The 57,671-nt window shown below is 40.4% G+C and carries 51 protein-coding genes, 1 tRNA gene and 2 other RNA genes (1 of these 54 only partly in view); all 54 read left to right on the top strand.

The window, feature by feature from the left end:
- Positions 1-661, top strand: partial view of a P-loop NTPase gene (locus HMPREF1477_RS03230; protein ID WP_016475805.1) — the 3' portion only. It extends 254 nt beyond the left edge of the window; only the last 661 of its 915 coding nucleotides appear in the window; its start codon lies off the left edge, out of view; the stop codon is at positions 659-661.
- A gap of 7 nt (positions 662-668) precedes the next feature.
- Positions 669-1,772 (top strand): rod shape-determining protein RodA, encoded by a 1,104-nt coding sequence (rodA, locus tag HMPREF1477_RS03225; RefSeq protein ID WP_016475804.1) that lies wholly within the window; start codon positions 669-671, stop codon positions 1,770-1,772.
- A gap of 59 nt (positions 1,773-1,831) precedes the next feature.
- Entirely contained in the window at positions 1,832-3,715 is a 1,884-nt protein-coding gene (locus tag HMPREF1477_RS03220; RefSeq protein ID WP_016475803.1) for a TIGR03960 family B12-binding radical SAM protein, read from the top strand.
- Complete coding sequence (locus tag HMPREF1477_RS03215) at positions 3,687-4,382, top strand: TIGR03936 family radical SAM-associated protein (RefSeq protein ID WP_005377342.1); 696 nt, start codon at positions 3,687-3,689, stop codon at positions 4,380-4,382. The genes HMPREF1477_RS03220 and HMPREF1477_RS03215 overlap by 29 nt, the downstream gene beginning before the upstream one ends.
- 58 nt (positions 4,383-4,440) lie before the next feature.
- Positions 4,441-5,868, top strand: coding sequence for an Rne/Rng family ribonuclease (locus HMPREF1477_RS03210; RefSeq protein ID WP_016475802.1), 1,428 nt, complete (start codon positions 4,441-4,443; stop codon positions 5,866-5,868).
- Positions 5,869-5,896: 28 nt separating this feature from the next.
- Positions 5,897-6,466, top strand: coding sequence for a manganese efflux pump MntP family protein (locus tag HMPREF1477_RS03205; protein ID WP_016475801.1), 570 nt, complete (start codon positions 5,897-5,899; stop codon positions 6,464-6,466).
- 209 nt (positions 6,467-6,675) lie between these two features.
- Positions 6,676-6,987, top strand: coding sequence for a 50S ribosomal protein L21 (rplU, locus tag HMPREF1477_RS03200; RefSeq protein WP_005377353.1), 312 nt, complete (start codon positions 6,676-6,678; stop codon positions 6,985-6,987).
- 2 nt (positions 6,988-6,989) lie between these two features.
- Complete coding sequence (locus HMPREF1477_RS03195) at positions 6,990-7,304, top strand: ribosomal-processing cysteine protease Prp (RefSeq protein ID WP_016475800.1); 315 nt, start codon at positions 6,990-6,992, stop codon at positions 7,302-7,304.
- A gap of 12 nt (positions 7,305-7,316) precedes the next feature.
- Complete coding sequence (rpmA, locus tag HMPREF1477_RS03190) at positions 7,317-7,601, top strand: 50S ribosomal protein L27 (RefSeq protein ID WP_004696430.1); 285 nt, start codon at positions 7,317-7,319, stop codon at positions 7,599-7,601.
- Positions 7,602-7,851: 250 nt separating this feature from the next.
- Positions 7,852-9,270, top strand: a complete 1,419-nt coding sequence (hydG, locus tag HMPREF1477_RS03185) for a [FeFe] hydrogenase H-cluster radical SAM maturase HydG (RefSeq protein WP_016475799.1) — start codon at positions 7,852-7,854, stop codon at positions 9,268-9,270.
- A gap of 288 nt (positions 9,271-9,558) precedes the next feature.
- Positions 9,559-11,553, top strand: a complete 1,995-nt coding sequence (recJ, locus tag HMPREF1477_RS03180; RefSeq protein ID WP_016475798.1) for a single-stranded-DNA-specific exonuclease RecJ — start codon at positions 9,559-9,561, stop codon at positions 11,551-11,553.
- Positions 11,550-13,790, top strand: coding sequence for a bifunctional (p)ppGpp synthetase/guanosine-3',5'-bis(diphosphate) 3'-pyrophosphohydrolase (locus HMPREF1477_RS03175; RefSeq protein ID WP_016475797.1), 2,241 nt, complete (start codon positions 11,550-11,552; stop codon positions 13,788-13,790). Before recJ ends, HMPREF1477_RS03175 begins: the two co-directional genes overlap by 4 nt.
- Positions 13,790-14,425: an MBL fold metallo-hydrolase gene (locus tag HMPREF1477_RS03170; RefSeq protein ID WP_016475796.1), complete on the top strand. Its 636-nt coding sequence runs from the start codon at positions 13,790-13,792 to the stop codon at positions 14,423-14,425. Before HMPREF1477_RS03175 ends, HMPREF1477_RS03170 begins: the two co-directional genes overlap by 1 nt.
- Before the next feature lie 29 nt (positions 14,426-14,454).
- Positions 14,455-14,943, top strand: a complete 489-nt coding sequence (locus tag HMPREF1477_RS03165; protein WP_005380706.1) for a Fur family transcriptional regulator — start codon at positions 14,455-14,457, stop codon at positions 14,941-14,943.
- Complete coding sequence (hemZ, locus tag HMPREF1477_RS03160) at positions 14,936-16,363, top strand: coproporphyrinogen dehydrogenase HemZ (RefSeq protein ID WP_038148056.1); 1,428 nt, start codon at positions 14,936-14,938, stop codon at positions 16,361-16,363. Before HMPREF1477_RS03165 ends, hemZ begins: the two co-directional genes overlap by 8 nt.
- Entirely contained in the window at positions 16,363-17,634 is a 1,272-nt protein-coding gene (hisS, locus tag HMPREF1477_RS03155; RefSeq protein WP_005376362.1) for a histidine--tRNA ligase, read from the top strand. Before hemZ ends, hisS begins: the two co-directional genes overlap by 1 nt.
- Before the next feature lie 7 nt (positions 17,635-17,641).
- Entirely contained in the window at positions 17,642-19,444 is a 1,803-nt protein-coding gene (gene aspS / locus HMPREF1477_RS03150; protein WP_016475794.1) for an aspartate--tRNA ligase, read from the top strand.
- A 100-nt stretch (positions 19,445-19,544) separates the two neighbouring features.
- A non-coding RNA gene (gene ssrS, locus HMPREF1477_RS09520) (6S RNA) lies at positions 19,545-19,717 on the top strand.
- 28 nt (positions 19,718-19,745) lie between these two features.
- On the top strand, positions 19,746-21,050 hold the full coding sequence (locus HMPREF1477_RS03145) for a replication-associated recombination protein A (protein WP_016475793.1): 1,305 nt from the start codon (positions 19,746-19,748) through the stop codon (positions 21,048-21,050).
- 77 nt (positions 21,051-21,127) lie between these two features.
- Positions 21,128-23,821 carry a DNA translocase FtsK gene (locus HMPREF1477_RS03140; RefSeq protein WP_016475792.1) on the top strand — a complete coding sequence of 898 codons (2,694 nt, stop codon included), beginning with the start codon at positions 21,128-21,130 and terminating at the stop codon, positions 23,819-23,821.
- Positions 23,822-23,834: 13 nt separating this feature from the next.
- Complete coding sequence (locus HMPREF1477_RS03135; RefSeq protein WP_005376169.1) at positions 23,835-24,287, top strand: helix-turn-helix transcriptional regulator; 453 nt, start codon at positions 23,835-23,837, stop codon at positions 24,285-24,287.
- A gap of 34 nt (positions 24,288-24,321) precedes the next feature.
- Complete coding sequence (locus HMPREF1477_RS03130) at positions 24,322-26,250, top strand: YgiQ family radical SAM protein (RefSeq protein ID WP_016475791.1); 1,929 nt, start codon at positions 24,322-24,324, stop codon at positions 26,248-26,250.
- The gene (locus HMPREF1477_RS03125; protein WP_016475790.1) at positions 26,247-27,284 is read left to right on the top strand and encodes an ABC transporter substrate-binding protein; all 1,038 of its coding nucleotides are present in this window, start codon (positions 26,247-26,249) and stop codon (positions 27,282-27,284) included. Before HMPREF1477_RS03130 ends, HMPREF1477_RS03125 begins: the two co-directional genes overlap by 4 nt.
- A gap of 56 nt (positions 27,285-27,340) precedes the next feature.
- Complete coding sequence (rimO, locus tag HMPREF1477_RS03120; RefSeq protein WP_016475789.1) at positions 27,341-28,687, top strand: 30S ribosomal protein S12 methylthiotransferase RimO; 1,347 nt, start codon at positions 27,341-27,343, stop codon at positions 28,685-28,687.
- Positions 28,688-28,750: 63 nt separating this feature from the next.
- On the top strand, positions 28,751-30,001 hold the full coding sequence (locus HMPREF1477_RS03115; protein WP_016475788.1) for a competence/damage-inducible protein A: 1,251 nt from the start codon (positions 28,751-28,753) through the stop codon (positions 29,999-30,001).
- The gene (recA, locus tag HMPREF1477_RS03110) at positions 30,001-31,044 is read left to right on the top strand and encodes a recombinase RecA (protein WP_005376148.1); all 1,044 of its coding nucleotides are present in this window, start codon (positions 30,001-30,003) and stop codon (positions 31,042-31,044) included. Before HMPREF1477_RS03115 ends, recA begins: the two co-directional genes overlap by 1 nt.
- Before the next feature lie 55 nt (positions 31,045-31,099).
- Entirely contained in the window at positions 31,100-31,552 is a 453-nt protein-coding gene (locus tag HMPREF1477_RS03105; protein WP_009660797.1) for a regulatory protein RecX, read from the top strand.
- Between the two features lie 127 nt (positions 31,553-31,679).
- Positions 31,680-33,224 carry a ribonuclease Y gene (rny, locus tag HMPREF1477_RS03100; protein WP_255325116.1) on the top strand — a complete coding sequence of 515 codons (1,545 nt, stop codon included), beginning with the start codon at positions 31,680-31,682 and terminating at the stop codon, positions 33,222-33,224.
- A gap of 164 nt (positions 33,225-33,388) precedes the next feature.
- Complete coding sequence (gene dnaG / locus HMPREF1477_RS03095) at positions 33,389-35,146, top strand: DNA primase (protein WP_016475786.1); 1,758 nt, start codon at positions 33,389-33,391, stop codon at positions 35,144-35,146.
- Positions 35,147-35,167: 21 nt separating this feature from the next.
- Entirely contained in the window at positions 35,168-36,334 is a 1,167-nt protein-coding gene (rpoD, locus tag HMPREF1477_RS03090) for an RNA polymerase sigma factor RpoD (protein WP_009660799.1), read from the top strand.
- Between the two features lie 108 nt (positions 36,335-36,442).
- Entirely contained in the window at positions 36,443-36,781 is a 339-nt protein-coding gene (queD, locus tag HMPREF1477_RS03085; RefSeq protein WP_016475785.1) for a 6-carboxytetrahydropterin synthase QueD, read from the top strand.
- Positions 36,756-37,418 (top strand): radical SAM protein, encoded by a 663-nt coding sequence (locus HMPREF1477_RS03080; protein ID WP_016475784.1) that lies wholly within the window; start codon positions 36,756-36,758, stop codon positions 37,416-37,418. The genes queD and HMPREF1477_RS03080 overlap by 26 nt, the downstream gene beginning before the upstream one ends.
- A gap of 1 nt (position 37,419) precedes the next feature.
- On the top strand, positions 37,420-37,983 hold the full coding sequence (gene folE, locus HMPREF1477_RS03075; protein ID WP_016475783.1) for a GTP cyclohydrolase I FolE: 564 nt from the start codon (positions 37,420-37,422) through the stop codon (positions 37,981-37,983).
- A gap of 508 nt (positions 37,984-38,491) precedes the next feature.
- A tRNA-Ile gene (locus tag HMPREF1477_RS03070) sits at positions 38,492-38,566 on the top strand.
- 119 nt (positions 38,567-38,685) lie between these two features.
- Positions 38,686-39,423: a class I SAM-dependent methyltransferase gene (locus HMPREF1477_RS03065; protein WP_016475782.1), complete on the top strand. Its 738-nt coding sequence runs from the start codon at positions 38,686-38,688 to the stop codon at positions 39,421-39,423.
- 21 nt (positions 39,424-39,444) lie between these two features.
- The gene (locus tag HMPREF1477_RS03060; RefSeq protein WP_016475781.1) at positions 39,445-40,551 is read left to right on the top strand and encodes a Nif3-like dinuclear metal center hexameric protein; all 1,107 of its coding nucleotides are present in this window, start codon (positions 39,445-39,447) and stop codon (positions 40,549-40,551) included.
- 64 nt (positions 40,552-40,615) lie between these two features.
- Positions 40,616-40,972: RNase P RNA component class A (gene rnpB, locus HMPREF1477_RS09495), an RNA gene on the top strand.
- Between the two features lie 38 nt (positions 40,973-41,010).
- Complete coding sequence (locus HMPREF1477_RS03055) at positions 41,011-41,349, top strand: co-chaperone YbbN (RefSeq protein WP_005376172.1); 339 nt, start codon at positions 41,011-41,013, stop codon at positions 41,347-41,349.
- Positions 41,350-41,560: 211 nt separating this feature from the next.
- Positions 41,561-42,700 carry a hydrogenase small subunit gene (locus HMPREF1477_RS03050; RefSeq protein ID WP_016475780.1) on the top strand — a complete coding sequence of 380 codons (1,140 nt, stop codon included), beginning with the start codon at positions 41,561-41,563 and terminating at the stop codon, positions 42,698-42,700.
- Entirely contained in the window at positions 42,700-44,601 is a 1,902-nt protein-coding gene (locus HMPREF1477_RS03045; RefSeq protein WP_009660818.1) for a nickel-dependent hydrogenase large subunit, read from the top strand. Before HMPREF1477_RS03050 ends, HMPREF1477_RS03045 begins: the two co-directional genes overlap by 1 nt.
- Positions 44,602-44,615: 14 nt before the next feature.
- The gene (gene cybH / locus HMPREF1477_RS03040; RefSeq protein ID WP_005382643.1) at positions 44,616-45,422 is read left to right on the top strand and encodes a Ni/Fe-hydrogenase, b-type cytochrome subunit; all 807 of its coding nucleotides are present in this window, start codon (positions 44,616-44,618) and stop codon (positions 45,420-45,422) included.
- Positions 45,415-45,990, top strand: coding sequence for a HyaD/HybD family hydrogenase maturation endopeptidase (locus tag HMPREF1477_RS03035; protein WP_016475779.1), 576 nt, complete (start codon positions 45,415-45,417; stop codon positions 45,988-45,990). Before cybH ends, HMPREF1477_RS03035 begins: the two co-directional genes overlap by 8 nt.
- A gap of 58 nt (positions 45,991-46,048) precedes the next feature.
- Positions 46,049-46,426: a hydrogenase expression/formation C-terminal domain-containing protein gene (locus HMPREF1477_RS03030; RefSeq protein ID WP_005376242.1), complete on the top strand. Its 378-nt coding sequence runs from the start codon at positions 46,049-46,051 to the stop codon at positions 46,424-46,426.
- A gap of 247 nt (positions 46,427-46,673) precedes the next feature.
- Positions 46,674-47,684 carry a glycosyltransferase family 2 protein gene (locus HMPREF1477_RS03025; protein WP_005376014.1) on the top strand — a complete coding sequence of 337 codons (1,011 nt, stop codon included), beginning with the start codon at positions 46,674-46,676 and terminating at the stop codon, positions 47,682-47,684.
- Between the two features lie 83 nt (positions 47,685-47,767).
- Positions 47,768-48,562, top strand: a complete 795-nt coding sequence (locus HMPREF1477_RS03020) for an NlpC/P60 family protein (protein WP_016475778.1) — start codon at positions 47,768-47,770, stop codon at positions 48,560-48,562.
- A gap of 243 nt (positions 48,563-48,805) precedes the next feature.
- The gene (gene alaS / locus HMPREF1477_RS03015; RefSeq protein ID WP_016475777.1) at positions 48,806-51,424 is read left to right on the top strand and encodes an alanine--tRNA ligase; all 2,619 of its coding nucleotides are present in this window, start codon (positions 48,806-48,808) and stop codon (positions 51,422-51,424) included.
- Between the two features lie 98 nt (positions 51,425-51,522).
- The gene (locus HMPREF1477_RS03010) at positions 51,523-51,783 is read left to right on the top strand and encodes an IreB family regulatory phosphoprotein (RefSeq protein WP_005376219.1); all 261 of its coding nucleotides are present in this window, start codon (positions 51,523-51,525) and stop codon (positions 51,781-51,783) included.
- Positions 51,783-52,205: a Holliday junction resolvase RuvX gene (ruvX, locus tag HMPREF1477_RS03005; RefSeq protein WP_005376043.1), complete on the top strand. Its 423-nt coding sequence runs from the start codon at positions 51,783-51,785 to the stop codon at positions 52,203-52,205. Before HMPREF1477_RS03010 ends, ruvX begins: the two co-directional genes overlap by 1 nt.
- Positions 52,206-52,271: 66 nt before the next feature.
- Entirely contained in the window at positions 52,272-52,562 is a 291-nt protein-coding gene (locus HMPREF1477_RS03000) for a DUF1292 domain-containing protein (RefSeq protein WP_016475776.1), read from the top strand.
- A gap of 194 nt (positions 52,563-52,756) precedes the next feature.
- On the top strand, positions 52,757-54,169 hold the full coding sequence (gene mltG / locus HMPREF1477_RS02995; protein ID WP_016475775.1) for an endolytic transglycosylase MltG: 1,413 nt from the start codon (positions 52,757-52,759) through the stop codon (positions 54,167-54,169).
- 120 nt (positions 54,170-54,289) lie between these two features.
- The gene (locus HMPREF1477_RS02990; RefSeq protein WP_005382665.1) at positions 54,290-54,895 is read left to right on the top strand and encodes an O-methyltransferase; all 606 of its coding nucleotides are present in this window, start codon (positions 54,290-54,292) and stop codon (positions 54,893-54,895) included.
- Positions 54,895-56,136 carry a U32 family peptidase gene (locus HMPREF1477_RS02985; protein ID WP_016475774.1) on the top strand — a complete coding sequence of 414 codons (1,242 nt, stop codon included), beginning with the start codon at positions 54,895-54,897 and terminating at the stop codon, positions 56,134-56,136. The genes HMPREF1477_RS02990 and HMPREF1477_RS02985 overlap by 1 nt, the downstream gene beginning before the upstream one ends.
- A 1-nt stretch (position 56,137) precedes the next feature.
- Positions 56,138-56,482, top strand: coding sequence for a DUF4911 domain-containing protein (locus HMPREF1477_RS02980; protein WP_016475773.1), 345 nt, complete (start codon positions 56,138-56,140; stop codon positions 56,480-56,482).
- A gap of 46 nt (positions 56,483-56,528) precedes the next feature.
- Positions 56,529-57,521, top strand: a complete 993-nt coding sequence (locus HMPREF1477_RS02975) for a hypothetical protein (protein WP_016475772.1) — start codon at positions 56,529-56,531, stop codon at positions 57,519-57,521.
- The last annotated feature ends 150 nt before the right edge of the window (positions 57,522-57,671 follow it).

Genomic DNA, 57,671 nt, shown 5'->3' with positions numbered 1-57,671 from the left:
AGCTAGTCAAAGTGTGCGCTGGGAAGATATGGGACGCAAAAAATATCGAAAACTTGTAAGCCACTTAGCTAAGTCTTATGATTATGTACTTGTAGATTGTCCTGCAGGTATCGGTCGTGGGTTGGAATCTATTGTAGAGCTAGCACAGCGGTTTCTAATTGTTACTCAACCTTTGTGGGTGTCCATACGAAATGCAGCACGCACCATTCAATTCTGTCGTGAATATGGCCATCGTGATTATGCCGTTGTATTTAATGCAGTCCGTACGGATCGGGATATGCCGAATATGTATGATATGCTCGATGCACTCGGTGCTGAATATGTGGGCTCTATATTACCTTATGACACACAAATACTAGATAATACACAGGATGGTGTACTCATTCAAGATATGCCAAAAGCATATCGCCATATGCTAGCTCCTGTAGTAGAGTACATAACCTCTGGAGATGCTTGGGATGAACAAGACCTTATTGAGCGCTTCAACGAAGTGACGACTGTAAAAGTTACTGAACCTTCTGTGACGGCCACATTAGCTCAGCCTGTTGAGTCCGATGATGATAATTCTACTAATCCTGTAATATATACAAATTCTTGGTCTACGCGAAATCGACTTCTTTCTGGTAAAGAAAGTATGTGGCGTCGGGTTCGTATAAAGTAGGTGCCATATGTTACAAAGAATTTGGCGTGATTGTGATTGGACAATCATCATATGTACACTATTACTTGTTGCCATGGGGGTAGTTGCCATCGGTAGTGCCACCCATATTAATCAAACAGGACTTCATTTTTCCACATTAGTAGCGAAGCAACTGATCTTTTTTCTTATTAATATAGCCCTTGTGATTGGCATCCAATTTATGGATTATCATAAATTAAAAGATTGGGCTAACGGCATATATATAGTAACGATTATGTTGTTGTTAGCCGTAATCTTTGTAGGGACATCTGCCTTAGGTGCACAGCGTTGGATCCAGTTAGGGCCTATTACGCTGCAGCCATCAGAGTTTTCTAAATTACTGATGATTATCTGTATGGCAAAGATGTTAGAGTCTCGTTACAATAAATTAGATACCTTTAAATCTCTTGTTGTGCCTATCTTATATGTAGGCATACCTATTTTGCTAGTATTCATGCAACCAGACTTAGGAACGTCCCTCGTTTATATAGCGATTTTTGTGGGCATGCTCTTTGTTTCTGGCATACGATTGCGCTTAGTTCGTATTATCGCTACGGTAGGCGTTTTACTAATGCCGTTGGCTTGGTTTGTGTTGAAAGACTATCAAAAGCAGCGGATTCTCGTATTTATGAATCCTGATATCGACCCATTTGGTTCTGGATATCATATCATTCAGTCTAAGATTGCTATTGGTTCAGGTACTATATTTGGTAAAGGATTATTTAATGGTACACAAAGCCAGCTAAACTTTTTGCCTGAAAATCACACAGATTTTATTTTTTCTGTTATAGGTGAAGAACTAGGCTTTATAGGCTGTATTTTTGTATTAATTCTTTTATTTATGCTTATTTATCGAAGCATAAAGGTAGCATATTCATGTAATGACCGCTTCGGTATGTTATTGGCTACAGGGATTGGATCCATGTTATGCTTCGAGGTATTGGTCAATGCTGGCATGACCATGGGGATTATGCCGGTTACAGGTATACCATTGCCATTCATCAGTTATGGTGTTAGTGCGTTGACCACAAATATGATAAGTGTTGGTATTTTATTAAATATATCAATGCAGCGTAAAAAATATATTTTTTAGTTATCATTCTAATTTAGGAATGAGTTTGAAAGAAGTCTTTCACAAAAGACGGAGGATGTATGATTCAATTAGATACGTCATGGTTACAACATGTCCAAAAACCAGCTCGTTATACGGGCGGTGAATATAACAGTATAGTGAAAGATCACAGTACTGTTGATATAACTATGGCGCTAGGATTTCCCGATGTGTATGAAGTGGCTATGAGCCATTTGGGTATCAAGATTCTATATGGCTTAGTCAATCGCCGTGAAGATGCAGTAGCAGAGCGTGTATTTGCACCCTGGCACGATATGGAAGAGGAAATGCGAAAACGCAATATTCCTTTATTCTCTTTAGAAACACGTACGCCTATAAAGGACTTTGATGTACTTGCGTTCACACTACAATATGAGATGAGTTTTACCAATATTCTAAATATGCTAGATTTAGCAGGTATACCGATGTATGCAAAGGATCGGGATATGGATTTCCCATTGCTCGTATGTGGTGGACCTTGTGCGTATAATGTGGAACCAATTGCGGATTTCTTTGACATTGTGTCCCTCGGTGAATCTGAAGAATGGGGCGATGAGTTTATCGACCTATTGAAAGCAGAAAAAGCGAAGGGATTCCCTGGTGGTAAAGAAGCTTTCTTGCGAAAAGCAGCACAAATTCCCGGTACCTATTGCCCAGCATTATATGATGTAGAGTATACGGAACAAGGCGATTTTCAATCGATTACACCACGCTTTGAAGACGTGCCTGCTACAATTCAAAAACGCATCATAGAAGATGTAGAACATGTATTTTTCCCTACAAAACCGGTGGTACCGTTTTTGGATATCGTTCATGATCGGGCTGTTCTTGAGTTGTTCCGTGGTTGTACGCGAGGTTGTCGATTCTGTCAGGCCGGTATGCTCTATCGTCCTGTTCGTGAACGAACTCCTGAACGGTTGTTAGAAATTGCAAAAGAAACGATTGCAAATACAGGTTACAATGAGATCTCTTTGATGAGTTTAAGCTCTGCTGACTACTCCAAGTTACCAGAATTGGTAGATATGCTCATGGAAGAGTTTAAAGATAAACAGGTTAGCGTCAGCTTACCATCATTGCGTATCGATAGTTTCTCTATTGATATTGCTAAGAAGGTACAACAAGTGCGTAAAAGTGGCCTTACCTTTGCACCAGAAGCAGGTTCTCAACGCATGCGTGATGTTATCAATAAAGGTGTTAGTGAAGAAGATTTGCTAGCCGCTTGTACAAATGCTTTTAAATCCGGATGGAACACGGTAAAACTATACTTCATGATGGGATTGCCTACTGAGACTGATGAAGATTTAGCAGGTATTGCTAATTTGGCGTACAAGGTACTCGATTTGCATCGCGATATTACGGGTAAGCGCAATGGTAGCGTAACCGTTAGTGTATCGTTTTTCGTACCAAAAACACATTCTCCATATCAATGGTATGGTCAACAAGATGTGGAAGAAATCCATCGTAAGCAAAAATATTTAAAATCGCTTATTAATAATCGCAATATTTCCTATCATTATCATGATGGCTATACCGGTTATATGGAGGCTGTATTTGCCCGTGGCGACCGTAGATTATCCAAGGCATTAGTAGAAGCATGGAAACTTGGTTGTAAATTTGATGGCTGGACTGAGTTCTTTAGCTATGAAACATGGTTACAGGCTTTTGAAAACTGCGGTGTTGATCCTGCGTATTATGCGCGTCGCACCCGTGATTTTGATGAGCCATTGCCATGGGATCATTTGGATTGTACTGTAAGCAAGGCCTTTTTTAAACGCGAATGGGAACAGGCCGTTGCTGAGAAGTTAACGCCAGATTGTCGTCGTGGACCATGTAAGGGTTGTAATGTATGCCCTGAATTAGATACGGCTATTGTAGATTATAAGGAGGGTGGCAGAGTTGAAAAAATTACGTTTGGCCTTACATAAAGGCGAAGAATTACGATTCTTGTCGCATCTCGATTTTGCACAAGCCGTAGAGCGCATGATTCGCCGTGCAGAAATCAAAATGGCCTATTCCGAGGGATTTAATCCGCACATGAAAATTAGTTTTTCTTCTGCACTAGCACTAGGTGTAACGGCAGAAGCAGAATATATTGATATGGATGTGTTGGAAGATGATAGCTTAGAGTCTATTATGGCGCGATTAAATGCAGTGGCTCCTCGTGGACTTGAGGTTCTCGGTGGCAAGATCATGCCTGATAAGGTTAAGAAAATGATGGCCATCTGCAATTACGCAATCTACGAAGTAACAGGTCCTGTAACGGAACAGAATGTTGACTGGGATAGCTTACTTAAGCCTTTTAATGAGGCTACTGAAATTTCCTATGAAAAGGTTACCCCTAAAAAGACGCGTATTATCGATGTAAAAGAATTCGTAAAAGAACCGATTGTAGCGTCCGTGCACGATGGTATGGTGACACTAACGATGGGGATTGGTATTTATCCACAAGGTACTATAAAACCGAGTGAAGTATGGAATCTTGGCAAGGATCAATATAATTGGCCTATTACTTCTGGTTACGAAATTCACCGTAAAGCGATTATGGTAGAAAATGAAGAAGGTCGTTTTACACCATTAGAAATTAATTATTAAGGCTATGTGTTTGATTTGGCATATACTATAGTTAAACTGAACAGAAGGGAGGGATAGGATGCATAAAATTTTGGTCAATGTTATGCGCGAGGAAATTCGCATGGCTGTCATCGATGAAAAGGAACAGCTTATAGATTTTGTTTTGGAACGAACTGATGAGTCTCACATGGCGAATCATATGTACAAGGGTACTGTTAAAAATGTTTTGAATGGCATGCAAGCTGCTTTCGTCGATATTGGAGGCTCTCAAAATGCCTATTTGAACCTTCAACAAGGTAAGGAACAGAAAATATTGCCACGGTTATCTGTGGGGCAACAAATTCTTGTTCAAGTGGTGAAAGAAGAAATGCTTGGCAAGGGGGCACGCGTTACAGCAGACGTAAGTTTAGCGGGACGATTTATGGTGCTATTGCCCTATTCTGAAGGCATGCATATTTCAAAAAAGATTACCGATGAATCTGTACGTGCTCAATTACAAGAGTTGGCGGCGCCTTATGTAAAAGAAGGTTGTGGATTCATTATCCGTACGGCTGCAGCTAAGGCCAGTGCCGATGAAATCGCTCGCGATATGGACTACTTGTGGCGTACATGGCAACATGTGTTAAAGCGATTTAAGGTTGCCAAAAGCGGTACAGACCTTTACAGTGATGCGGACTTTTGGTTCCGCCTCGTGCGCGATTATGCGCATCGCAATGTAGAAGAAATTATCGTCGATTCCGATATGGGCGAATCTCGATTGCTAGATTTATTAGGCCACGGACCTACATCTCAACAAATCAAAGTAACACGCCACCGAGATAGTACGCCTATCTTTAAAGCGAACCACATTGAACCGCAATTAGAGGATCTTATCTCCCGCGATATTAATCTTCCTTCTGGAGGATCTATTCGCATCGATCATACGGAAGCCCTTACCGTATTTGATGTAAACTCGGCTCACTATACTGGCAAATCCAATAAGCTAGAAGATTTAGCTTTCACAGTTAATAAAGAGGCGGCCAAAGAAATCTGTCGACAACTGCGCTTGCGCGATATTGGCGGTATTATCGTTGTCGATTTTATTGATATGAAGGATAAAGAGCATCAACAAGAATTGTTAAAATTGTTGAGTGCACAAGCCAAATTAGATAAGATGAAAACCGTTGTCTGCGGTATCAGTTCGCTAGGGCTCGTAGAGATGACGCGAAAACGTGCACGTCAAGGTTTGCAAACCTTGATGTTTGATACATGTCCGCAATGTGGCGGCACTGGATATATGTTGTCTGGTAGAACTGTGTATATGCAGATTGTACGGCGTATTCGTGAACTCTTTAAGTCAGGTCGCATTAAATCCAATTTAGAAATTGAGGTCCATCCGGAGGTAGCACAATACTTAACTAAATCTGTGCTCGACGATTTGGGGGCCTCTATTGGTCGCAGTATATCAATCGTAGTCAATCCACAAATCAGTCGAGAAGGGTACTCCTTGATGGCTGTAGCAGAATAAGTAAGTAGTATGTTGATAGGTGAGTATCGTGTCTGTTTTTGAAATCATTTTAATTAGTATTGGCCTTGCGATGGATGCCTTTGGCGTTTCTATTGGCAAGGGATTGACTATGCCCGTAGGTGAAAATGGCCGAAAGGTTACCTTAGCCTTTTTATTTGGTCTATTTCAGTTCCTTATGCCCGTTATTGGATGGCTCATTGGTCGTCAGTTTATCGATGTTATCTCCGAGTGGGATCACTGGATTATCTTTGGCCTATTAGGGTACCTTGGGGTTGCTATGATTCGCGAAGGTCTTAGTGATGACGATGACGAGGATGATGATAAGCAATTCTTAGGTGCTTGGGAAATGTTTATGCTCTCTGTAGCAACGAGCCTTGATGCGATGGCTGTAGGTTTAACCTTTGCTTTCTTACCTATCAATGTATGGGAAGCATCGACCATGATTGGTGTCATTACCTTTGGTATATCCTTGATTGGGATATATTTGGGCAAATTTATGGGCCAATTTGTTGGAAAATATGCAGACATACTCGGAGGCGGTGTCCTAATCCTCATCGGTACTAAGATACTCTTGCAACACCTGGGGATTATCGGATGATTTCAAAGGCTGTATATATATGAAAGTGTCAGAAGCTGAGCGGATTCTACCGATTTGTGTTTGACATGAAGTTGTAAATACGATATACTATATCAGTATTAGTTCGGTTTACTGAACTTTGCAATCCGCGTGAAGCAGGTTTAAACGCCCGACCGATGTTCGGGTCGGGATACCGAATTCAGCGAGTTCGATAACAAGGAGGTGTTCTCATGTACGCAATTATTAAAACTGGTGGTAAACAATATCGCGTTGCTGAAGGCGATGTAATTACTATCGAAAAATTGGAAGCAGCTGCTAACGATTCCGTAACATTCGAAGAAGTTTTGACTGTAGTGAATGACGGCGACGTTAAAGTTGGCGCTCCTCTTGTAAACGGTGCAAAAGTTACAGGTACAGTTCTTGAACATGGTAAAGGTAAAAAAGTTTTAGTATTCAAATACAAAGCTAAATCCAACTACCGTCGTCGTCAAGGCCATCGTCAACCGTTCACAAAAGTTCGTATTGAATCTATCCAAGCTTAATTATGGTTTCCATTGAAATCCAGCGGAACAAGGATAACCAAGTCATTGGTTGTCATATGTCCGGTCATGCAGGATATGATGAACATGGCTATGATATAGTGTGTGCAGCAGTATCTGTACTGTCTGCTACAGCTATGTTAGGGCTTACCAAAATTGCTAAGCAAAACGGTGAGTTTTCTAATAGTGAAGGCCAATGTGATATGGTCCTCTCTGGTGAAATAACCCGGAGCGGTCAGGATATATTAAATACTATGCTTCTCGGACTAGAAGAAATTAGTAAACAGTATCCAGAGTTTGTCCAAATACACGAAATATAGGAGGTGAACTTCATGTTTACTTTTGATTTGCAATTGTTCGCACATAAAAAAGGTGTGTCCAGTACTCGTAACGGTCGTGATAGTGAATCTAAACGTCTTGGTGTTAAATGCCATGATGGTTCCATCGTAAAGAGCGGTAACATCATCGTTCGTCAACGTGGTACTCACTTCCACCCTGGTACTAACGTAGGTATCGGTAAAGATGACACTTTATTCGCACTTGTGCCTGGTAAAGTAGCATTTGAACGTGCTGGTCGTTATAACCGTAAAGTTAGCGTATACCCTGTAGAAGCTTAATTTTACAACTATTAATCCCTAGTGGTTTACCCACTAGGGATTTTTTGTGTTATTGGTTAGGTGAATTATGGTTTATCGTATACAGTGCATGGGGAAAATGATTATTTGTTATAGTAAATTCCAATGCTTTTTAGTAGGAATAGTGGTATACTTAGTACAGTATCGGTGAAAGATTACTAAAATAGTAATGATAGCTTTCACAGACCTAACTAGAGTGGCATGTCCACTGGAAAGATTTGAGGTAAGTACTATGTATGATGTAAAATCTCCTAAGGCGGAGGAATTTATTTCTCATCAAGAGATCCTTGATACTCTTGCCTATGCAGAGGAAAATAAAGAAAATCGTGAATTATTAGATCAAATTTTAGCGAAAGCGGCTACGTTTAAGGGGCTAAATCATAGAGAAGCAGCTGTTCTCTTAGAATGTCCGTTGCCTGAATATAAAGAAAAGCTATTTGCACTGGCTAAGGAAATCAAAAAAGCTATTTATGGTGACCGCATTGTGTTGTTTGCACCGCTATATTTATCTAATTATTGTATCAATGGCTGTGTATATTGCCCATATCACTCTAAGAACCGCGATATTAAACGGAAAAAATTGACCCAAGAACAAATTAAAGAGGAGGTTATTGCTTTAGAAGCAATGGGGCATAAGCGTATTGTTATCGAATCTGGCGAAGACCCTCTTAACAATCCTCTTGATTATATTTTGGAATCTATTAAGACCATTTACAGCATTAAAAATAAAAATGGTGAAATTCGTCGCGTCAATGTAAATATTGCGGCGTGCTCCGTAGAAGATTATAAGAAATTGCATGATGTTGGTATCGGTACCTATACATTATTCCAAGAAACCTATAATAAGGAAAATTACGAAGCTTTACATCCAACAGGACCGAAGAGTGATTATGCGTACCATACAGAAGCGATGGACCGCGCTATGGAAGGTGGCATCGATGATGTAGGCATTGGCGTATTGTATGGCCTAGAACATTATAAATACGATTTCGTCGGTTTATTGATGCATGCTGAGCATTTGGAAGCCGTTCATGGTGTAGGCCCTCATACGATTTCTGTGCCACGTATTTGCCCTGCTGATGACATCGATGTAGATGATTTTAGCAATGCTGTACCGGATGATATCTTTGAAAAAATCGTGGCTCTTATTCGCGTATCTACACCGTATACAGGCATGATTATGTCCACTCGTGAAAGCCAATCTATGCGTGAACGTGGTTTGGCATTAGGCATCTCTCAAATCAGTGGTGGCTCTCGTACGAGTGTAGGCGGCTACAAAGAAGAGGAAAAACCAGAAGATAACTCTGCACAATTCGATCGCAGCGATACACGTACTTTGGATGAAATTGTGGATTGGCTCTTGGGCCTTGGTTATGTACCTAGTTTCTGTACTGCATGTTATCGTGCAGGACGTACTGGGGACCGCTTTATGGCGCTTGCTAAATCAGGTCAAATTCATAACTGTTGCCAACCTAATGCGTTGATGACTTTGAATGAATACATCATGGATTACGGCGATGAAAAGACTAAAAAACATGGTGCCAAGGTTATTGAAGACCAATTGGAAAATATCAAGAATGATTTGGTAAAAGATAAGGCAAAGGCTTACATTGCTCAAATGGAAGATGGAAAACGAGATTTTCGTTTCTAATATCTCACTAAAACTTCTGAATATTTCATGTGTAAAAAATAGTATATAACTATATGAACAAGCACTGCTTATTATGAGAATGATAATAAGCAGTGCTGTTTTGTTGAGAAAAACAAGTGGGTTGTATATAAAAAATAATGATAAAACCCTTTATTTATAAGGGCGTTTGTTGTATAATGAAAGAAAATGATAATGATAATAGATTTATAAACAATGTTAATATTGATTATGAATTATTACATTATTCATCAACATTATTTTATATACATGTCACCGAGGTTTTGGATTATGAAGAAGAAACGTTGGCATATTATGCCAAGGGATGCAGAAAAAGAAAATACATTGATCCGTGAACTCGGTGTAAATCCGATTGTAGCAAGATTGATGGTAAATCGGAATATAGATAGCGATGAAGGCCATCGCTTCTTAGAAGGTACACTTAAAGATTTGCTTGATCCCTTTACCTTAAAGGATATGGAAACGGCGGTTGCGCTCATCTTAGAAACCATAGAAGCAAAAAAATCTATAGTCGTCTATGGAGATTATGATGTGGATGGTATTACGGCTACATCGCTGTTATATCGCTTTTTAGTTAAAATGGGGGCTCGTGTAAGTTATTACATTCCTGAACGCCAAAGCGAGGGATACGGATTAAATTTAGAGGCATTAGAGCATATTATCTCTGATGGCGCATCTTTGGTGATAACCGTGGACTGTGGTATTAGTTCTTATGATATTGTGGAGGCTGTTTGTGATCGCATCGATATCATTATTACAGACCATCATACGGCACCGCCTCAAATTCCACCTGCCCGTGCCGTTATTAATCACAAACAACCAGATTGTCCTTATAGGGATAAAAATTTATCCGGTGTGGGGGTTGCATTTAAACTATGCCAAGCATTATGGTTGCGTCAATGCGGAGAGTGGTATCTTGATGATTTAGATATCGTTGCACTTGGAACCGTTGCTGACGTCGTTCCGTTGGTTGGAGAAAACCGCATCATCGTTCAGGCTGGACTTAAGAAGATGAACGAGTTGCCTAATTTAGGCATCGATAAACTTATAGATGTGGCCGGCTTACATGATAAAACGATCACCGCAGGACATATTGGATTTACCTTAGCACCGCGCCTAAATGCGGCAGGCCGTGTTACTCATGCAACGCGTGCCGTTGAGCTACTTGTTACGGACGATGTAGATTTGGCAGAAACAATTGCTCAAGAATTACAAGAAACGAATATGGAACGTCAAGAAATAGAACGTTCTATTCATGAAGAAGCCCGCGCTAATGTAGCTACTCAAGGTCATTTAGCTGATTATGTAACCGTAGTGGCTGGAGAAAATTGGCATCCCGGTGTTATCGGTATCGTCGCATCGCGATTGGTAGAAGAGTTTTACAAGCCTACACTTGTTATTAGCATTGATAATGGCGTAGGTAAAGGCTCTTGTCGTAGCATTGAAGGTTTTAATATATATAATGCATTAAAATCCTGTGAAGATATATTGATTCAATTTGGCGGCCATGCCGCAGCGGCTGGATTTAGTATAGATGCTAGCCGTATTGATGAATTGCGTCAGCGCTTAACCGAGTATTGTAAGGCTCATGTTTCTCCTGATGAGTATATTCCTGTTGTATCCATTGATGCCACATTGCCCGTTGATGATATCGATGTTGATATTGTAGATCGTGTGTCCGCCTTAGAACCGTATGGGATGGGCAATAGTACCCCTATATTTGGCGTTATGGATGCTAAGGTGCAGGACATTATGCTGATGGGGCAACTTAAAAATCACTGTAAGGTGATTTTAGCCACCGCCAATGGTAGCGTTGATGCTATCGCTTGGAATCGCCCTGATTTGTTTAGACATATTTTTCAAGGCATGAATGTGAAAGTTGCCTTTACACTTCAAAAAAATGAATGGCAAGGTTTTGTATCTCCACAACTCATGATTCAAGATATAGAGCCTATCATAGAAGAACCTATTCAATTAAGTGCTGAAGGTTTACGTGAAATATATACAATTGTACGCCTCGTATTAAAAGGCGGCGCTAATTCTTTATACTATGTGGAACAAGAAATTTTGCGGCGTAAACCCACCAATCAAAATGGTTCATCTGCATTGATGGCCCTTGATGTGTTCAAAGAATTAGGTATTATTAGCGAAGAAACGAACGATAATGGACAAGCGATGATCCGTTGGAATGTCATCAACGGTAAGCTTGATTTGACAACATCCGTTACGTTTATTACATATAGTCAGCAGGAGGTGATACAATGATGACCATAAATGAAGAAGGCAAAGCCTTAGTTGAACAAAAAGGCTTTAATAAAGAAGAGGCCTTAAAAGAGTTTATGGATTATGTGCATTCGTATCTAGGAGATGATGAATGCGACCAAATCATGAAGGCTTTCACCCTTGCAGATAAAGCCCATGAAGGTCAATTTAGAGCCTCTGGTGAACCGTATATCATGCATCCTCTTGCAGTGGCAGAGATTTTGGCGCATTTGCAAATCGATCATATTACATTGATTGCAGCCTTGCTCCACGATGTCGTTGAGGATACGGAGTATACAAAGGAAGATATTGAAAAATTATTTGGCGCTGAAGTTGCATTCCTCGTTGATGGGGTAACAAAATTAAATCAGTTCCAATATGAAACTAAAGAAGATCGCCAAATGGAAAATTATCGCAAGATGATTTTAGCCATGGCGAAAGACGTGCGCGTTGTCGTTATCAAACTGGGTGACAGGTTGCATAATATGCGTACCTTAAAACATATGCGTAGCGATAAACAAAAACGCATTGCTAAGGAAACGTTGGAAATTTTTGCTCCTTTAGCTCATCGCCTTGGTATTTTCAACGTAAAATGGGAACTAGAGGATTTATCCTTCCGGTACCTAGAACCAGATAAATACTATGATCTCGTTGATCAAATGAAACAAAAGCGTCAAGCCCGTGAAGATATCGTTAACGATACGATGGAACAATTGACGAAGGCTCTTGGTGAGGCCGGTATCAAAGCGGATATCAAGGGACGACCAAAGCATTTTTATAGTATCTATAAAAAGATGAAAAAGGATAATCGCGACTTGTCTCAAATTTATGATTTATTGGCTGTACGCGTTATTGTTGATACTGTACCGGATTGCTATGCCGTTCTAGGTATTGCTCATAGCATTTGGAAACCGTTGCCTTATCGGTTTAAAGATTATATTTCCATGCCGAAATCCAATATGTATCAATCCTTGCATACTACGGTTATCGGTACGATGGGGCAACCTGTAGAAATCCAAATTCGTACATGGGAAATGCATCGTGTTTCCGAATATGGTGTCGCCGCTCACTGGCGTTATAAAGAAGGTAATAAGGGCGCTGATAAAGAATTTGACCAAAAGGTTGCATGGCTTCGTCAAGTGTTAGAATGGCAAGATACGTCTAATCCTAAGGAACTTGTTAATGCTTTGAAATTAGACGTATTCTCTGGTGAGGTATTTGTATTTACACCTAAGGGTGATGTGGTTAAGTTGCCTATCGGTTCTGTACCACTCGACTTTGCTTATCGCGTTCATACCGATGTAGGCCATCGTTGTGTAGGGGCAAAGGTTAATGGTAAAATTGTGCCTCTGGATTACACCTTGCAAAATGGGGATATCGTCGATATCATTACCTCTAAAACTGGTAAACCAAGCCTTGATTGGCTCAATATTGTAGGCTCCTCTGAAAGTAAGAACAAAATCCGTAATTGGTTCAAACGAGAAAATAAAGAAGAAAATATTGAAAAGGGTCTTGAAGCACTTGAGCGCGAAGCAAAACGCCTCAATTATAGTTGGAAAGAGCTTTGTAGTGACAATCGCATTCAACAAGTTGTAAAACAGTTGAAGTCCAATACTGAAAATGAACTATATGCTGCTTGTGGCTATGGTGGAATACCGGTAAGTACCGTTCTATTGCGATTAGTTGAACTATACAAAAAATCTAAAGAGCATGAAGATGCTCGTAAAACAACGGAACAAATCATTGAAAAGTTAAAGGTACAAGGGGCCAAAAAAGCTAAGAATGGCACTGGTGTTCTCGTAAAAGGCGAACCTGGTGTTATGGTTCGTATGGCAAAATGTTGTAATCCTGTACCAGGCGACGATATTATCGGTTATATTACAAGAGGTCGTGGTGTTTCCGTACATCGATCCGATTGTACAAGCCTTGGTCATACACCGGAAGATCTAGAGCGTATGATTGAAGTTTCGTGGGATGAAGCATCGAGTGAATCCTTCCATGTAGGCATCGATATTCAAGCCTATGATAGATCAGGAATCCTCATGGAGGTAATGGCGGTGCTTTCAGAATTGAAAATTACCATTACCAATATGAACGCCAAAGTTCTTGAAAACACGAAAAATGTAATGATCAACATCGTTGTTGAAATTCGAGATATATCGCAACTTGATTTTGTTATGACTAAATTGCGTCGTATCCGTGAAGTGTACACGGTACAACGTAGTAAAGGTGGTGCATAATGGATACATCAAATTTAGTTCTCATGCGTATGCCGTTGGGACCGCTTGGAACCAATTGTTATGTGATAGGCGATAAGGAACAGGGGAAAGCGTTCATCATCGATCCTGCTACGATAGAGGTACTCGATGCTTTAAAAAAACATAATGTAAAGCCGAAAGCAGTTCTCTTAACTCATGGTCATGGGGATCATATCGGTGGCGTACAAGGCATTGTAGATGCTTACGATGTGCCTATCTATATACATCATAATGATGTGAAATACTTAAGTGATCCGGAATTGAATCTAAGCAATTATAGCAATCCTACACCGATTACCGTAAAAGGGCGCATTATAGAGGTTCATGAAGGTGATCACATCACATGTGGTGCTATTGATTTGACAGTATACGAAACACCAGGTCACACACCTGGCGGCGTATGCTACTATATGCCGGGTTTAGTATTTGTTGGGGATACTTTATTTAATCAATCTGTGGGGCGTACTGATTTTGTAGAAGGTGATTATGATGCCCTCATCAACGCGATTAAAACAAAGTTATATACATTGCCAGACAATACGATGGTATATCCTGGACATGGTCCAGAAACACAAATTGGTTATGAAAAACAATATAATCCATTTGTAGGTGCTTAATTAATTTATTTATAAAGGGGATAGTAATTATGAATACAACATTGGAAAAATTAAAAGAACGCATTAAAGATAAAAAATACAAATTGACTACACAACGTCAAACGATTTTACAAGCTTTCATCGATGCTGAAGAAAATCACTTGAGCGCAGAAGATGTATATGTATTGGTAAAAGAAGTAGCACCAGATATCGGTCTTGCAACCATTTACCGTACATTGGACTTGTTTACAGAACTTGACTTGTTAAAACGCCTTGACTTTGGTGATGGCCGTAACCGTTATGAATTAAATGACGAAGAGTTTGCCCATTTCCATCATCATTTGATTTGTGTGAAATGTGGTAAGGTTTCCGAGTTTGAAGATGATATGCTAGAAACATTGGAATCTATCATTGCAAAGAAATTGAATTTCCGTACCATTGACCATCAATTAAAAGTATATGGTTACTGCAGTGATTGCCAAGCGCATATGACGCCAGCAGAACTTGAAAAGCTCGATAAAATGGCACATCATGCTTAATGGATATCATTACACGGGGCCACTACCGCTTGGATCGGTAGTGGCCCACAACTGTGGCGCAGCCGGATTGTTTTCGCGCAATGAAGAGGCTGATGTAATCCTTCAGGCTGTCGAATGTGATGATATGTATGTTTTGACCGTATCTATTCGAGGTGTTGAACATACCTTAACAGGGCCCGTATCTTCTATGGGGCGACGCTCAATAGGGCAGTCATTACTCGTATTGTTGCGTACAGAACAGGGCTTGCCTGCTCATAATGAGTGGGGCACAATGGTAGGGGTGCGTCCTACTAAATTACTTCATAAATATATAGACCAATATGGTTCATTAGAGGATGCAACTCGTCACATTAGGGACGAGTTTTCTGTGTCTTTGGAAAAATTAGATATTCTCAGTCGAATTGGGCACTATCAACGACCTTTTTTAGAATCGCACTCTGCAAAGGATGTAAGCCTCTATTGTGGAATTCCGTTTTGCGAAACACGTTGTATATATTGTTCATTTCCATACGGTTTATATCAAGAGTATCATCGACAATCTGAATTCATAGCAGCCTTATTAGATGATATAGATGATGTGCGCCAGATTTGTGAAAGTTACAATTTGCACATTAAAACGCTCTATATGGGTGGTGGTACACCCACTATATTGAATGATGAAGATTTTCATCGTGTTTTAACTGGATTATCTACATTGATACATAAAGGGCATGAATTCACGGTTGAAGCGGGAAGACCAGATTCTATAACCACTGAAAAAATACAGTCTATGCAAGCGTGTCATGTGAATCGCATTAGCATTAATCCTCAGACGATGGACGATACCATATTACGTCGCATCGGGCGTGGACACAGCGCACAAGATATCGATGATATGTATCAATATGTTAAAAAACATACAGATTTTGCTGTTAATATGGATTTTATAGCAGGTCTGCCTGGGCAAAATATAAAACATATGGTGCATAACATGGATTATATTTGTCATAATTTGCCTGAAAATGTTACAATTCATACGTTAGCTATCAAACGCGGTAGTCCGCTATATGATTTGAACATGCAACATGATGTACCTGATGAGTCCATAGTAAAACACATGGTACAGTATGCTCAGGAACGATTAGAGCAGGCAGGTTATGTGCCGTATTATCTATATCGTCAACAATATATGAGAGGTCAACTTGAAAATATTGGGTATACATTGCCAGGTAAAGCGTGTGAATATAATATTCAAATCATGGAAGAGCGGCAAACAATTATGTCTATGGGACCAGGTGGATCATCTAAATGGATTAAGGCTCCTGCGTTTAGACAGAAAAAGCAACACATGCCAAAGGATGTAGATGTATATACAGATACATTAAAGGCTTTATTAGCTAAGAGGCATGCATTATGTAAATCATTTTGGGAGGTTGTGTAATGGCTATTAAAAGACCAAGAGGTACACAAGATTTCTTGCCAGAACAAATTGTAAATTGGCATTATATAGAACAGCATATGCGCGAAATTTGTAAAGCTTATGGCTTTAGCGAAATTCGTACACCTGCCTTTGAAGATACAAAGTTATTTTTACGGGGCATTGGGGAAACTACGGACGTAGTATCAAAGGAAATGTATACCTTCTCCACTGGCGATGACAAGGAACAAAGCTATACATTGCGCCCTGAAAATACGGCTTCTGCCGTACGGGCTTACCTTGAAAATAAGGTGTATGGTAAAGAAAATTTAACAAAATGGTTCTATATGGGTTCCATGTTCCGTCACGATAAACCGCAAGCTGGTCGTTATCGTGAATTCCATCAATTTGGTGCAGAAGTACTCGGTTCGCCATCTCCTGTAGTGGATAGCGAAGTTATCTGTATGATCGTACAGTTGTTGAAAGATTTTGGTCTTAAGGATCTCAATGTAGAGGTGAACTCTGTAGGTTGTCCAAACTGTCGTCCTACGTATCGTCAAAAATTGATCGAGTTCTTTGAACCTAAAAAAGATCAACTTTGTGAAGATTGCCAAGAGCGGTTGTACAAAAATCCATTACGTTTATTGGATTGCAAAAATGAAACGTGCAAAGCCTTATCCGTAGGTGCCCCTGAAATTCATGAACATCTATGTGAAGAATGTAATACCCATTTTGAAGAACTTAAAACATTACTTGATGCGGCGAATATTCAATATAATCTAAATCCACGTTTGGTTCGTGGCCTAGATTACTACACAAAAACTGCCTTTGAAGTTCAATATACTCCATTAGGTGCGCAAAGTGCCGTTGCCGGTGGTGGTCGTTATGATGGCCTTGTAGAGGAACTCGATGGTCCTCATACACCAGCTATTGGTTTTGCAATGGGCATGGAACGCTTGTTGTTGGCTTTAGAAAAACAAAACTTATTGCCTGAACCGACAATCGAACCAGCAGTATTTGTAGTAGCCCTTGGAGAGGCTGCAAAATTAGAAGCTTTCAAAATTTGCCAAACATTGCGTAGTGCATATATCACTGCGGAAATGGATGGACAAGGTAAAAGTATGAAGGCTCAATTAAAATATGCTAACAAAATTCATGCAAAATATGTTATCATAGTGGGTGATGATGAATTGGCTAAGCAAGAGGCCATCATTCGTTTTATGGAAACAAGTGAACAAGAAACAGTGCCATTAGCATCTGTTTCTGAACGTATATCTTCTTTGGTGAAAGGATGACAGTAGAATGGAAACAATGAAAGGCTTACACCGTACACACGGTTGTGGCACTATTTCTGAAGCAGAAGTAGGTAAAGAGGTTGTATTATGTGGTTGGGTTGAACGTCGTCGTGACCACGGCGGTTTGATCTTCTTGGACTTGCGAGATCGTTCTGGCATCGTTCAAGTTGTAGCATCCCCAGATCATAATGTGGAATCTTTCCACAAGGCTGAAGATGTTCGTAATGAATATGTGCTTTGTGTACGTGGTAAAATTACAAAACGCGATGAAGAAGCAATCAACCCTAACTTGCCTACAGGCGCTTATGAAATGTATTGTGAAGAACTTCGCGTATTGAATTCTGCGAAAACACCTCCATTCTACATTCAAGATAATATCGATGTAGATGAAAATATCCGCTTGAAATATCGTTATCTTGACTTGCGTCGTCCAGAAATGCAACGCAACTTGATTTTACGTCATAAGGTAACAAAGGCTATGCGCGATTTCTTCGATAGCCGCGATTTCCTTGAAATCGAAACACCTATGCTTACAAAATCCACACCAGAAGGCGCGCGTGACTATTTAGTACCTTCTCGTGTGAATGCAGGCACATTCTATGCATTGCCTCAATCTCCACAAATTTTCAAACAAATTTTGATGGTAGCAGGCTATGAAAAATATTTCCAAATCGTACGTTGCTTCCGCGATGAAGATTTGCGTGCAGACCGTCAACCAGAATTTACACAACTCGACTTGGAAATGAGCTTCGTTGATGAAGAGGATATTTACGCATTATTGGAACAAATGGTTGCAGAAGTGTTCAAAAAGACATTGGGCAAAGAAATTCCATTGCCTATGCCTCGTATTACATGGGATGAAGCGATGGATAAATACGGCTCTGATAAACCAGATCTTCGCTTTGACATGGCTTTCACAGATGTAACTGAACTCGTAAAAGATACTGAATTCAAAGTATTCCGCTCTGTTATCGACAATGGCGGTATCGTAAAAGGTATTGTTGTACCTGGTGATGCTGGTATTCCTCGTCGTGAACTCGATGATTTGGTAGCATACGTAAATCGCTACGGTGCAAAAGGTTTGGCTTGGGCTTGCTTCAATGAAGACGGTTCCATTAAATCTCAAATCATGAAGTTCTTAGGCGAAGATACAATCCGCAATATCGGTGAAAAAATGGGCGCTAAAGGCGGCGACCTTGTATTGATGATTGCTGATAAACCAGCAACTGTTGCTCGTGCACTTGGTGAGTTGCGCCTTGAAATGGCTCGTCGTATGAACATGATTGACGAAGATAAATTGGCTTTCACATGGGTAACAGATTTCCCTATGTTCGAATATAACGAAGATGAAAAACGCTATGTTGCTATGCATCATCCGTTCACAATGCCTCGCCACGAAGATCTTGATAAATTACAATCCGATCCTGGTAGCGTAAAAGCAATTGCTTACGATATGGTATTGAACGGCGTTGAAATCGGTGGCGGTTCCTTGCGTATTTATCAATCTGACGTACAAGAAAAAGTATTTAAAGCAATTGGTTTATCCGAAGAAGAAGCTAAATCTAAATTCGGTTTCATGCTTGATGCATTTAAATATGGTGCGCCACCTCATGCAGGTTGTGCATTTGGTCTTGATCGTCTCGTTATGTTGATGGCTAAACGCCAATCCATCCGCGACGTTATCGCATTCCCTAAAACACAATCCGCTTCTGATATCATGAGCCAAGCGCCATCTGAAGTAGAACCTAAACAATTAAAAGAATTACACATAAAAGCAGATATAGAGGAAGAAGAACAATCCTTGGTATAATCGCAAGTAAGCATATTATAAAAGGACCGCAAGAATTGCTAAAATTTTAAAAGTCAAGTCTTGTAAATGATAAATCTTTCTGCTACTATTTATGTATAAGATATCCCTGCCATGTGCGTGTGATATCGCAGTTTTGAGCCAACACATTTTCTTCGGGAGTCCAGAACTCTCGTCTGAACGTTACGCCCTCACGGGACAACTGCAGGATGAGGAGGACACCCACCTGCTCTTGCAGGATCAAAACGCGGTACATTACGGCATGGTGGGGCTTTTTTGCATGTAAAGAATGAATGGAGGTAGCATGGATAGTTTATTTGATGCATTACCTACGAATAAATATGAACCACTACCGGTGCGAATGAGACCGACAGAACTTGATCATTTGTATGGTCAAGAACAGGCGGTAGGGAAGGGGACATTCCTTCGCGCCATGGTGGAAAAGGATACAATACCATCCATGTTGTTTTACGGGCCTTGTGGAACTGGTAAAACGACATTAGCCGGTATCATTGCTAAGATGAGCAACAGCCATTTTGTCAATTTAAATGCGACAAATGCAGGTATCGGTGAATTGCGAAATATTATAGAAGATGCGCGGAAACGAGTTCGTTCTTTGCAACAACGAACCATTTTATTTCTCGATGAAATACATCGCTTTAATAAGAGTCAACAAGACGTACTGTTACCCTGCGTTGAAGATGGTACGATTATTCTTATTGGGGCAACTACAGAAAATCCATTTTTTGAAGTCAATCGCCCATTATTATCGAGACTACGACTTATTACATTGGAGGCCTTAACGCCGAAAGCAATTAATCAAATTTTAAAGCGAGCTCTTACAGATAGCGAGGTAGGCTTAGGGGCTCGTAACCTACAGGTAAAGGATGAGTTGCTTGAGGATATAGGTATCTTCGTCAATGGAGATGGTCGTATGGCACTCAATATTTTGGAGCAAGCTGCGGCCATGGTGCACGATAGCGAAGAAATCACTTTAGAAATACTTGAAAAGGTCGTAGGCCGTCGCATTTATACATACGATAAAAAAGGAGATAGTCATTACGATACAATTTCCGCCTTTATTAAAAGTATGCGCGGGTCCGATATACAGGCTACACTTCATTATTTAGCGCGTATGATAGAGGCCGGTGAGGATCCTAATTTTATCGCTCGTCGTATTGTCATTTGTGCCGCCGAAGATGTAGGATTAGCAGATCCACAAGCCTTAATATTGGCTAATGCAGCAGCACAGGCCGCGCATATGGTGGGATTTCCAGAGGCGCGTATCATTTTATCTGAGGCGGCATGCTATGTGGCGTTGGCGCCTAAGAGTAATTCCGCATATCTAGGTATTGATGCAGCTATTTCAGATGTGCGTCATAAAGATTGTGGGCAAGTGCCGGATCATTTACGTGATAGCCACTATAGTGGGGCGAGTAAACTAGGACATGGGCTAACTTATAAATATGCTCATAACTATCCGAATGGATACGTTAAGCAACAATATTTGCCGGATCCTTTGGTAAATGCTGAGTATTATAAGGGCGTCGATCGTGGGGTAGAACATAATCTATTAAAAGATTGGAACGATAGACGTAAAGATAAATAGAATAGTCAATATATGGTATAATATAATGATGATTTGAAATAGATTTTTATATAAAAGTAAGGGGTTTGTATACGATTATGGCAGAAGAGAAAAAAACTTCTACACGAGGGCGGAAGCCTCGCAAAAAACGAGCTACACCGGCACCAAAAAAAGAAGGATTTTCACTGCGCAATGAAGTAAAAGGCATTATTGTCATAGGTGTTGCCATACTGGCATTGCTAGGCTTTTTTGGCTTTGATTTAGGCATTGTAGGCGAAATATTGACGGGAATATTTCGCTATGGATTTGGCTTTGGGGGCATAATTCCGTGCATTGCTGTACTATGGCTTGGATGGCGTTTGTTATACCAAGGTAAATTTATGTCTATCACACGTCGTGGTCTTCTCATAACAGTTTTTTACTTATTAGCTATTACCATGGTTCCACTATATCGTGTACCTGTGGGTGATGAATTGGCGACTACAGCACTGGCAGATCAAGGTGGTGTTGTGGGCGGTTTCTTGGCTTCCTTTATACGAACTATGTTCGGTGAAGTTGGCTCCATTATTGTTGTTGCCGTACTTATGCTTTGCTGTGGTCTCCTTATTACGCGCCTATCCTTAGGTAACGGATTGCGTAAGGCTGCTGATAAAACGCAAGTAGGTCTTGATAAGGCAAAAGAAGTAGCTGTTGAAAAGGTAGCGGTAGCTAAAGAGGTTATCGAAGATTGGAATGAACAGCGTAAAGAAGCAGCACAGCGCAAGGCTTATGACCGCGAAAAGGATATGCGATACACCGATGCAGCTCAGAATGCTGTAGAGACTCTTGAAAATAGAGGTGTTGTAGCTGCTAATGATGACTATGAAGTTGAGCCAATCGATACACATACGCCTTCTTCTTGGAAAGAATTAGCTGAGTTAGAGGCTCGTAATAGAGCGGCAGAACGATTAGTACAAATCTCTGAAGAATCTGGTGATGCTGTCGATAACGGTGAAATTCGTACTGATAGTACCGGTGATGATTCAAAAACAATGCCTGCATGGCTCCATGATCATGATGAGGAACATGCCGATATTGAAGAATTTGATACAGATGATAGTGTTGAGGATGATGTGCGTACCACCGATGAATCAGGCCCAGCAGAATACTCTTATCAACCAACAACTATTGGTTCGTTAGAAACCAATCATGCGGCGATTGCGAGTGCTGTACCTGGAAGTGGTGCGGCTGCAAGCTCTGTTAGTGCTGGTGCAGGCATGAGTTCTATGCCATTATCTGTACCATCTTTGGCAAGTACTGCTGAGGATACAGCACAGGTAGCCGTTTCTAAAGATGGACAGATTCATAGAACTTACGATAGACCATATCATTTCCCAAGCCTTGATATTTTGGCGAAAGGGGAGGTAGGTCAAAATAATAATGACGAGGTCGCGTATAATGCGATGCGCCTTGAAGATGTTTTATCTAGCTTTGGCATTTCTGCCAAGGTAGTTAATGCTACGCAAGGCCCAACCGTAACACGGTATGAAATTGAACCAGCCCAAGGTGTTAAGGTAAGTAGAATCGTAAACTTAACAGATGACATTGCCTTGAATCTAGCGGCTCAACATATACGTATGGAGGCACCAATTCCTGGTAAATCTGCTATTGGTATCGAGGTACCTAATACGAAAACAGAAGCCGTTCACTTGCGTGATGTACTTGATTGTAGTGACTTTAAAGAGGCGCGTGGTGGTATTCCAGTCGGCCTTGGTAAGGATATCGCTGGCAAACCTGTGATTACTGATTTGGCTAAGATGCCACATTTATTGGTGGCTGGTACGACAGGCTCTGGTAAATCTGTATGTGTAAATACATTGATTTCTAGTATTCTCTTTAGTCGTAAACCAGAAGAGGTTAAGTTATTACTTATCGACCCTAAGATGGTTGAATTATCCGTTTATAATGGCATTCCTCATTTGATGGCACCAGTTGTAACGGATATGAAAAAAGCGGCTGCTGTATTGCGTTGGGCAGTTCGAGAAATGGAAGCTCGCTACAAGGCATTTGCTGCATCCGGTAAGCGCGATATTAAAAGTTATAATGAAGCGCATCCTAAGTCGGCAATGCCGCTTATCGTATTGATTATCGATGAGTTGGCGGACTTGATGATGACTGCTCCTGATGATATTGAAGAATCCATTAGTCGATTGGCTCAGATGGCACGTGCTGCTGGTATTCATATGGTACTAGCTACACAACGTCCATCTGTTAACGTTATTACTGGTTCTATTAAAGCCAACGTGCCAAGTCGTATTTCCTTTGCCGTAGGGTCCCAAATCGACTCTCGTACAATCCTCGATATGGCGGGTGCTGAAAAACTATTAGGCAAAGGTGATATGTTGTTCTCTCCAATTGGGGCTAATAAACCAATTCGTGTACAAGGTGCTTTCATCTCTGATGATGAAGTGGAACATTTGGTAGAGTTTGTAAAACAACAACGAGAACCAGAATACGATGATACGGTAACGGCTGAGGCAGAAAAGGAAACCGCAGCACAAGATAATGATGAACAAGATATTTATCGTGATGAGTTATTAGAACGAGCTGTCAATCTTGTAATGGAATCTGGTCAAGCATCCGTGTCGATGTTGCAACGTAGATTCCGTATCGGTTATACGCGTGCTGCACGCCTTGTAGATACCATGGAGGATCTTAAAATTGTAGGTCCTAACATGGGTAGTAAAGCACGAGAGATTTTAATGAGTCCAGAACAGGTGAAAGCTCGATACTTCTCTGATTCTGAGGAATAGAAAGGGATATACTGTGGCTGAGTTAGGTGAAGAATTACGTCGAGAACGAGTACGTAGAAATCTCACATTTAAAGATATTGAACAAGTACTTCATATTAAAACAACCTATTTAGAAGCCATCGAAGATGGAAACTATGCAGTTATCCCAGGACGTGTATACGCTAAAGGTTTTATTCGCAATTATGGAAATTACCTTGGCCTTGATGGAGATCGCTTAGTGAAGGTTTATCAAAATCAAGTAGGTGAAGTGGATACATTCACAATACGTCCTATTATGCGTCAAAAGAAACAGGAAACTATTAATTCTGTGCAGAGTGAGTACGTTGAACATCAGATGGCAAAACGTCGTATGTCGCTTGAAACGAGACAGAAAAAGCGACAACGGTCCATTGAACAAGAACGCATTATGCTTGCTATTATTGCCGTATTCATGGTGATATTTTTGATATGGTTGTTTTTATTCTAAGATACATCGTTACAGTTAAAGGAAGGTTATATTGATGGATACATTTTTAGTTACAGAACGCGCAGATATGGAAGCGCGCGGGTGGGCAGAACTCGATTTCGTGCTCATCAGTGGCGATGCGTATGTAGATCATCCATCTTTTGCGCCTGCCGTAATTGGTCGTTATCTAGAATCCAAAGGCTATCGAGTTGGTATTATTGCCCAACCTGATTGGAATGATGTTAATGCTTTTAAAAAATTAGGGAAGCCTCGTCTTGCATCGCTTGTTACTGCAGGCAACTTGGATTCCATGCTCAATAAGTTTACGGCAGCTAAAAAAATCCGTCGTGAAGATGATTACTCACCGGGAGGTGAGGCAGGACATCGCCCCGATAGAGCGACCTTGGTATACTCTAACCGCATGAAAGAAGCCTTTAGAGATGTGCCTCTTATCATTGGTGGCATCGAGGCTTCATTGCGGCGTTTTGGGCATTATGATTATTGGTCTGATACGGTGCGTCGGTCTATTCTTGTAGACTCTAAGGCTGATGTACTTATATATGGCATGGGTGAATTACAGATTATAGAGTTAGCCGAAGCACTAGATCAAAATCGATTCGAAGAATCATTGCCCAATATACGTGGTATTTGTTATATGTCAAAAGACATACCATCCATTGATTGTGTTGAATGTCCTTCCTTTGAAGAAATCAAGGTAGATAAAATGGCCTTTGCCGATGCTTTTCGCATTCAATATGATGAACAAGATCCATTCTATGGACGACCTATTGTACAAAAACATGGCGATCGCTATGTCGTACAAAATGTACCAGCCTTACCATTAACACAGGAACAAATGGATGCGGCTTATGATTTACCATACACACGTAAATGGCATCCATCGTATGATGATAAAGGGGGCGTACCTGCATTAAGCGAGGTGCAGTTTAGCCTTGTTAGTCAGCGTGGTTGCTTTGGTAGTTGTTCATTTTGTGCTATTACTAATCATCAAGGCCGTATCATTCAAAATCGCAGTCATCAGTCATTGATTGATGAAGCGAAATTGATGATTAGTATGGATGACTTCAAAGGTTACATTCATGATGTAGGTGGTCCAACGGCCAATTTCAGACATTTAGCATGCGATAAACAAGCCGTCTTTGGCGCTTGTAAAGGTCACACCTGTGCGGCGCCGGAACCTTGTGAAAATTTGAATACTAATCACGATGATTACATTGCATTATTGCGCAAGTTACGAAAGTTAAAGGGCGTAAAAAAGGTCTTCGTCAGATCGGGGTTACGTTATGACTATGTTTTAGCCGACAATAATAAAGCCTTTGTAAAGGAACTTTGTCAATATCATGTGAGTGGTCAGCTAAAGGTTGCGCCTGAACATGTATCCAAACGTGTAACGACTATGATGGGCAAGGCTGGTAAAGAAGAATTTTTGACCTTTAAAAAATGGTTTGAAGAGGCAAATCGTGAATTAGGTAAAAAACAATATTTAGTTCCGTATTTTATGAGTTCTCATCCAGGATGTACATTAGAAGATGCCATAGAATTGGCTGAATTTTTACGAGATCAGCATATGTACCCTGAACAAGTGCAAGATTTTATTCCTACACCGGGCAGTCTTTCAACGTGCATGTATTATACGGGAATTAATCCTCTTGATGGCAAGCCTGTTTATGTGGCTAAAAAAGGTCGTGACAAGGCTAAGCAACGGGCTTTGATGCAATATAAAAACATTGAAAATTACGACTTAGTAAAAGAGGCCCTAATAGAAGCTAATCGGCGTGATTTAATCGGCTTTGGACCTGAGTGCTTAATTCCACCTAGACCAATTGGACAAGGTAAAATGCAAAATCAAGGACGTAAAAAATCAGGACAATCGAGAAGCAGTCAATCTCGATATGTTAGAAGTGGTTCTCCTTCACAGGTCAATAAGACTAAGGGAGAACGTAAAAGGAGATTTACGCGATGAAACGATGGATGGCATTTAGTGTTTTAATGCTTTTTGTCATAGGTATGATGGGGTATGGCATATACTTTTATCGAGAGGAGCAAATTGAAAAATCAAAAGCGCCTGTACGCGGTGAAATTACGGTTTATACTGACTTACCTAATAACTTAACAACACTATTAGCTGATAAATATTTAGAGGATAAAAACGTAAAAGTTAATATTATGCCACTCACTGAGGAGCAAATGGAACAACGGGTTTCCTCTAAGTTAGCAGATTCATCTGGTGATGTAGTGATTACATCTGAGGATAACCTCGTCATCGGTGCTAGTAAAGATAAGTTTGCTCCTATTGTAAATGAACGCATAGATGAGGTCTTGGATCGCCTAAAGGATTCAAATGGTTACTGGGTCGGCTTATGGTATGATCCTATCGTTTTTGTACAAAATGAATCATTTTACAATAAACTAGGTCAACATATTACGACTTGGGATACCTTGCAAAAGCCTGGAAACTGGCGTGTGGTGATGACAGATTTCGGAGCTTCTCAAAATGCGGCTAATCTTTTGTACAATTTGGTGGAATATAAAGGCGAGCCAGATGCTCTTGCAGATTTATTGGCTTTAAAAACACATGTTATACAACATTCTAAGTTCCTTTCCACACCTGTACGGCTAACAGCTCTTGGTGAATCGGATATTGGCATTGGGAATCTTTCTGATGCACAACAGTACATTCGCCATTCTTATCCTGTAAAAATGATTTATCCTAGTGATGGCACATCATTTTATGTAACAGGTGCAGCGGTGCAAAAAGATTCTAAGCATAAAAATGAAAGTATAGAGTTTATTACCTGGTTACTATCTAGTGAAACTGCAAAATATATGATGAATAATAATTTTACCTATATATTCGCCAATCCTGAAGTTACCGAACCCGTAGATACACTAGGGCGTTCCGTAGTGTTATGGCCTGTTAATGGCGGCTATACAGTGGAGGGAAAAGAACTTTTATTGAATCACTGGGTTAGCCAAGTACGTTTTAGAAAAGATTAATAGAAGAGTATTTCTATACAATATCGTTACATTCTATAAATAAGAAAGGATTTAGAATGACCAAATCATTGGGATATATTAGCCTAGGTTGTGCTAAAAATTTAGTAGATACAGAGGTTATGCTTGGATTGTTAAAGGATGATGGTTATACCATTACCGATAATTTATATGAGGCTGACTTAATTATCATAAATACATGTACCTTTATAGAGAAAGCTAAGGAAGAATCTATCAATACGATTCTTGAAGCTGCTCAGTATAAAGAAACTGGTCGTTGTAAAGGCTTAATTGTAGCAGGTTGCTTGAGTCAACAATACCAAGATGAGTTGTTTACAGAAATCCCTGAAATTGATGCCCTTATTGGTACTGGTGCATGGAATCAAGTTATGGTAGCTGTTGATGCGATTGAACATGGCAATCGTAGCTGCATCATGGAAAATATCACTAATATCTATGATGAACGCATGCCTCGCATTCAAACGACGCCTCGCTACAGTGCGTATGTAAAAATTGCAGAAGGTTGTAACAATGGTTGTACATTCTGTATCATTCCTAAGGTGCGTGGTGCATTTAGAAGTCGTTCCATTGAATCTATTAAGGCTGAAGTTGAACGATTAGCTGCGTCAGGGGTTAAAGAAATCGTTCTCATTGCACAAGATACGACTAGCTACGGCATTGATTTAAATAATGGTAAACCATTACTTACAGAGCTGTTAAAAGAATTGACTAAGGTTGAGGGAATTGAGTGGATTCGCATGCTCTATTTATATCCAACATTCTTTAGTGATGAATTGCTTGATATTATCGTCAATGAACCGAAGCTTTGTAAATATGTTGATATACCATTACAACATGTAAACAACGATATTCTTAAACAAATGAATCGTCGTGATTCTCGCGAGGATATTGAGCGATTATTAAAGAAAATCCGCAATGCACCAACTCATGTTACATTGCGTACATCGATTATTGTTGGATTCCCTGGTGAAACAGATGAACAGTTCCAAGAACTTTGTGAATTTGTGAAGGATATCAAGTTTGATAATATGGGTGTTTTCACATACTCTCAAGAGGAAGGGACCATTGCAGGGGCTCGTGAAGATCAAATACCAGAAGAGGTTAAAGAAGAACGCTATCATACATTGATGTCTATACAAGCTGCTATTTCTGAAGAGAATAATCGCGATTTAGAAGGCACTATTGACTATGCCATGATTGAAGAATTAGAAGAAGGCGATAATAATACTGTTCTTGCAAAAGGTCGTTTGAAATCACAAGCTCCAGATGTAGATGGGAATATGTATATCGAAGACTGTGGCGATAAGGTTAAAGCTGGAGATATTGTACAGGTACAAGTAGAGCAAGGTTTTGCTTACGATGTAGTAGCTACTATCGTAGAATAATATTGATTGGTGTATTAGGTAATACCACTATTAACACATCTGAAGTGATGGGAGGTATTTACAATGATTGTAGAATTAATTTCTACAGGTTCTGAATTATTGTTAGGGGATACGGTGAACACCAATGTCTCTTGGTTAGCTCAGGAACTTAATAAATTAGGTTATACCATAGCGTATCAGTCTGTGGTGGGAGACAATCCAGGCCGTATGTCTGAAGTGTTTAAAAAAGCGGCACAACGTGCTGATCTCGTGATTAGTACAGGTGGGTTAGGACCAACTCAGGGGGATATAACACGGCAAGTTTTGGCATCGTCCTTAAATCGCAGTGTCGTATATAATGATGATGCTATGGCTGAGGTGCGACAGTTTTTCAAACGAGTAGGTCGTGAAATGCCTGATGCGAGTCGTAGAGAGGCTATGTTGCCTGATGGCTCTAGTGTTTTAGCTAATCCTGTCGGCGTTGCACCAGGCGTAGTAACCGTAGATGGCGATGTAACCTATATACTATTACCAGGACCTCCAGGTGAGATGAAGGGGATGTTTACACAAAGTGTAGTACCTTACCTTCATAAGCGTTTTGGCTCACAAGGTGTTGTAACGTCTTATCGTTATGGCGTTTATAATATTCGTGAAATCGATTTAGAAGAACGTGTGATGGATTTAATTAAGCAACAATCAAATCCAACCATAGCCTTGTTAATAAAAAAAGGCTACATTGAATTACGCATTACTGCAAAGGCTTCATCTCTCGATGAAGCACATAGATTGTTAAATCCTTGGGATGAAATCATTCGTCGCCGTTTAGGTTCTTTGATTGGCCGTAAGTTAGATATTTCTATGGAGGAAACACTCGGTAATACGTTAAAAGAATCGTCTGCGACCATTGCTACGGCAGAGTCTTGTACATCTGGTTTAGTTGGTAAACTATTGACAAACGTAAGTGGTAGTAGTGATTACTATATGGGTGGCATTATATCCTATAGCAATGAAGTAAAACATCGGGTCTTAGGTGTGCCACAAGATTTACTCGATACATATGGTGCTGTGAGCGAACAAGTAGCCAAAGCGATGGCTGAAGGTGCAAAACGCGTATGCAATACGACATATGCGGTGTCTACAACGGGGATAGCAGGACCTGGTGGTGGCACACCGGATAAACCAGTGGGCCTCGTTTGGTTTGGCGTAACTGGACCATATGGAACCGTTGCTCACAAAGCTAATCTTATTGGAAATCGAGAAGATATCCGCCAAAGTGCGGCTGAATTAGCATTATACTACATGAATTTGTATATTCAAGAAAAAGGGGATAAATAATGGCTGTTGATGGTAGACAAGCAGCGTTGGATAACGCATTAAAACAAATAGAAAAAGACTTTGGTAAAGGTGCTATCATGCGCCTAGGTGAAGCGGCAGATCGTATGAATGTTGAGGTTATTTCCTCTGGTTCTCTTGCCATTGACCTCGCTGTAGGTGTAGGTGGTTTCCCTCGTGGTCGTGTCATTGAAATTTATGGTCCAGAATCATCTGGTAAAACAACTGTTGCTCTTCACGCTGTAGCTGAAGCGCAAAAACAAGGTGGCGTCGCTGCATTTATTGATGCGGAACATGCAATGGACCCAATCTATGCACGTAATCTTGGCGTAGATATTAATAACTTGTTAATTTCCCAACCAGACAATGGTGAACAAGCCTTAGAAATTACAGAGGCGCTTGTACGTAGTGGTGCTGTAGATATCGTTGTAGTTGACTCTGTTGCTGCATTGGTACCTAAAGCAGAAATTGAAGGGGAAATGGGTGATGCTCACGTAGGTCTTCATGCCCGTTTGATGAGTAAAGCATTGCGTAAATTAACAGGTACTATTAATAAGACAAAAACCGTTGTTATCTTTATCAACCAATTGCGTGAAAAGGTAGGCGTAATGTTTGGTAATCCTGAAACAACGACCGGTGGTCGTGCCTTAAAATTCTATTCTTCTGTACGTCTTGATGTGCGTAAGGGCGAATTGATTAAGGCCAATAATGAAAATGTAGGGGCCCGTACAAAGGTTAAGGTTGTTAAGAATAAGGTGGCACCTCCATTTAAAACTGCTGAATTTGATTTGATGTATGGTCAAGGGATTTCCAGAGAAGGTACTCTTATCGATATCGGTACTAATATGGAAATTATCAAAAAATCTGGCGCGTGGTATTCCTATAATGGGGAACGGATGGGACAAGGTAAAGAAGCGGCAAAACAATACCTCTTCGATAATCCTCAAGTAGCTGAAGAAATCGATCGTATCATTCGTGATACATTGGCAGCTGAACCAGAAACATTTGATGTTGTTGGCGAAGATGCTACACCAGAAGAAGATTAATCGATATAGCATATAAAAAAGGGCTACTGTGTAGCCCTTTTTCATTGAGGTTATTATGATAGACGATATGTTTACAGAAGAGGAAAAGCAGGCTGCGTTAGATCAAGCCTATCGATTTCTTGCACAGCGCTTTTTAAGCTCTTATGAGTTGCGCCAAAAGATGAAACGAAAACAGATTCCATCGGATCTCATCGATTACGTAGAAGAGCGATTAATTTACTATGATTACATTAATGATGAGCGTTTAGCGAAACAGGTTGTATCCTATTTGATGAGAGAGCAGAAATATGGTGCATATCTTATAAAGCAAAAAATGAAACAGAGAGGACTTGATGTGCCTCGTGATATTGAAAATTATGATGAACTGGCGGCCGCTTTTCGAATCGTAGATAAAAAATATGGTGAATCTATAAGCGATATTCCGCGTATAAAAATAATGAATTTCCTAAAAAATAGGGGATTTTCTATGAGCACTATTACTAAGGTTTGCGAGGCCTATCAATCTTGACAGAAAGGGCTTTCAAGCATAAAATTAAAATAGCCTTGTAAACATATAATGTATTATAGGTTATTAATTTAATATGTTAAAAATCAGGAAACAAGGGGCGTAGTGCCCGTATGTGAAGATACAGGAGGTGAGACTGATTTTAGAGTATAGTCTAATTGCAGTAGTAATGGTGCTAATTGGACTAGGTGTAGGCTATTTTTTACGAAAAAATATTGCTGAAGGAAAACTGAATCAAGCTGAGCAAGAGGCTGAGCGCATTGTCGCAAATGGCGAGCGCATGGCTGAGTCTAAAAAGAAAGAAGCTTTATTAGAGGCGAAAGAAGAAATTCATAAGCTCCGTTCTGATGTAGAACGAGAAAATAAAGAGCGTCGTTCTGAATTACAACGTATGGAACGCCGTATTCTTCAAAAAGAAGAATCTTTGGATAAAAAATTAGACAATATTGAGCACAAAGAGGAAGCTTTACATCGTAAAGAAGCTGACTTAGTTCAAAGCAAAGAAAAAATTGATGCTTTGTATGAAAAGCAAATGGCAGAATTAGAACGTATTTCTGGCATGACCTTTGATGAAGCTCGGAACATCTTGTTAACTAATGTAGAACAAGAAATCCGTCATGAAACAGCTATCATGGTAAAAGAAATGGAACAGCAAGCTAAAGACGAAGCTGAGAAAAAGGCTAAGGAAATTATTTCCGGCGCTATTCAACGTTGCGCAGCTGACCATGTCGCAGAAACAACTGTTTCTGTTGTCGCATTGCCAAATGATGAAATGAAGGGACGTATTATTGGTCGTGAAGGTCGTAATATTCGTGCTCTAGAAACATTAACTGGCATTGATTTAATTATCGATGATACACCAGAAGCTGTTATTCTATCAGGCTTTGATCCAATTCGTCGTGAAGTAGCGCGAATTGCATTGGAAAAATTGATTGTCGATGGTCGAATTCATCCAGCTCGTATTGAAGAGATGGTGGCAAAAGCTCGTAAAGAGGTGGACCAAACAATTAAAGAAGCCGGTGAACAAGCAACCTTTGAGGCAGATGTTCATGGCTTACATCCTGAAATTATTAAAATTTTAGGGCGTTTGAAATACCGTACTAGTTACGGTCAAAATGTGTTAAAACATTCTATCGAAGTATCTCATTTAGCAGGTCTTATGGCCGCAGAACTTGGCTGTGATGTGATATTGGCTAAACGAGGTGGTTTAATTCATGATATCGGTAAGGCGCTAGATCGTGAAATCGAAGGTTCCCATGTGGAAATCGGTGTTGATGTAGCCCGTAAGTATCGTGAAAGCGCAGCAGTAATCAACTGTATTGGAGCCCATCATGGTGATGAAGAATTCCAATCCGTAGAGGCTGTTCTCGTAGCAGCAGCAGATGCTATCTCTGCAGCCCGTCCAGGTGCTCGTAGAGAAACCTTAGAAAATTACTTAAAACGATTATCTAAATTGGAAGAAATCGCTGAATCTTTCGAAGGCGTTGAAAAGTGCTTTGCTATTCAAGCCGGTCGAGAAATTCGCGTTGTAGTAAAACCGGATAAGATTGATGAAGCTGAATCTACATTACTTGTTCGGAATATTGTAAAACGCATTGAATCCGAATTAGAATATCCTGGTCAAATCAAGGTTGTTGTCATTCGTGAAACACGCGTTGTCGATTTTGCTAAATAGGCATTATACTTAAAATTGTAGGCTGCAATATTGTATTGCAGCCTATCCTTTTTAATTGTCACTTATTTATTAGAGGATTTTTGAAAGTTTTATCGAATATAGAATTATAGACATGTTTCGTCTATGACTGTATAGTCGATAAAAATATGTAGGGAGGTGTTCTGGTGAGTCGATATTTTGAAAATGAATTAATTGAACAAATTAAAGATGCCAATGATATCGTATCCGTTGTATCAGAACACGTTACCTTAAAGAAAAAAGGTAAGAATTATTGGGGTTGTTGTCCATTTCACAATGAAAAGACGCCATCCTTTAGTGTGGCTCCTGACAAGGGGTTTTATTATTGTTTTGGCTGCCATGCATCGGGAAATGCCATCAAGTTTTTGATGGAACTAGAGGGTATTACCTTTGTTGAGGCCTTGGAACGGCTTGCTAATCGAGCTAATATACCATTGCCAGAAGCTAAACTTTCACCACAGGTGCGGGCAAGAGAGGAACGACGAAAGAAATTATATGAGGCCTGTGATTTGGCGGCGAATTTTTTTCACAACTGTTTGCTAAAAACATCTCTTGGTAAGGCTGGATTAGAGTACCTAAAAAAACGGGGCCTTACAGATGAAACCATAGAAAAGTTTAAACTGGGATTTGCTCCTGATGGTTGGGATAGATTATATAAGGCCTTTAGAGAACGGGGGATCGAAGAATCAATCTTGCTCGAGCTTAATTTAATTCGTAAGAATGACAAAGGGCAGGCCTATGATTTCTTCCGTAATCGTGTTATGTTTCCTATTATGGATGGCAAAGGTCGTGTAGTCGGCTTTGGGGGCCGTGTTATGGATGATAGCACGCCGAAGTATTTGAACTCTCCAGAATGCCAAATATTTGAAAAAGGTAAGATTTTATTTGCCTTTGATAAGGCTTATAAATCGATACGCGAAGAAAAACAAGCCATCTTAGTAGAAGGCTATATGGATGTCATTTCCGCCCATAATAAGGGAGTAACCAATGTAGTTGCTTCGCTTGGAACGGCATATACAAAGGACCATGGTCATATCTTGATGCGCCAAGCAGATGAAATTATACTAGCTTACGATATGGATGGTGCCGGTCGTCAGGCTGCTGCGCGTGCTATTGAATTACTACAGAATACGGATTTCAAAGTTCGTGTCTTGGCTATGCCTGATGGTAAGGATCCAGATGACTATGTGCGAAATCACGGCGGAAAAGCGTTTAAGGAATTAGTAGAAAAGGCCGTTAAGCCACTCGATTATTTATTAAGTGAGTCTCTTATCAAGCATGATACGAATGACGCAGAAGGCAAACAAGCAGTTATGCAAGATATATTCCCATTTATTGCGAATATTCATAGTCAAACGGTACGAGACGATGCATTAAAGGCACTAGCATTGCCATTATGGTTAGATAATAGTACTATATTCCGCTATTTTAGGAATTATACCCAAAAGGGGAATATTGAATTAGTTGATGAAAAGACTACACAGCCTAAGAAGATTGTCAGTGGTGATGAAGAGTTATTGATGGCCCATGTTATTACAGATTCAAAGGCTTTACAAGAGGTTGTACAATATTTACCACTTGAGGACTTTCAAAATATTCAATATCGGGGTATAATAGAAAAGATATACACCTTATTTACTCAAACAGGTCAATATCAGCCGGAATCTGTGGAGGACGTATTGACGCCTCAAGAATATGAAATTTTTTCACGGCTTATGATAATTGAGGCAAATGAGGCTGTACCTGTACTTATCCGTAAAATACGGCTACATTCCCTACGGGAACAATATAAAATGCACTCAATTTTGGCCGATCAGTTAAAACGTGCAGGAGATTCGGCATTTATTAGCGAATTACATAAATGTCAGGAAATACAAAATCTAATTAGAGAATGGTCTAAATAGTAAGTAATAAAGGAGAGCGCTGTGGCTAAGAAAGTACAAAAAAGTCAAATAGAGGAGATTGTGGCACAACTTCTTGAAAAAGGCCGTAAAAGCGGTGTGTTGACACAATCAGAAATTTCAGATGCTCTTCATGAGCAAACTGATTTAACAGCAGAACAATTAGATGATATTTATGTTACTTTTAACAAACTAAATATCGAAGTTGTTCCAGATGTTGAGGACGATGATAAAGACGATGCCCTTGAACCTGATGATGATGTCGATGAGGACCGTGATGCGGCGTCTGAAAAAAATATCTCCATTGACCTAAGCGTAGATGCTAGTGTTAATATCGACGATCCAGTTCGTATGTATTTGAAAGAAATTGGTCGTGTTCCATTGCTTTCAGCTGACGAAGAAATCGTATTAGCAAAACAAATTGAAGCAGGGGCAGAGGAAGATGCTACATATAAAGAAATTCAACTTAGCAAAAAGGCTAAGAAGAAATTGGTAGATGCTAACTTGCGCCTTGTTGTAAGTATTGCTAAACGTTATGTTGGCAGAGGCATGTTATTCTTGGATTTGATTCAAGAAGGTAACTTGGGCCTTATCAAAGCGGTCGATAAATTCGACTATACAAAAGGTTATAAATTCTCCACCTATGCAACATGGTGGATTCGTCAAGCGATTACGCGGGCTATTGCAGACCAAGCGAGAACAATACGTATTCCAGTTCACATGGTTGAAACTATCAATAAATTGATTCGTATTTCCCGACAATTATTGCAAGATAAAGGCAGAGAACCAACGCCGGAAGAAATTGCGGAAGGCATGGGTATCACTGCGGAACGTGTTCGTGAAATTCAAAAAATTGCACAAGAGCCAGTATCCTTGGAAACACCAATTGGTGAAGAAGAAGACTCCCATTTGGGTGATTTCATCGAAGACCAAGATGCGGTGGCACCAGATGATGCGGCTAGCTACATCTTGTTGCAAGAACAAATCGAAGACGTTTTCACATGCTTAACAGACCGTGAACAACAAGTATTGATTTTACGTTTTGGTTTGAAAGATGGCAAACCACGTACCCTTGAAGAAGTAGGCCAACACTTTAACGTAACTCGTGAACGTATTCGTCAAATCGAAGGTAAGGCATTAACAAAATTACGTAATCGTGGTAAACGCGATAAAATTAAAGATTTCCTATAAGAATGTCTTAACCATTAGGGCTGCAGTACATATACATGTATGGCAGCCCTTTTGTGCTATAATAAAAGTAATATAATACACTAAGTTTTTAGATATATAGGGGATAACATGTATACTGTTAGCAAACGTTTAGAGGTGAGTGCATCTCATCAATTACAATTAGATTATCCGAGTAAATGTCAGAGTTTACATGGGCACAATTGGATTATAACCGTTCATGCGCGTAGCGAAGAATTAGATCATAATGGCATGGTGATTGACTTTACGATCATTAAAGAAAAGATTCATGGCCGTCTTGATCATAAACATATCAACGACGTATTAGGGGATATTAATCCTACTGCAGAAAATATGGCGAAATGGATTGCCGATGAATTAGGACCAAAATGTTTTAAGGTAGAGGTTCAAGAGTCAGAAGGAAATGTTGCTATCTATGAACGTGATTGAACTATTTTCTTCCATTGATGGAGAAGGGAAACGGCAAGGATTTTTGACTACCTTTTTGCGCCTCCATGACTGTAATATTCGCTGCTCTTATTGCGATACATTGTATAGTTATGGTCCTGAAAGCACTTTTGAAAGCATGAGTGTTCAGGCTGTAGCTGATGCGATTGAACAATTAGAAAATCATCGCATCACCATTACCGGTGGAGAACCGCTTTTACAGGAACCGGCCATTATTGAACTTATTGATGAGTTAACAAGACGTAATGCGCGATATGATTTTAATATAGAAACGAATGGTACAATCATACCCAGCTTTCACAGAGATAATGTATGGTTTACCTATGACTACAAGACACCGTCATCCTTAGCTGAAGAGGCTATGAATCTAGATATATTCAAGGTAGCTACACCTGCGGATATCATTAAATTCGTAGTTGGTTCTATGCAAGATTTAGACCGTATGAATGAAATTCTAAAAACATATCCTACGGATGCGCAGATTTTCGTGTCTCCTGTATGGGGCAATATTGAAGGGGCTACGATTATTGAGTATATGAAAGCCCACAATTGGCAGAACGTTAGGTTTCAGCTGCAAATTCATAAATTTATTTGGGACCCTGATGCGAAAGGAGTATAACATGGACACAAAACGAATCGAATCATTAGTGTATCAATTACTGGAAGCATTGGGAGAAAATCCAGATCGTGAAGGCCTCGTAGAAACACCAAAACGGGTGGCCCAAATGATGGAAGAAATGTTTGAAGGCATCCAATATACGAATGCAGACATTGCGGAAATGTTTGGTAAAACCTTTGATGTTGATACAAACCAAATGGTAATTGTAAAAGATATTACTTGCTTTTCCCATTGTGAACATCACATGGCCTTGATGTATGATATGAACATTAGCATCGGCTATATTCCTCGTGGCCGTGTCATCGGCTTATCCAAGATGCCACGCATTGCCGAAATGTGTTGCAAACGATTACAACTACAAGAAAAAATCGGTGAAGACATTGCCGAAGTCATCTCCATTGCCACCGGCACCGACGACGTCATCGTCCACATCACAAGCTCCCATAGCTGCGTCAGCGCCCGCGGCGTAAAATCCGCCAACAGCAAAACCACAACCCTCGCCACCAAAGGCGTCTTCGAACAAGACGACATGATCAACCGATTCCTAACACTAAAAAATGCATAGACGAATGTATCCTGTCTGAGCCCGGAGCCCCGTAGATACTGAAAATTTCTTGCTCACGGAATGTCGGATAGAGTAGAACATGCAGTTCCTCTCAAACGACTTATCTCCTGTTTGGGCCCAGGGCACTGTGAATACTGAAAACTCTTAGGTGCTCAGTTGTCGTATAGTAACAAAAAGAAGGGTTGTCCAACCGACTTTGCCTGTCTAAGCCCGGAGCCCCGTAGATACTGAAAATTTCTTGCTTACATAGATGTCGAAGTGTAACGGAAAGGTACCGTCCACAAACGATTTTTCCTGTTTAATTCGGGATTCCCGTAGATGCTGTAAATTCTTTGCTCACGGAATATAGGATAGAGTAGAACATGCAGTTCCTCTCAAACGACTTTGCTAAGTCGAGGCCCTAGGCCGAAGACTGTTAAGGCGGTGGAGGCTTGAGAAGAACTGCATGTTCGGAAATAACCTAGTTGACGTGAGCAAGAATTTTCAGTATAATTTTATACGCAAGCTTGGGCCTATAGCTCAGGGGTAGAGCAACCGGCTCATAACCGGTCGGTCCCTGGTTCGATCCCAGGTGGGCCCACCAAACTTGTATAAATTGAATCAATGAAACCTGCTCCGATTGGAGCAGGTTTTTTGTTATAATATAGATATGAAGAGTAGATAGTATGAAGGTCGATGGACCTGTTAGTATACGAGGTAGTTATGAAAGCAAGAGCTATGATGGATCGTTTAGAGGCGGTCTTTGATATCGTTCCCCATGCAGAAGCTATTGCAGATATTGGAACGGATCATGGTTATTTAGCTGTTGAGTTAATTGTGAGAGGCAAGGCCAAACGCGTTATCGCTGGTGATGTTCATAAGGGCCCTTTGGAATCGGCTAAGTCCTATGTTACATCTCAAGGGCTTAGCAATGTGATCGACTGCCGCCTTGGTGATGGCTTGCAAGTTACTAAAAAGGGCGAATTAAATGGCGCCATCTGTTGCGGTATGGGTGGATTTTTAATGCGCGATATCGTCGAGGAAGGTCCAGAACCGCTGGAGTTTTATGTGTTACAACCTCAGAATGGCCAAGCTGAATTGCGCCAATATATGGTGGAAAAAGGATACCGTATTGTCAAAGAAATTATCATGAAGGATATGGGGAAAATGTACACTGCATTTGTAGCCGTTCGTTCTGACTGTATCGATACATATGGTGACAATGCTAGCTATTCGATTCATTCTGACGATGCTCTTTATGATACATTGCCAAAAACCTCTATTCTTTGGTCTGCAGGGGCTTTATTGGCCAAAGAGAAACCTGCATTGTGGAATGAATATGTAGATTTTTTGATATATCAACGACAATGTGCGCTAGATGGCATGACAGTGGAACTTTCACATACGGAGAAATATAAACAATTACAACATGAAATAGATGAATTAGCCAGCCTGCGCTAATTATCGGTTAGGAGTGATACGATGGTGTTAGCAAAACAAATTATAGAATCGATGGAACAATGGGCACCGCCTCATTATGCTGAGTCATGGGATAATGTAGGCCTTATGGTGGGTTCGAAACAACGCGATGTATCCAAAATCATTACGACTCTCGATATTACACCTGAGGTCATAGAATATGCGATAGTTGAACAGGCCCAAATGATCATTAGCCATCATCCATTTATTTTTAAAGGTCTGAAATCATTACATTTAGATAGTCCTCAAGGAACATTAATCGAGAAACTGATAAAAAATGATATTGTTGTATATAGTGCACATACGAACTTAGATATTACCATTGGCGGACTCAATGATATGTTAGCGAACCGATTAGGATTGACGAATGTGAGAGGCTTTGTTCCGACCGGTTCTGATATGGTATATAAAATTACCACCTTTGTGCCGACCGATACTGCCGATGCAGTACGTGAAGCAATGGCTAGTGCTGGCGCTGGTCGTATTGGCAATTACGAATCATGTAGCTTTAGTTTTGCAGGCGAAGGTCGGTTTAGAGGTAATGATGAATCCCATCCGGTCATTGGTGAAGCTGGAACATTGACGGTTGTACCAGAGGTGGCCGTTAATGTTATCGTAGATGGTGCTCATAAACAGGCTGTTATCAATGCTATGAAAGAGGCTCACCCTTATGAAGAGGTGGCATACGAAGTATTTACGTTACATGAACCTAATGTAGGTCGTACGTTGGGTCGTATCGGTGAATTGCCTGAGACTATGGATTTTGAAAGCTTCCGCGAGCACCTCCAAGAATCTTTGCCACATGCTAATCTTAGATTTGGAGGCATTAAAAAAGATTCTATTAAAACGATAGCCCTTTGCTCTGGTGGTGGTGCAGAGTTTATCAAAAATGCAGTTAAGGCTGATGCATATGTAACAGGAGATGTAAAATACCATGATGCACAGCTAGCTAAAGAACTAGGTTTACTCGTCGTAGATGCAGGCCATTTTGGTACGGAAGAGATTGTGGCTGATGGTATCCGCGATTATTTACGAGACCAATCTGACAAAGGTGGCTGGGATATTACTGTACAATCCTTTGAGAACCAAGCAGATTTTTTCTTTGAATAAAATCTATTTTAATAGTAAATTTCGATATTCTTGCATAGTATATACAGCTATGATAAACTGAATTGAAGCAAGTATGAAAGACGGTTGCGAGTCCGTTGGACTCGAGGAAAGTCCGAGCTCCATAGGGCAGGATGCCAGATAACGTCTGGCGAGGGTGACCTTAGGGAAAGTGCCATAGAAAAGGAAACCGCCACGTCAGTGGTAAGGGTGGAAAGGTGAGGTAAGAGCTCACCAGCAGTCTGGTAACAGGCTGGCTCGGTAAACCCCATCCGGAGCAAGACCGAATAGGGAAGGGTTAACGGTGGTCCCGCCTACCTTCCGGGTTGTGTCGCTCGAGCGTGCAGGCGACTGTACGTCTAGAAAGATAATCGTCACCGCGTAAGCGGAACAGAACTCGGCTTAATGATTGCTTGCTTCTTATATAGTTTATAATATGTAACACATAAAGGAGGCCTTTCAATGGCTATTACTGCTATTACAAGCGTAGAACAATTTGATGAATTAGTATTAGGTTCTAAAGAGCTCGTTATTGTAGATTTTTGGGCTGGCTGGTGCGAACCTTGCACAGTTATGCGTCCAGAAGTAGAAGCTGTAGCAGAAAAATTGGACGGCCGCGTTAAATTCTTCAGCGTAGATGCAGAAGATAAGGCTTTGCGTCCTATTCTTTTAAAAGAAGATGTAGAAGGTATTCCTTCCATGGCATTCTTTAAAGAAGGCAAACTATTAGATCGTCTTGCAGGTTACAAAAAAGCTGCTGTATTAGAATCTTTGATCAATGAAGTGATTAAACAATTCTAATTGATGAGAACACCTAACTGGATAATAGTAGATATTATCTAGCTAGGTGCTTTTTTTATCAATTTTTTTGATATATATACATAATGTCATAGTTTTATGTAATTTAAAATGATATAATAAGTTAATCGAGATAATATATCTCTCAATAGTTATAGTTGATTAGGTAATATATACATATTGCTGCAAAGTTGTTGTAAGGAGGCTGTATTCCATGAAAAATCGTGTGAACAGTTTATGGACTCTCTTCCAAGAGAGACGTCTCAGTCGACGTACATTTATGAAATCTTGCGTGGCGTTGACTGCTATTCTAGGGTTGCCACCTACTATGCTTGATACAGTTGTAAAAGCTGCAGAAACAACAGAATTACCTACTGTAATCTGGCTTCATGGTCACGAATGTACCGGTTGTAGCGAATCCTTTATTCGCTCTTCCTCACCATTTACATCCGATGTAATCTTGAATATGATTTCTTTGGAATATGATGATACATTGGCTGCAGCATCTGGAGAACCTTTAGAGGAACACCTTAAAAAAATCATTGCTGAGAAAAATGGCAAATATATCCTCGCTGTTGAAGGTGGGGTTCCATTGGATGAAAATGGTATCTACTGTACAGTAGGTGGCCGTACATTTAAGGAATCTTTATTAGAAGCTGCTAAAGGCGCTGCTGCAATCATCGAGTATGGTTCTTGTGCATCTTGGGGCGGTATTCAAGCGGCAAAACCAAATCCAACAAATACAGTGTCTGTATCCTCTGTTGTATCTGGTAAACCTATTATTAAAGTTCCTGGCTGTCCTCCAATTCCAGAGGTTATGACTGGTGTAGTTATGCACTACGCATTATTTGGTCAAATTCCTCCTTTGGATTCTCAAGGCCGTCCTAAACAATTTTATGGCAATCGCATTCACGATACTTGCTACCGCCGTGCATTCTTTGACTCCGGTCTATTCGTTGAAGAATTTGACGATGATGCATCCAAAGCTGGTTGGTGCTTATATAAAGTAGGTTGTCGTGGACCTCAAACATATAATTCTTGTGGTAACTTGCGTTGGTGGAATGGTTTGTCCTATCCAATTCAATCCGGTCACGGTTGTATTGGTTGCTCTGAAAAAGGCTTCTGGGATAACGATGTATTCTACAAACGATTACCAGATATTCCATTGGCAAACACCATTACCACAGCTGATACAATCGGCACAGTAGCTGCTGTTGGTGCTACCGCTGCAGTTATCGTACATGGTGCTGCAACTCTTACGCGTAATAAAATTCTTGATATGAAAGAAGAAAAACGCTTGAAAGAACAAGGCTTATGGGATGAAAAGAAACATTATAATGGAGGAGGTCACTAATGAAACGCGTAGTAGTAGATCCGATTTCCCGTATTGAAGGTCATTTACGGGTAGAAATAAAAGTTGATGAAGCAAGTGGTAAGGTAGAGGACGCATTGTCCTCTGGTACTGCTTGGCGTGGCATCGAACTTGTTGCAAAGGACCGCGATCCTCGTGACCTTTGGGCATTTGTGCAACGTATTTGTGGCGTATGTACAACAACACATGCATTGGCAGCGTTACGTGCTGTAGAAGATGCAATTGGTATTTCCATCCCTAAAAATGCAAACTACATTCGTAATATCATGCATAGCTCTTTAGATGTGCATGACCATCTCGTGCATTTCTATCATTTACATGCACTTGACTGGGTTAGCCCAGTAGCTGCACTTAGTGCGGATCCAGCTAAAACTGCACAATTACAAAATGACGTATTAGCTACTTATAATGTAAGCGGTCTAGCGCCAGCTGAAACAGCATCTAAAGATTCTGCATATCCTAAGGAATTCCCTAAAGCTACAACTGCTTACTTTACAGCTGTACAACAAAAGGTAAAGAAAATCGTAGAATCTGGCCAATTAGGCATTTTCTCTGCTCAATGGTGGGATCATCCTGATTACCAATTATTGCCACCAGAAGTTCATTTGATGGCCGTATCTCATTACTTGAATATTCTAGACCGTCAACGTGACGTAGTTATTCCTCACGTTGTATTCGGCGGTAAAAACCCTCATCCACACTATATTGTAGGTGGTATGCCATGTTCTATTTCTATGAATGACATGAATGCACCTATCAATACACAGCGTCTTGCTGCTGTAGAACAATCTATTGCATTGGCTAAGGATTTAGTAAGTAATTTCTACTTGCCAGATTTATTAGCTATCGGCAAAATTTACGTTGAAAAAGGCATGGTCGATGGTGGTGGCCTTGCGAAAAAACGCGTTATGTCTTATGGCGATTATCCTGATGATGCGTATACAGGTATTTCTGATGGCGATTACCATAAAAAATGTATCGTTCGCTCTAATGGTGTTGTAGAAAACTTTGCATTAGGTGTAGATAAAGCTACATTTATCCCATTAGAAGGTAAGGATTTTATGGATCCTCAATACCTCAGTGAAGAGGTTGATCACTCTTGGTTCGCATATCCAGATGGCACTAGCACACTTCATCCACTCGATGGTGTGACAGACCCTAAATTTACAGGTCCTAAATCTGGTACAAAAGAAAAATGGGAATACCTTGATGAAGATAAAAAATATTCTTGGATCAAGTCACCAACTTTCAAAGGCAAAACAGCAGAAGTGGGTCCACTAGCTAAATATATCGTTGTATATACAAAGGTAAAACAAGGCATTATCACTGATCCAACTTGGGCTGAATCCATGATGGTTCGTCAAATCGATACTGTATCCCAAGTATTGGGTGTGCCTGCTCATGTATGGATGACGACAATGGTTGGCCGTACCGCATGTCGTGGCCTTGATGCACAAGTGGCTTCTAATATTAGCCAATACTTCTTTGATAAACTCGTAGCTAACATTAAAAATGGTGATACTACTGTTGCGGATACATCTAAATTTGAGCCAAATAAATGGCCTAAGGATGCTAAAGGCGTTGGTCTTGTAGAGGCACCTCGCGGCGGTTTGGGTCACTGGATTCATATTAAAGATGGTCGTTCTGCAAACTATCAATGTATCGTACCATCTACATGGAATGCATGTCCTAAGACAGCAGCTAACGAACATGGTGCATACGAAGATTCTATGATTGATACACATGTTAAGATTGCGGATAAACCTCTTGAAATCTTGAAAGTTATCCACTCCTTTGACCCATGTCTCGCATGTGCAACCCATTTATACAATAAAAAAGGCGAAAAAATTGTTTCCGTCAATACAGATGCATTGTGTAAATAAAGGGTGGTGGGCTTATGTTAATACATACTGACAAAAAAGCGTATGTCGTATTTAGTTTATGGCTACGCATATTCCACTGGACAATGGTGCTTTCTGTAACAGCTTTATTCTGGACTGGCCTTTATATTGGTGATCCAGGTTTTGCAGCTATTACAGGTCATCCGGAACCAACTTTCGCTATTGATGGCTGGTTCTCTATGGAGACGATGCGTCGTATCCATTTCATTGCGGGTGTTATTTTGACATTCTCCTTTATATTCCGATTTGCTGGTGCACTTTGGAATCGCGGAGATAGATTGTTGCCTAAATTCCGTCAAAAACGGTATTGGTATGGCCTTCGCGAAACAACATTGCACTATTTGATGATTCCACAAAAGCATGAACATCACTGGTTACGTAACTCCTTGGCGAGAACGGCATATATGATGGTGTACATCATGTTCTTCTTTGAAATCATCACAGGTTTTTCAATGTATGCTATGATTGATCCTAATGGTATTATAGGAACTCTTTTTGCACCGATTATTACGCTATTTGGTGGTGAATATAAAGTTCATATTATCCATCACTATATTGCATGGGGCTTCTTATTCTTTACCATTATTCATGTGTACATGGCATTCCGAGAAGATGTTATGGAAGAATCTGGCGAAGTATCCGCTATGGTTTCCGGCATGAAATATTATGCCCATGATCCTATCGATATTGAAGACCTTAACGGTAAACGCCGTCGTGGTGAACGTATCGATAAACCATCTGGTACTACATATCGTCCAAGCAATCCTGACGATCCACGAGAAAAGGAATTACAAGATGACTAATATAACCACTGAAGAACAATTTGGTGGCATAGAATACGCGGGCTCTGAGAGCCCGCGTATTGATTTACATGCCATTTATGATGATTATGAGAACTCTATTGTCGTTCTAGGGGTAGGTAATATTTTGCTTACTGATGAGGGCCTTGGAGTTCATGTTGTAGAAGATTTGAAAGCCAATTATACTTTCACCCCTCAGATAAGCTTGATTGATGGCGGAACGATGGGTATGGAATTATTGACCTACATGCGAGGCATGAAGAAAATCCTCTTGATTGACGCCGTTAATGGTGGCGAAGCACCTGGCACAATCTATGAGTTCCCACATCGCGAATTAGAACAGTATTTTACGGACCATATTTCTGTTCATGAAGTAGGCATGCAAGATATATTGCGCATTCGTGCCATTCAAGAAAATCCATTGGAAGATGCTATTGTTATAGGTGTTGAACCGGAGTCCTTAGACGTAGGATTTGAACCTAGCGCGCCTGTACAAAAGGCATTACCTGAGGTAAAAGAACGCGTTCTACGTGTTCTTCGCGAATGGGGCGTACACATCGAACCTAAATAAACTGATATGTTTATAGATAAATAAGAATAGATTGATAGGATGAGAAAGGAGGGACACTATGATTGAAAATTACAATAATGTACGTGCCGTTCTAAATGAGTTGCGTCAAGCTCTAAAGCAGTTACGTGAAACTGGTGCAACCTATTCCATATATATTGAGAAGACAGGCCTTGCTGAAGAAGAGCAAGTAGAGGTGCTAGAAACTTTGGGGCGTGGACATATTACGATTACCTTCAATGAAACAGATCAACCTGTAGAATGGTATGAATCTCAATTTTCTGGCATTTGGGTTGGTACCTATAAAAATGGTCGTGATGACTCAATCCTACATACGGTAGAGGTAGCTCGTTATCCTGAAGTAGTAGGTGCTTTTGATGAAGATATGGTGACAGCAGAAGAAGATCTTACGACATGGATTGATGCTGCGGGGCTATAAAACAAATAGTTTAATGCCTATATATATGATATGCGTAAAAGTGTATAAATATAACGTTTTAATAAATGAATAGCTCATTAATAAGTGTTTAAGATAAGACTATAATATGAAGAGAATGAACCTTAAAATCCTGAAAAGTAGCATAGCTATGGGGATTATGAGGTTCATCTTCTTTATTGTCAACCTTTTAAATTTGCCTATATTGACGATTTAACGCTAAAATATAGAAGTAATCGACGGAGGATATATGTTAGTTTCAATTGTTGTACCTGTATATAATGAAGAAGAAAATATAGCTATTTTTTACAATGCCGTAACAAAAGTTATGACAGGTCTACCATATGAATATGAACTTATCTATGTCGATGATGGATCTACGGACTCGTCTGTTGTCGTTTTGCGCGAGATTGCAAAACTTGATACGCGAGTTAAGGTTGTGTTATTGGCACGGAACTTTGGTCATCAGACTGCGTTGACATGTGGTCTTGATTATGCCAAAGGTGATGCGGTAATCACTATGGATGGTGATATGCAACATCCGCCGGCTTTGATTCCAGAACTGATACGTTTGTGGGAGGCTGGTTACGATGTGGTACGTACCATACGCGACTCTACGGAGGATGCCAGCTGGGCAAAATCCTTCACTTCTAAATATTATTATAAACTGATGAATAAAATGGCAGATGTTCCCATCGTAGAAGGGGGATCTGATTTTCGTTTAATGAATCGTAAGTCGCTAGAAACTTTGAAACATTTCCGTGAACACGGACGTTTCTTGCGTGGCATCGTTGGTGCGCTTGGCTATCGCCAAGCAGAACTTCACTTCGTTGCGCCCCCTCGCTTTGCAGGGGTTTCGAAATTCAGTGTGCGCAAAATGATTCGCTTTGCTCTTGATGGGGTTACTGCGTTTTCTCGCGTGCCATTGCGTGCGGCTTTGTATGTAGGTGTCCTATGTGGGGGCTTGAGTTTTCTCTTAATACTACATTTGCTCTACGTGTACTTAACGGGTCAAGCATTAAACGGGTGGACCACCTTGGGCGTGTCCATATTATTTATTGGTGGTATCCAATTAGTCGGACTTGGTATCATCGGCGAATACGTAGGACGCGTATTCGAAGAGGTAAAACAACGTCCATTATATTGGGTGAAAGCTGCTATAAATTTTGATGGTGAAAATCCAGAAATAGCTTATGAACCATCAAAAGCTGATATATTTATAGCCAATCAAGTACCTGGCCCTGAAGAAGATAAAGACTAGCTGTATTTGTTGGATGCAAATAGAGAGACGGTTAGTATATTTTGAATAAGTAAACTCACTTTGAAGTTTTAGGAAGGCAGAATATGAAGTCAAAATATAGTAAGAGTAAAATTGCGGCATTAACATTAACATTTGTATGTGCTACCACTGCGATGGCAAGCGCTACAACATTACAATATGGTGATAAAGGTAGAAACGTAATTGCTGTACAACAACAATTAATTAAACACGGTTATAATGCAACCGATAAAAATGGTGTGTATGGTAAGGAAACAAAATGGGCTGTACGCCTATTCCAACAAGATCGTGGTTTACCTGTAGATGGTATTATTGGACCAGCAACGTACAATGCATTGATGGGTGCTCCTCGTACAACTAAGGCAGTATTATCCAATAATGCAGCTACAAAAGCAGTGGCAACAAAATCTGCTTTCACAAATCAAAATGCTCAATCTAGACGTCTTGCAGGCCAAAACGTTAAGTTGAATAATTTGAAAAAGGTACAAACGCCAAACAATATTCATGCTATTTTGGCAGAAGCCGATAAATACCGCGGTGTTCCGTATGTATTTGGCGGTACTACACCAAGTGGTTTTGACTGCTCTGGTTATGTTAAATATGTATTTGCAAAACAAGGTATTGCGCTGCCTCGTTTAGCGGATGAACAATACAATGTAGGTGTTGAAGTTTCTCGCGCGAACTTAAAGGCAGGGGATTTGGTGTTCTTTGAAACCTATGAACCAGGTCCATCTCATTCCGGTATTTATATTGGCAATGGTAAATTTATCAGTGCTACATCTAGCCGTGGCGTAGCCGTAGCAGACCTTGATACTGGTTATTGGGGTGAACGCTATATTGGCGCGAAACGCGTTATATAATATATGGTTTCTCCATGTAGAACCATTGGTGAACTATATATGAGCCATAAAAAGGGGCTATACGAATCAATTATGTTCTGTTGATTTGTATAACCTCTTTTTTTGTATCTCTTTTATGGCAACTAGATGGAATAGAGAATGCTAATGAAGGTTAATTATATCCGGATATATATAGGTTATAATAGATTTTCTATGGTTTTTACGTTATAATTAAGAGTAAATTATTTTAGGAGGAATATACACATGAAAGGTAATGAACTGCGTCAAGCATACTTGCAGTTTTTTGAAAGCAAAGGACATTTAAAATTAGATAGTTTTTCTCTTATCCCAGAAAACGATCCGTCTCTATTATTGATCGGGGCAGGTATGGCGCCATTAAAGCCTTTCTTTACAGGTAAATTGGTACCTCCTTGTCATCGTATTACGACAAGCCAAAAATGTATGCGTACTGGTGACCTTGAAAATGTAGGCCGCACAGCACGTCACCATACATTCTTTGAAATGCTTGGTAACTTCTCCTTTGGAGATTACTTTAAAAAAGATGCTATTCATTGGGCATGGGAATTCCTAACAGAAGTTATTAAACTCGACAAAAACAGATTATATGTCACTGTATATCCAGATGACCAAGAAGCATATGATACATGGCACAACGATTGTGGCGTAGAAGAAAGCCACATTACACGCCTTGAAGATAATTTCTGGGAAATCGGTGAAGGTCCATGTGGTCCAGATAGCGAAATCTTCTTCGACCAAGGCCCTGAACATGGTTGTGATGATCCTAACTGTGCACCTGGTTGTGACTGTGACCGTTACCTTGAAATTTGGAACCTCGTGTTCACTCAATTCAATAAAATGCCAGACGGTTCCTATGAGCCATTGCAACATAAAAACATCGATACTGGCGCCGGTCTTGAACGATTGGCTTCCGTATTGCAACATTGCAAAACAAACTTTGAAACAGATTTGATTTTCCCAATCATAGAAGCGACTGCAAAATGTGCTGGTGTTAAGTATAACGAAGACCCAAATACAGATGTATCCTTGAAGGTTATTGCTGACCATGCACGTGCTGTGACCGCATTGATTTCCGATGGTGTATTGCCATCCAACGAAGGCCGCGGTTACGTATTGCGTCGTATCTTGCGCCGTGCTGTACGTCATGGCCGTTTGCTTGGTATCGAAGGTCTATTCTTAACTCCGTTAATTGATGTAGTTGTAGATATTCTTGGCCCTGGTATCAAATCCATTGCTGAAAAACAAGACTTCGTTAAACGTGTCGTTCAAAACGAAGAAGAACGTTTCAACCAAACATTGGAACAAGGCCTTGAGTTATTGAATTCCTTAATCGATACATTGGCTGCTGAAAAAGCAACTGTAGTTCCTGGTACAGAAGTATTCAAACTATATGATACATATGGATTCCCTTGGGAATTAACAGAAGAAATCGCATCCGAACGCGGTTTCACAATCGACCATGAAGGCTTTGACGCTGCCATGAAAGAACAACGTGAACGCGCTCGTGAAGCTCGAGTAAAAGAAGATGCAAAGGTAGCTACACCAGATATTACATTCTTAAAAGACGAAGAACTTGTAGAAAATGAAGCGGAAACGGCATCCTCTGTATTGATGCTTGGTAAAGGCTCTGAACGCTTGCAAACAGCTGTTGATGGTGATGAAATCACTGTTATCGTACGCACTACACCATTCCATGCTGAAGGGGGCGGTCAATTAGGCGATACTGGCTTTATCGTTGGTCCAATGGGCAAGGTAGAGGTTCATAATACAAAACGCTTACCAGAAGGTACTGTATACCACATCGGTACTGTTGTAGAAGGTTCCATCTCCGAAGGCGATGATGTAACGCTTGAAGTAGATACAGCTCGTCGTGCAGCAATGGCTCGTAACCATACGGCAACTCACTTGTTGCATGCTGCATTAAAACGCGTGCTTGGCGAACATGTTAACCAAGCAGGTTCTTTGGTAACACCAGATTACTTGCGTTTCGACTTCACTCATTTCTCTCCTGTAACACAAGAGGAACTTGATCAAATCGAAGCCCTTGTAAATGAAGAAATCCTTAAGGCTACAGATCTTGCTATTGCTGAAATGTCTATGGAAGAAGCAAAAGCGAAAGGTGCTATGGCACTCTTTGGCGATAAATATGGCGATGTAGTTCGCGTAGTAGAGGTTCCTGGTTTCTCCGTTGAATTGTGCGGCGGTTCTCATGTAGGCAATACAGCTTTCATCAGTTCCTTCCGTTTAACATCTGAATCCGGTATCGGTTCTGGTGTACGTCGTATCGAAGCGATTACAGGTCGTGCCGCTCTTGATGCAGCAAAATATGATCGTTTGACTATTGAACGCATTGCTAGTGAATTAAAAACTAAACCTGCTCAAGTGGAAGAACGTTTGCACCAAGTATTGGCAGAGGCTAAAGAAACAGCTAAAGAATTAGACCAAATTCGCAAAGAGGTTTCTGCTGCAGGTGCTGCTGATATCGTAGCTGGTAAGGTTATGATTGGTGATGTAGCATTTGTTGCTGCATCTGTGAAAGCATCCTCTATTGATGAATTGCGTGATTTCGCTGATATGGGCCTTGATAAATTAGATGGTTCTGGCGTAGTACTCGTAGGTGCCGCTATGGGCGATGACAAGGTAAACTTTGTATGTAAAGTTTCCAAAGATGTTGTCGGTAAAGGCGTAAAAGCTGGTAATATCGTTAAAGCAGCAGCTCAAGTAGCTGGTGGTAATGGCGGTGGTCGTCCAGATATGGCACAAGCAGGCGGTAAAGAACCAGCTAAATTGATGGATGCATTAAAAGCAGCTGGCGAAGCTGTTAAGGAAGCTCTTAACGCATAATACATTCTGATGTATATCTTGCATATGCTATAATAGAAACATACAATACATATATGTGGGCCACGTACGTGGCCCATTCATACAAAGGAGGGATACCCATGAAGGTTTCAGATGAAACTATGTTATTCCGTAAAGTAGACGATGAACCGATGACTGCCGAAGAGGTATTGACTCGCGTTTATAAATCTATTCAAGAAAAAGGATACAATCCTATCAATCAAATCTTAGGTTATCTTATCTCTGGGGATCCAGCGTACATTACAAGCTATAATAATGCACGTAGTGATATTCGCCGTTTAGAACGTGATGATTTAATCGAAGAATTATTAAAAGAATACGCAAAGGCTAAACAACTATAATGAGAATTATGGCATTAGACGTAGGTAGTCGCACCATTGGCATCGCATGTAGTGATGCGCTATTGATGACTGCTCAAGGTATAGAAACGATTCGTCGTACATCCTTAGAAAATGACTTTAACCGATTGCGTGAATTGATTTCAGAATACGAAGTGCATGAACTCGTAGTGGGCATGCCGAAAAATATGAACGGCACCAAGGGTGATCGCGCTGAAAAAACGGAAGAATTCGTTGAAAAAATGAAGGCTGTCATCGACTTGCCTGTTACATTTTGGGATGAACGCTTATCTACCGTTATGGCCGAACGTCAACTCATCGCAGCTGATGTGAGTCGTAAAAAACGAAAGGGCGTCATCGATAAAATGGCTGCTGTCGTTATTTTACAAGGCTATTTAGACAGACTACAATTTAGTAAATCTTAATTCGCATAGATATCTAATGCGAATATCATACAGGTTCTTATATACATAATAAAGGAGGGAATACCCATGGTTGATCAAAATTACGAAGGTGAAATTTTCTATCTCGAATTTGAAGATGAAGATGGTAACAAACAATATTTTACAGAAGATGTAATCTTGAATTATGAAGGTCAAGAATACGCTGTACTTGTTCATGTACAAGATGAAGAACATGAAGGTCAAGATGATACATATATGATTTTGGCTCGCATCGAAACAAACGATGAAGGCGAAGAGGAATATGTTCCATTAGATGAAGATGATGAAAACTTCGAAGTATTGGTAAATATGTACGAAGCAATGGGTGAAGAAGAGTAATTTCTAAGCTCTCAAAGACTCTAGTATAACGGTTGTTATACTAGGGTCTTTTTTGTAATTGTAATCTCTTGTGTACTAATTGACTCATGGTAATTTGGTATGATAGATAATATAAAAGAAGAGATACATCGAAAGCCTTTAATATGGTATAATAAGATGATATACAATGGTTTGTAATAGAAAGGAACTCATCCATGAGAAAAGCCTTAAAATATGTTTCCGTAGGTGTTCTTAGCCTTGCTATTTTAGGTGGTGGTGCTTTAGGTGCATCCTATTTTGTACCAAATACCTTTAACGATGACGGAGGATCTCAAGTCCTCGTAATAGGTAAGGATGCAACAGGAACAGAAATTGCCGATATGCTCTATGAACATGGACTAATTCGGTCTACACAGGTGTTTAAATTATGGTTAGCTCTTAGTGGAACCGGTTCAAAACTACAATCTGGTCACTACCAAATTCCAAATAAGGTATCGGTCCATGAATTAATTAACTTATTACAAGAGGGTCACGTTGAGTCCATTAAATTAACGATTCCTGAAGGGTATACCGTAGGGGATATCGCCATTGCTCTTGAAAAAGCTCAAATTATGAAAGCTTCTGATTTCTTGGCAGAGGCGAAAACATTCGTCCCATACCCATATATGAAGGGTACTAAACCGACTACATACCCTGTAGAAGGTTTCCTTTTCCCAAGCACTTATGAAGTGCCAGTTGGTGCTACGCCAAAGGATGTCATTTTGATGATGTCTGAGCAAATGAATCGCTATTTAACACCAGCTGTTAAAAAACAAATTCAAGCACAACACATGAGTATTCATGATTTTGTAACATTGGCGTCTATCGTTGAACGGGAATCATTATATGATGCAGACCGTCCAACCATTGCTGGTGTATTTAAGAAACGACTAGCTCATGGTATTCCATTGCAATCTGATGCAACCATTTCGTATGTACTTGGTTATGCAAAGGAAAATGTAAGTATCGGTGATACACAACTACAAAGCCCTTATAATACATATGTAAGTAAAGGCTTGCCACCAGGACCGATTGCAAACCCAGGTAAAAAGGCATTAGATGCGGTACTTCATTCTGAAGATACAGATTATCTATACTTTGTAGCAGATAAAGATGGTCATAATCATTTCTCCAAAACATATGCTGAGCATTTGGCTGAGGTCGAAAAAATTTATGGTGCTGAACAAGCGAGTGCAGGCTCTTCTAATCAAGGTCAGGCTCCTGCATTGGCACAAGCTGGTCCTAACTATGACGTGGCGGCTACATCCGAACCTGATTATAACTATAGCTCTGCAGAGGCTGTAGCAGCAGATTCTCAATATGTAGATGTAGAACCAACATATACATATACACCGACAACTGTACCGGCAGCAACTCAAGTAACGCCAGCGCCAGCAGCACCGGCAGCAAGTGAACAACCGGCTACAACATCATCGCCTAGCCAAATACCGGAAAGCATGCAACAAGTAGTTCCACAGCAATCAGCACCGGTTCAATCGGCGCCAGCAGCGGAAGAACCTCGTGTGATCAGACCTAGTACACAAACGGTACCTGCTTCTGGTAATAATCGCGGTGGCGTTGATAGATAATTAGTGTATCTAGATACTATAAACTATTATATTGTATTAGCATGTCATATACGCACATACCTTGTGCGTATATGATTACTTTCATAGTCAAATATATAGCGGGAATTTATAATACATTTTATGGAATTAAATGAGATATTAAATGAGCAGCGTATTTACGCGATGATTAATAATGTACCCATCCTTCGGGAATCTGAGGTGCATTTATTTGAAGAATTGATTGGATTATACCGGCCCACCTCTGTGCTAGAGGTGGGCACCGCCATTGGTTACTCTACATTACTGATGGCACCTCTTATTGAGCGAGGCGGGAAAATCACATCTATTGAATTGGATGAGGTTCGCCATGAGATGGCGAAATACTATATAGGTCAATCCGAGTATAAGGATCAAATCACGTTGATTAAAGGTGATGCGAAGGACGTATTAACGCAAATTAAAGGTGAATATGATCTCGTATTTCTCGATGGGCCTAAGGGACAATATCTTAATCAGCTAGAGGTCATATTACCTCATGTGAAAGAAGGTGGCGTCATCCTTGCCGATAATGTTCTCTTTAGAGGCTATGTGCGTGGCGACAAAGAGGCTCCGCATCGATTCAAAACTATTGTTAAGCGATTACAAGCGTATTTAGCATATGTAGAAAATAAAGAATTATTTAACACCACCATTTACCCGATGGGAGATGGCATGAGTGTGAGTGTGTGGAAAGGACACAACAAATAATGGCAGAACATTTTATGGAATTGCTTTGTCCAGCAGGTAATATGGACAAATTAAAAATGGCTATTCGCTATGGTGCGGATGCCGTTTATTGTGCAGGTAAACGATTTGGTTTGCGTGCTGGTAACTCCAATTTTTCCGACGAAGAATTGAAGGAAGCCGTTCAATTTGTACATGAACATGGTAAAAAAATCCACGTTACATGCAATATTATTCCTCACAACGAGGACTTTGAAGGTCTTGAGGACTATTTGAAATTTCTTGAAAGTATCGGTGTCGATGCGATTATCGTTGCTGATATGGGTATCTTTAGCTTGGCTAAACGTGTAGCACCAGGGCTTGAACTTCATGTAAGTACACAAGCATCCACGACGAACTGGCATACTGTGCAAATGTGGAAGGAACTTGGTGCGGCTCGCGTTGTAGCGGCTCGCGAAGTATCTGTAGCGGATCTTAAGGAAATGAAGGAACATGTAGATATTGAAATCGAGTCTTTCGTTCATGGTTCTATGTGTATTTCCTATTCTGGCCGTTGCCTATTGTCTAACTACATGACAGGTACACGTGATGCTAACCGCGGTCAATGTTCTCAATCTTGCCGTTGGAAATACAGCATTGTAGAATCCAATCGCCCTGGTGAATATTATCCAATCGAAGAAGATGAACATGGTACATACATCTTTAACTCCAAGGATTTATGCCTCATTCATCGCATTCCTGAATTGTACGAAGCAGGCATCGACAGTCTTAAAATCGAAGGTCGCATGAAATCCGTTCACTATTGTGCAACGGTTGCTAAGGTGTACCGCACGGCTATCGACACATATTTGAAAGAACGTGAGAATTGGTACGTTCGTCCAGAATGGATTGCAGAATTGGAAAAAATCTCTCATCGTCCTTACACAGATGGCTTTGCTAATGGTCGTCCTGATGAAAGCGCCCAAAATTACGGCAAATCTACGAATACCCAAACTCATGATTTTATCGGCTTAGTGCTTGGCTATAATGATGAAGAAAAATATGTGGACCTTGAACAACGCAATAACTTTAAGGTAGGAGATAAGGTAGAATTCTGCCAACCTAAGGGTGAACTCGTAGAGGCTGTTATTGAAAAAATGACAGATGAAGATGGTAATCCTATCGATGTAGCACCTCATGCGCAAATGAAGGTTCGCTTGTATATGGATACAAAATTGGAACCATATTCCATGATGCGCCGCGAGTGCAAGGTGAAAGCAGAGTAACATGGTACATGAAAATACTGCTACTATGTCAATGCTTGATGAAACGACACCTGATGAGACGATACCGTTACGCGATAATCAAGAACCATTGATGCCGTCCCGTTCATTGTCTGGTTTTCCTGAACCACCTTCGTATAGCGGCACAGGTGAGGAAGGATATTTGTACTTTCACATAGATCCAAAACATACCAATTATGTCAATCGCATCTTAGAAGGCTATGAATACGTAGGTGTTATGACTAGCCTAGACAAGTCGGGGCGCTGCATGGTGCGGTGTACACCGGATACGCGCAGTCTAGCCAGCGAAATCCTATCGCGCTTGCCAGAGGTTACCTTAGAAATATAGTTCAATAACATCGATTAGAGAATTATCCAAATTTAGGAGAATAATAATGAAATGTAATGTATTAAAACGCGCATTAGTCTTAACAGCACTTGGTGCCTCTATGGCAACCGCTGCTTTTGCAGCGCCAAATGGTCCTGTCATGATTCCACAACCAGGTACGGTTGTTGTGATTAACCATAATCCAGATGTAACATTTGCTGGCAATATTAACTTTGATGTTGAAAGCCAAGAAAACAATAATTTGAAAATTGGTTCTACTGTTGTACCAAATGTATTATATGGTGCCGTATTCAACAAGTCCGGTGCTCCTTATACAATCGTGCCAGCACAAACCTATGTATTTACAGGTGCCAAAGAAGTGCCTGCTGCGTTGACATCTCCTAGCGATGAAGGCAAAACAGGTGCAACTTGGTCTGTAGAAACTATTAAGAAAACTAAATCTGGCGATATTCAAGTGGCTAGCCGTGGTGTACCGGAAAAACCATTGGGCGTACAAATGGAAATCATTAAAGATACTTTCACAATGGGCGCTATCGACAACAGTAAAACCGTACAAGGCCAAAACAGCAAGGGTACATTGTATATGACCGTGCCTAAGGATTTAAAGCTAAACTCTAGCAACGACATTCCTGCAGATGTTCGTGAAACAATGCCAGCTATGCTTCGTGGCCGCATGGGCGAATCCATGATGGTTAACCTATTGCCACTAAACGATGAAGAAAAACAACAACTTCGCAATAACCCGCACAATGCGAATGCTATCGTATTTAACCGCGCTATGGGAATGGCGAGCAGCATCGGCAACTCCGCTAAACAAAGCAAAGTATATACATACATGAAAGACCATTACCTCAACATAATTATTGTTGCAAAAGATTACGACGATAATGGTGCTCGTGGTAGCGGAGTCTTGATGGTATCTAAACAAGACAATTCCGATGACGTAATGTTGATCCTATTCAAGGGCCCAGACATTACAAACTCTAAAATTGAAAAAGTAATTGGATCTATGCTATCTGCGCACTTTGAACGTAAATAGATAGTTCTTGGAAATACTACAGGCCTGTACTAATTTTGAGATGCACTAATAGGGTGTATTTAGAAATAGAACAGGCCTGTACTAATTTGAGGGATACGTTAATAGAGTGTATTTAGAAATAGAACAGGCCTGTACTAATTTGAGAGACAC

Origin of the sequence: Veillonella sp. HPA0037 (genome assembly GCF_000411535.1) — a bacterium.
Classification (GTDB): Bacteria; Bacillota; Negativicutes; order Veillonellales; family Veillonellaceae; genus Veillonella; species Veillonella atypica.
The sequence above is the reverse complement of the archived record's forward strand: the minus strand, read 5'-3'. Positions and strand labels throughout refer to the sequence as shown.

What these genes read in the sequence shown, in the direction of transcription:
- HMPREF1477_RS03030 (WP_005376242.1), top strand. Translation starts at nt 46,049, where the DNA reads ATGATTGAAAATTACAATAATGTACGTGCCGTTCTAAATGAGTTGCGT.
- HMPREF1477_RS03105 (WP_009660797.1), top strand. Translation starts at nt 31,100, where the DNA reads ATGATAGACGATATGTTTACAGAAGAGGAAAAGCAGGCTGCGTTAGAT.
- HMPREF1477_RS03010 (WP_005376219.1), top strand. Translation starts at nt 51,523, where the DNA reads ATGAAGGTTTCAGATGAAACTATGTTATTCCGTAAAGTAGACGATGAA.
- HMPREF1477_RS02990 (WP_005382665.1), top strand. Translation starts at nt 54,290, where the DNA reads ATGGAATTAAATGAGATATTAAATGAGCAGCGTATTTACGCGATGATT.
- HMPREF1477_RS03050 (WP_016475780.1), top strand. Translation starts at nt 41,561, where the DNA reads ATGAAAAATCGTGTGAACAGTTTATGGACTCTCTTCCAAGAGAGACGT.
- HMPREF1477_RS03210 (WP_016475802.1), top strand. Translation starts at nt 4,441, where the DNA reads ATGCATAAAATTTTGGTCAATGTTATGCGCGAGGAAATTCGCATGGCT.
- rpmA (WP_004696430.1), top strand. Translation starts at nt 7,317, where the DNA reads ATGTTTACTTTTGATTTGCAATTGTTCGCACATAAAAAAGGTGTGTCC.
- ruvX (WP_005376043.1), top strand. Translation starts at nt 51,783, where the DNA reads ATGAGAATTATGGCATTAGACGTAGGTAGTCGCACCATTGGCATCGCA.
- HMPREF1477_RS03020 (WP_016475778.1), top strand. Translation starts at nt 47,768, where the DNA reads ATGAAGTCAAAATATAGTAAGAGTAAAATTGCGGCATTAACATTAACA.
- folE (WP_016475783.1), top strand. Translation starts at nt 37,420, where the DNA reads ATGGACACAAAACGAATCGAATCATTAGTGTATCAATTACTGGAAGCA.
- HMPREF1477_RS03165 (WP_005380706.1), top strand. Translation starts at nt 14,455, where the DNA reads ATGAATACAACATTGGAAAAATTAAAAGAACGCATTAAAGATAAAAAA.
- rplU (WP_005377353.1), top strand. Translation starts at nt 6,676, where the DNA reads ATGTACGCAATTATTAAAACTGGTGGTAAACAATATCGCGTTGCTGAA.
- HMPREF1477_RS03035 (WP_016475779.1), top strand. Translation starts at nt 45,415, where the DNA reads ATGACTAATATAACCACTGAAGAACAATTTGGTGGCATAGAATACGCG.
- recJ (WP_016475798.1), top strand. Translation starts at nt 9,559, where the DNA reads ATGAAGAAGAAACGTTGGCATATTATGCCAAGGGATGCAGAAAAAGAA.
- hemZ (WP_038148056.1), top strand. Translation starts at nt 14,936, where the DNA reads ATGCTTAATGGATATCATTACACGGGGCCACTACCGCTTGGATCGGTA.
- HMPREF1477_RS02980 (WP_016475773.1), top strand. Translation starts at nt 56,138, where the DNA reads ATGGTACATGAAAATACTGCTACTATGTCAATGCTTGATGAAACGACA.
- HMPREF1477_RS03195 (WP_016475800.1), top strand. Translation starts at nt 6,990, where the DNA reads ATGGTTTCCATTGAAATCCAGCGGAACAAGGATAACCAAGTCATTGGT.
- HMPREF1477_RS03115 (WP_016475788.1), top strand. Translation starts at nt 28,751, where the DNA reads ATGATTGTAGAATTAATTTCTACAGGTTCTGAATTATTGTTAGGGGAT.
- mltG (WP_016475775.1), top strand. Translation starts at nt 52,757, where the DNA reads ATGAGAAAAGCCTTAAAATATGTTTCCGTAGGTGTTCTTAGCCTTGCT.
- HMPREF1477_RS03045 (WP_009660818.1), top strand. Translation starts at nt 42,700, where the DNA reads ATGAAACGCGTAGTAGTAGATCCGATTTCCCGTATTGAAGGTCATTTA.
- rimO (WP_016475789.1), top strand. Translation starts at nt 27,341, where the DNA reads ATGACCAAATCATTGGGATATATTAGCCTAGGTTGTGCTAAAAATTTA.
- recA (WP_005376148.1), top strand. Translation starts at nt 30,001, where the DNA reads ATGGCTGTTGATGGTAGACAAGCAGCGTTGGATAACGCATTAAAACAA.
- hisS (WP_005376362.1), top strand. Translation starts at nt 16,363, where the DNA reads ATGGCTATTAAAAGACCAAGAGGTACACAAGATTTCTTGCCAGAACAA.
- HMPREF1477_RS02975 (WP_016475772.1), top strand. Translation starts at nt 56,529, where the DNA reads ATGAAATGTAATGTATTAAAACGCGCATTAGTCTTAACAGCACTTGGT.
- HMPREF1477_RS03130 (WP_016475791.1), top strand. Translation starts at nt 24,322, where the DNA reads ATGGATACATTTTTAGTTACAGAACGCGCAGATATGGAAGCGCGCGGG.
- rodA (WP_016475804.1), top strand. Translation starts at nt 669, where the DNA reads ATGTTACAAAGAATTTGGCGTGATTGTGATTGGACAATCATCATATGT.
- HMPREF1477_RS03000 (WP_016475776.1), top strand. Translation starts at nt 52,272, where the DNA reads ATGGTTGATCAAAATTACGAAGGTGAAATTTTCTATCTCGAATTTGAA.
- HMPREF1477_RS03065 (WP_016475782.1), top strand. Translation starts at nt 38,686, where the DNA reads ATGAAAGCAAGAGCTATGATGGATCGTTTAGAGGCGGTCTTTGATATC.
- HMPREF1477_RS03170 (WP_016475796.1), top strand. Translation starts at nt 13,790, where the DNA reads ATGGATACATCAAATTTAGTTCTCATGCGTATGCCGTTGGGACCGCTT.
- HMPREF1477_RS03125 (WP_016475790.1), top strand. Translation starts at nt 26,247, where the DNA reads ATGAAACGATGGATGGCATTTAGTGTTTTAATGCTTTTTGTCATAGGT.
- aspS (WP_016475794.1), top strand. Translation starts at nt 17,642, where the DNA reads ATGGAAACAATGAAAGGCTTACACCGTACACACGGTTGTGGCACTATT.
- hydG (WP_016475799.1), top strand. Translation starts at nt 7,852, where the DNA reads ATGTATGATGTAAAATCTCCTAAGGCGGAGGAATTTATTTCTCATCAA.
- HMPREF1477_RS02985 (WP_016475774.1), top strand. Translation starts at nt 54,895, where the DNA reads ATGGCAGAACATTTTATGGAATTGCTTTGTCCAGCAGGTAATATGGAC.
- HMPREF1477_RS03145 (WP_016475793.1), top strand. Translation starts at nt 19,746, where the DNA reads ATGGATAGTTTATTTGATGCATTACCTACGAATAAATATGAACCACTA.
- queD (WP_016475785.1), top strand. Translation starts at nt 36,443, where the DNA reads ATGTATACTGTTAGCAAACGTTTAGAGGTGAGTGCATCTCATCAATTA.
- HMPREF1477_RS03175 (WP_016475797.1), top strand. Translation starts at nt 11,550, where the DNA reads ATGATGACCATAAATGAAGAAGGCAAAGCCTTAGTTGAACAAAAAGGC.
- alaS (WP_016475777.1), top strand. Translation starts at nt 48,806, where the DNA reads ATGAAAGGTAATGAACTGCGTCAAGCATACTTGCAGTTTTTTGAAAGC.
- HMPREF1477_RS03060 (WP_016475781.1), top strand. Translation starts at nt 39,445, where the DNA reads ATGGTGTTAGCAAAACAAATTATAGAATCGATGGAACAATGGGCACCG.
- HMPREF1477_RS03025 (WP_005376014.1), top strand. Translation starts at nt 46,674, where the DNA reads ATGTTAGTTTCAATTGTTGTACCTGTATATAATGAAGAAGAAAATATA.
- HMPREF1477_RS03055 (WP_005376172.1), top strand. Translation starts at nt 41,011, where the DNA reads ATGGCTATTACTGCTATTACAAGCGTAGAACAATTTGATGAATTAGTA.
- HMPREF1477_RS03080 (WP_016475784.1), top strand. Translation starts at nt 36,756, where the DNA reads ATGTTGCTATCTATGAACGTGATTGAACTATTTTCTTCCATTGATGGA.
- cybH (WP_005382643.1), top strand. Translation starts at nt 44,616, where the DNA reads ATGTTAATACATACTGACAAAAAAGCGTATGTCGTATTTAGTTTATGG.
- HMPREF1477_RS03140 (WP_016475792.1), top strand. Translation starts at nt 21,128, where the DNA reads ATGGCAGAAGAGAAAAAAACTTCTACACGAGGGCGGAAGCCTCGCAAA.
- HMPREF1477_RS03220 (WP_016475803.1), top strand. Translation starts at nt 1,832, where the DNA reads ATGATTCAATTAGATACGTCATGGTTACAACATGTCCAAAAACCAGCT.